This is a genomic window from Mycobacterium parmense (assembly GCF_010730575.1).
Taxonomy (GTDB): Bacteria; Actinomycetota; Actinomycetes; order Mycobacteriales; family Mycobacteriaceae; genus Mycobacterium; species Mycobacterium parmense.
On sequence record NZ_AP022614.1, the window covers coordinates 1,548,830 to 1,604,907 of the forward strand.

55 protein-coding genes (2 of these 55 running past the window's edge) are annotated in these 56,078 nt (G+C 68.4%); 25 read left to right on the forward strand and 30 right to left on the reverse strand.

Annotation, left to right across the window (positions count from 1 at the left end; translation table 11 throughout):
* The 12 genes from G6N48_RS07085 to G6N48_RS07140 all read right to left on the reverse strand — a co-directional run.
* On the reverse strand, nt 1-1,698 hold the 5' portion of the coding sequence (locus G6N48_RS07085) for a type VII secretion-associated serine protease mycosin (protein WP_163670804.1). 159 nt of this gene lie to the left of the window's left edge; the window shows 1,698 of its 1,857 coding nt (coding positions 1-1,698); its start codon is at nt 1,696-1,698; the stop codon falls past the left edge of the window.
* Entirely contained in the window at nt 1,676-3,187 is a 1,512-nt protein-coding gene (gene eccD / locus G6N48_RS07090; RefSeq protein ID WP_085271653.1) for a type VII secretion integral membrane protein EccD, read from the reverse strand. The genes G6N48_RS07085 and eccD overlap by 23 nt, the downstream gene beginning before the upstream one ends.
* 255 nt (nt 3,188-3,442) lie before the next feature.
* Nucleotides 3,443-4,345 carry an ESX secretion-associated protein EspG gene (locus G6N48_RS07095; protein ID WP_085271654.1) on the reverse strand — a complete coding sequence of 301 codons (903 nt, stop codon included), beginning with the start codon at nt 4,343-4,345 and terminating at the stop codon, nt 3,443-3,445.
* A 97-nt stretch (nt 4,346-4,442) separates the two neighbouring features.
* On the reverse strand, nt 4,443-4,727 hold the full coding sequence (locus tag G6N48_RS07100; protein ID WP_163670778.1) for a WXG100 family type VII secretion target: 285 nt from the start codon (nt 4,725-4,727) through the stop codon (nt 4,443-4,445).
* Between the two features lie 35 nt (nt 4,728-4,762).
* The gene (locus G6N48_RS07105; protein WP_163670775.1) at nt 4,763-5,059 is read right to left on the reverse strand and encodes a WXG100 family type VII secretion target; all 297 of its coding nucleotides are present in this window, start codon (nt 5,057-5,059) and stop codon (nt 4,763-4,765) included.
* A 326-nt stretch (nt 5,060-5,385) separates the two neighbouring features.
* The gene (locus G6N48_RS07110) at nt 5,386-5,685 is read right to left on the reverse strand and encodes a PE family protein (protein ID WP_085271000.1); all 300 of its coding nucleotides are present in this window, start codon (nt 5,683-5,685) and stop codon (nt 5,386-5,388) included.
* 359 nt (nt 5,686-6,044) lie between these two features.
* The gene (locus G6N48_RS07115) at nt 6,045-7,271 is read right to left on the reverse strand and encodes a PPE family protein (RefSeq protein WP_085271046.1); all 1,227 of its coding nucleotides are present in this window, start codon (nt 7,269-7,271) and stop codon (nt 6,045-6,047) included.
* A gap of 464 nt (nt 7,272-7,735) precedes the next feature.
* Nucleotides 7,736-8,959 (reverse strand): PPE family protein, encoded by a 1,224-nt coding sequence (locus tag G6N48_RS07120; RefSeq protein WP_085271001.1) that lies wholly within the window; start codon nt 8,957-8,959, stop codon nt 7,736-7,738.
* 586 nt (nt 8,960-9,545) lie between these two features.
* Nucleotides 9,546-10,757, reverse strand: a complete 1,212-nt coding sequence (locus tag G6N48_RS07125; protein WP_085271002.1) for a PPE family protein — start codon at nt 10,755-10,757, stop codon at nt 9,546-9,548.
* A gap of 10 nt (nt 10,758-10,767) precedes the next feature.
* The gene (locus G6N48_RS07130; protein ID WP_085271003.1) at nt 10,768-11,067 is read right to left on the reverse strand and encodes a PE family protein; all 300 of its coding nucleotides are present in this window, start codon (nt 11,065-11,067) and stop codon (nt 10,768-10,770) included.
* Nucleotides 11,068-11,248: 181 nt separating this feature from the next.
* Nucleotides 11,249-12,520, reverse strand: a complete 1,272-nt coding sequence (locus G6N48_RS07135) for a PPE family protein (protein ID WP_085271004.1) — start codon at nt 12,518-12,520, stop codon at nt 11,249-11,251.
* A gap of 487 nt (nt 12,521-13,007) precedes the next feature.
* Complete coding sequence (locus tag G6N48_RS07140) at nt 13,008-13,202, reverse strand: ferredoxin (protein WP_085271047.1); 195 nt, start codon at nt 13,200-13,202, stop codon at nt 13,008-13,010.
* A 225-nt stretch (nt 13,203-13,427) separates the two neighbouring features.
* Between G6N48_RS07140 and G6N48_RS07145 the strand changes: the two genes are divergently transcribed.
* Nucleotides 13,428-14,606 carry a cytochrome P450 gene (locus G6N48_RS07145; protein ID WP_232066563.1) on the forward strand — a complete coding sequence of 393 codons (1,179 nt, stop codon included), beginning with the start codon at nt 13,428-13,430 and terminating at the stop codon, nt 14,604-14,606.
* Between the two features lie 62 nt (nt 14,607-14,668).
* On the opposite strand, the gene eccCa is transcribed toward G6N48_RS07145, so the two are convergent.
* Nucleotides 14,669-18,838 (reverse strand): type VII secretion protein EccCa, encoded by a 4,170-nt coding sequence (eccCa, locus tag G6N48_RS07150; protein WP_085271005.1) that lies wholly within the window; start codon nt 18,836-18,838, stop codon nt 14,669-14,671.
* Nucleotides 18,835-20,352, reverse strand: a complete 1,518-nt coding sequence (eccB, locus tag G6N48_RS07155; RefSeq protein ID WP_085271006.1) for a type VII secretion protein EccB — start codon at nt 20,350-20,352, stop codon at nt 18,835-18,837. The genes eccCa and eccB overlap by 4 nt, the downstream gene beginning before the upstream one ends.
* 380 nt (nt 20,353-20,732) lie before the next feature.
* Here eccB and malQ point away from each other — a divergent pair, with 380 nt between their 5' ends.
* From malQ to G6N48_RS07170, 3 genes are all read left to right on the forward strand, one after another.
* Nucleotides 20,733-22,913 (forward strand): 4-alpha-glucanotransferase, encoded by a 2,181-nt coding sequence (gene malQ / locus G6N48_RS07160; RefSeq protein ID WP_085271007.1) that lies wholly within the window; start codon nt 20,733-20,735, stop codon nt 22,911-22,913.
* A 64-nt stretch (nt 22,914-22,977) separates the two neighbouring features.
* Complete coding sequence (locus G6N48_RS07165; protein WP_085271008.1) at nt 22,978-23,460, forward strand: nuclear transport factor 2 family protein; 483 nt, start codon at nt 22,978-22,980, stop codon at nt 23,458-23,460.
* A 91-nt stretch (nt 23,461-23,551) separates the two neighbouring features.
* The gene (locus G6N48_RS07170; protein ID WP_085271009.1) at nt 23,552-23,797 is read left to right on the forward strand and encodes a hypothetical protein; all 246 of its coding nucleotides are present in this window, start codon (nt 23,552-23,554) and stop codon (nt 23,795-23,797) included.
* Here the strand turns inward: G6N48_RS07170 and G6N48_RS07175 are convergent, their stop codons facing one another.
* The gene (locus G6N48_RS07175; protein ID WP_179969855.1) at nt 23,798-24,226 is read right to left on the reverse strand and encodes a type II toxin-antitoxin system Rv0910 family toxin; all 429 of its coding nucleotides are present in this window, start codon (nt 24,224-24,226) and stop codon (nt 23,798-23,800) included.
* 90 nt (nt 24,227-24,316) lie between these two features.
* Entirely contained in the window at nt 24,317-24,874 is a 558-nt protein-coding gene (locus G6N48_RS07180; RefSeq protein ID WP_085271011.1) for a hypothetical protein, read from the reverse strand.
* 219 nt (nt 24,875-25,093) lie between these two features.
* Between G6N48_RS07180 and G6N48_RS07185 the strand changes: the two genes are divergently transcribed.
* From G6N48_RS07185 to G6N48_RS07195, 3 genes are all read left to right on the forward strand, one after another.
* Complete coding sequence (locus G6N48_RS07185) at nt 25,094-26,881, forward strand: DUF4407 domain-containing protein (protein ID WP_085271012.1); 1,788 nt, start codon at nt 25,094-25,096, stop codon at nt 26,879-26,881.
* A 118-nt stretch (nt 26,882-26,999) separates the two neighbouring features.
* Nucleotides 27,000-27,344: a DUF732 domain-containing protein gene (locus G6N48_RS07190; protein ID WP_085271013.1), complete on the forward strand. Its 345-nt coding sequence runs from the start codon at nt 27,000-27,002 to the stop codon at nt 27,342-27,344.
* 259 nt (nt 27,345-27,603) lie between these two features.
* Nucleotides 27,604-28,077 carry a DUF6941 family protein gene (locus G6N48_RS07195; protein ID WP_085271014.1) on the forward strand — a complete coding sequence of 158 codons (474 nt, stop codon included), beginning with the start codon at nt 27,604-27,606 and terminating at the stop codon, nt 28,075-28,077.
* Here G6N48_RS07195 and G6N48_RS07200 read toward each other — a convergent pair.
* The 8 genes from G6N48_RS07200 to G6N48_RS07235 form a co-directional block, all read right to left on the reverse strand.
* Entirely contained in the window at nt 28,074-28,874 is an 801-nt protein-coding gene (locus tag G6N48_RS07200) for a DAPG hydrolase family protein (RefSeq protein ID WP_085271015.1), read from the reverse strand. The two genes, G6N48_RS07195 and G6N48_RS07200, sit on opposite strands and share 4 nt — an antisense overlap.
* The gene (locus G6N48_RS07205) at nt 28,874-30,214 is read right to left on the reverse strand and encodes an FAD-binding oxidoreductase (protein ID WP_085271016.1); all 1,341 of its coding nucleotides are present in this window, start codon (nt 30,212-30,214) and stop codon (nt 28,874-28,876) included. Before G6N48_RS07205 ends, G6N48_RS07200 begins: the two co-directional genes overlap by 1 nt.
* A 165-nt stretch (nt 30,215-30,379) precedes the next feature.
* Complete coding sequence (locus tag G6N48_RS07210; RefSeq protein ID WP_085271017.1) at nt 30,380-30,670, reverse strand: ANTAR domain-containing protein; 291 nt, start codon at nt 30,668-30,670, stop codon at nt 30,380-30,382.
* Nucleotides 30,671-30,857: 187 nt separating this feature from the next.
* Nucleotides 30,858-32,222, reverse strand: coding sequence for a wax ester/triacylglycerol synthase domain-containing protein (locus tag G6N48_RS07215; protein WP_085271018.1), 1,365 nt, complete (start codon nt 32,220-32,222; stop codon nt 30,858-30,860).
* A 135-nt stretch (nt 32,223-32,357) separates the two neighbouring features.
* Complete coding sequence (locus G6N48_RS07220) at nt 32,358-32,717, reverse strand: carboxymuconolactone decarboxylase family protein (RefSeq protein WP_085271019.1); 360 nt, start codon at nt 32,715-32,717, stop codon at nt 32,358-32,360.
* Nucleotides 32,718-32,766: 49 nt separating this feature from the next.
* Entirely contained in the window at nt 32,767-33,189 is a 423-nt protein-coding gene (locus G6N48_RS07225; protein WP_085271020.1) for a DUF302 domain-containing protein, read from the reverse strand.
* Between the two features lie 38 nt (nt 33,190-33,227).
* Nucleotides 33,228-33,497, reverse strand: a complete 270-nt coding sequence (locus G6N48_RS07230; protein WP_085271049.1) for a metal-sensitive transcriptional regulator — start codon at nt 33,495-33,497, stop codon at nt 33,228-33,230.
* A gap of 152 nt (nt 33,498-33,649) precedes the next feature.
* Nucleotides 33,650-34,873 (reverse strand): CaiB/BaiF CoA transferase family protein, encoded by a 1,224-nt coding sequence (locus G6N48_RS07235; protein ID WP_085271021.1) that lies wholly within the window; start codon nt 34,871-34,873, stop codon nt 33,650-33,652.
* Nucleotides 34,874-35,104: 231 nt separating this feature from the next.
* On the opposite strand from G6N48_RS07235, the gene G6N48_RS07240 reads away from it, so the two are divergent.
* The 8 genes from G6N48_RS07240 to G6N48_RS07275 all read left to right on the forward strand — a co-directional run bounded on the left by G6N48_RS07240 (nt 35,105) and on the right by G6N48_RS07275 (nt 43,874).
* Nucleotides 35,105-35,968, forward strand: a complete 864-nt coding sequence (locus G6N48_RS07240) for a mycofactocin-coupled SDR family oxidoreductase (protein ID WP_085271022.1) — start codon at nt 35,105-35,107, stop codon at nt 35,966-35,968.
* Between the two features lie 148 nt (nt 35,969-36,116).
* Nucleotides 36,117-37,055, forward strand: a complete 939-nt coding sequence (locus tag G6N48_RS07245) for a thiamine pyrophosphate-dependent dehydrogenase E1 component subunit alpha (protein ID WP_085271050.1) — start codon at nt 36,117-36,119, stop codon at nt 37,053-37,055.
* Between the two features lie 12 nt (nt 37,056-37,067).
* Nucleotides 37,068-38,075 carry an alpha-ketoacid dehydrogenase subunit beta gene (locus G6N48_RS07250; protein WP_085271023.1) on the forward strand — a complete coding sequence of 336 codons (1,008 nt, stop codon included), beginning with the start codon at nt 37,068-37,070 and terminating at the stop codon, nt 38,073-38,075.
* Nucleotides 38,068-38,304, forward strand: coding sequence for a lipoyl domain-containing protein (locus tag G6N48_RS07255; RefSeq protein WP_085271024.1), 237 nt, complete (start codon nt 38,068-38,070; stop codon nt 38,302-38,304). Before G6N48_RS07250 ends, G6N48_RS07255 begins: the two co-directional genes overlap by 8 nt.
* A 20-nt stretch (nt 38,305-38,324) precedes the next feature.
* Nucleotides 38,325-39,200, forward strand: a complete 876-nt coding sequence (locus G6N48_RS07260) for an enoyl-CoA hydratase-related protein (protein ID WP_085271025.1) — start codon at nt 38,325-38,327, stop codon at nt 39,198-39,200.
* Nucleotides 39,201-39,209: 9 nt separating this feature from the next.
* Nucleotides 39,210-40,751, forward strand: coding sequence for an AMP-binding protein (locus G6N48_RS07265; RefSeq protein ID WP_163670805.1), 1,542 nt, complete (start codon nt 39,210-39,212; stop codon nt 40,749-40,751).
* Between the two features lie 25 nt (nt 40,752-40,776).
* Nucleotides 40,777-42,183 carry an aromatic ring-hydroxylating oxygenase subunit alpha gene (locus tag G6N48_RS07270; RefSeq protein ID WP_085271051.1) on the forward strand — a complete coding sequence of 469 codons (1,407 nt, stop codon included), beginning with the start codon at nt 40,777-40,779 and terminating at the stop codon, nt 42,181-42,183.
* Nucleotides 42,180-43,874 (forward strand): FAD-binding protein, encoded by a 1,695-nt coding sequence (locus G6N48_RS07275; protein WP_085271027.1) that lies wholly within the window; start codon nt 42,180-42,182, stop codon nt 43,872-43,874. Before G6N48_RS07270 ends, G6N48_RS07275 begins: the two co-directional genes overlap by 4 nt.
* Nucleotides 43,875-43,932: 58 nt before the next feature.
* Here G6N48_RS07275 and G6N48_RS07280 read toward each other — a convergent pair whose 3' ends face one another.
* Nucleotides 43,933-44,781, reverse strand: coding sequence for an enoyl-CoA hydratase/isomerase family protein (locus G6N48_RS07280; RefSeq protein WP_085271028.1), 849 nt, complete (start codon nt 44,779-44,781; stop codon nt 43,933-43,935).
* 60 nt (nt 44,782-44,841) lie between these two features.
* Nucleotides 44,842-45,387, reverse strand: a complete 546-nt coding sequence (locus tag G6N48_RS07285) for a class I SAM-dependent methyltransferase (RefSeq protein ID WP_085271029.1) — start codon at nt 45,385-45,387, stop codon at nt 44,842-44,844.
* A gap of 119 nt (nt 45,388-45,506) precedes the next feature.
* On the opposite strand from G6N48_RS07285, the gene G6N48_RS07290 reads away from it, so the two are divergent.
* From G6N48_RS07290 to G6N48_RS07300, 3 genes are all read left to right on the forward strand, one after another.
* A complete protein-coding gene (locus tag G6N48_RS07290) occupies nt 45,507-46,112 on the forward strand; it encodes a TetR/AcrR family transcriptional regulator (RefSeq protein ID WP_085271030.1) in 606 nt (201 codons plus the stop codon).
* A 130-nt stretch (nt 46,113-46,242) separates the two neighbouring features.
* The gene (locus G6N48_RS07295; RefSeq protein ID WP_085271031.1) at nt 46,243-46,914 is read left to right on the forward strand and encodes a TetR/AcrR family transcriptional regulator; all 672 of its coding nucleotides are present in this window, start codon (nt 46,243-46,245) and stop codon (nt 46,912-46,914) included.
* A gap of 143 nt (nt 46,915-47,057) precedes the next feature.
* Nucleotides 47,058-47,492, forward strand: a complete 435-nt coding sequence (locus G6N48_RS07300; protein ID WP_179969931.1) for a hypothetical protein — start codon at nt 47,058-47,060, stop codon at nt 47,490-47,492.
* A gap of 34 nt (nt 47,493-47,526) precedes the next feature.
* Here the strand turns inward: G6N48_RS07300 and G6N48_RS07305 are convergent, their stop codons facing one another.
* The 3 genes from G6N48_RS07305 to G6N48_RS07315 all read right to left on the reverse strand — a co-directional run bounded on the left by G6N48_RS07305 (nt 47,527) and on the right by G6N48_RS07315 (nt 49,653).
* Nucleotides 47,527-47,904, reverse strand: coding sequence for a DUF5073 family protein (locus G6N48_RS07305; RefSeq protein WP_085271033.1), 378 nt, complete (start codon nt 47,902-47,904; stop codon nt 47,527-47,529).
* Nucleotides 47,904-48,692, reverse strand: coding sequence for a heavy metal-binding domain-containing protein (locus tag G6N48_RS07310; RefSeq protein ID WP_085271034.1), 789 nt, complete (start codon nt 48,690-48,692; stop codon nt 47,904-47,906). The genes G6N48_RS07305 and G6N48_RS07310 overlap by 1 nt, the downstream gene beginning before the upstream one ends.
* 73 nt (nt 48,693-48,765) lie before the next feature.
* Nucleotides 48,766-49,653: an SDR family NAD(P)-dependent oxidoreductase gene (locus G6N48_RS07315; RefSeq protein WP_085271035.1), complete on the reverse strand. Its 888-nt coding sequence runs from the start codon at nt 49,651-49,653 to the stop codon at nt 48,766-48,768.
* 765 nt (nt 49,654-50,418) lie between these two features.
* Between G6N48_RS07315 and G6N48_RS07320 the strand changes: the two genes are divergently transcribed.
* The 4 genes from G6N48_RS07320 to G6N48_RS07335 all read left to right on the forward strand — a co-directional run bounded on the left by G6N48_RS07320 (nt 50,419) and on the right by G6N48_RS07335 (nt 53,474).
* Nucleotides 50,419-51,234, forward strand: coding sequence for a SigB/SigF/SigG family RNA polymerase sigma factor (locus tag G6N48_RS07320; protein ID WP_372511152.1), 816 nt, complete (start codon nt 50,419-50,421; stop codon nt 51,232-51,234).
* 98 nt (nt 51,235-51,332) lie between these two features.
* Nucleotides 51,333-51,956, forward strand: coding sequence for a hypothetical protein (locus G6N48_RS07325; protein WP_085271037.1), 624 nt, complete (start codon nt 51,333-51,335; stop codon nt 51,954-51,956).
* 117 nt (nt 51,957-52,073) lie between these two features.
* Entirely contained in the window at nt 52,074-52,559 is a 486-nt protein-coding gene (locus G6N48_RS07330; protein ID WP_085271038.1) for a DUF2231 domain-containing protein, read from the forward strand.
* Between the two features lie 54 nt (nt 52,560-52,613).
* Nucleotides 52,614-53,474: a DUF4344 domain-containing metallopeptidase gene (locus G6N48_RS07335; protein WP_085271039.1), complete on the forward strand. Its 861-nt coding sequence runs from the start codon at nt 52,614-52,616 to the stop codon at nt 53,472-53,474.
* Between the two features lie 21 nt (nt 53,475-53,495).
* Here G6N48_RS07335 and G6N48_RS07340 read toward each other — a convergent pair whose 3' ends face one another.
* Entirely contained in the window at nt 53,496-53,972 is a 477-nt protein-coding gene (locus G6N48_RS07340; protein ID WP_085271040.1) for a nitroreductase family deazaflavin-dependent oxidoreductase, read from the reverse strand.
* Nucleotides 53,973-54,084: 112 nt separating this feature from the next.
* Here G6N48_RS07340 and G6N48_RS07345 point away from each other — a divergent pair, with 112 nt between their 5' ends.
* The 3 genes in view from G6N48_RS07345 to G6N48_RS07355 are tightly spaced (at most 43 nt apart) and all read left to right on the forward strand, a layout consistent with a single transcriptional unit that may run on beyond the window.
* The gene (locus G6N48_RS07345) at nt 54,085-54,759 is read left to right on the forward strand and encodes a TetR family transcriptional regulator (RefSeq protein WP_085271041.1); all 675 of its coding nucleotides are present in this window, start codon (nt 54,085-54,087) and stop codon (nt 54,757-54,759) included.
* Between the two features lie 43 nt (nt 54,760-54,802).
* On the forward strand, nt 54,803-56,026 hold the full coding sequence (locus tag G6N48_RS07350; RefSeq protein ID WP_085271042.1) for a cytochrome P450: 1,224 nt from the start codon (nt 54,803-54,805) through the stop codon (nt 56,024-56,026).
* Between the two features lie 13 nt (nt 56,027-56,039).
* On the forward strand, nt 56,040-56,078 hold the beginning of the coding sequence (locus tag G6N48_RS07355; RefSeq protein WP_085271043.1) for an SDR family oxidoreductase. Its footprint extends 903 nt past the window's final position; 39 of the gene's 942 nt are visible here — the first part of the coding sequence; it begins with the start codon at nt 56,040-56,042; its stop codon lies off the right edge, out of view.

The following is a 56,078-nucleotide window of genomic DNA, read 5'->3' on the forward strand; positions in this document are numbered from 1 at the left end:
CGGCGGTTTGGGCGGACCGGCTGGTACATCCCAGGTCAGCGCCGCCACGGGGTCGATGACACCGTATCCGACTTGATTATCCACGCCGCGGGCCGGTGCGCGCGCCGTGCGGATCAATCGATTGATGATCTGGTTCGCCGTGAGTTGGGGGAACTTGGCGCGGACCAGCGCGGCCACCCCGGACACGATCGCGGTGGAGAAGCTGGTGCCGGACGGGACCAGCAGCGTGTTGTCGGGCCCGTCGATCGCGTTGATCAGGCCGTCGTCGCGCGGCGAGAGCCCCACCACGTCGGTTCCGGGGGCGGCGATCCCCACCCACGGCCCGGCGATGCTGGTCGGGGCCTGCCCCTGACCACCCTGGGTGAGGGGGCGTCCCTCGGTGTCGACGGCGCCGACGGTCAGGACGTAATCGCTGAACCAGGACGGCGTCACCACGGTGTTGACCGCGTTCCAGTCGCGCGGATCGTTCGGCTGCAGCGGGTCGAAGGGCGGGTTCTGCTTGCAGTCCTTCTTGCTGCTGTCGCCCGCCGCGGCGACGATCACCACGTTCTTGTCGACGGCCGCGTAACGGACGGCGGCGCCCAGCGTGCGCTGGTCGATGATGTTGCGTGCGCTCATGCAGGTCACGTCGGAGATGTTGATCACCGTCGCGCCCAGGTCGGCGGCGTGCACGATCGCGCGCGCCATCGTCTGGACACTGTCGATCTTCGCCTGCGTCTGCGGGTCCTCGTCGCCGGTGTAGGCGTCCTTGAGGCCGAACGCCTGGCTCGACTGCCGGATCGACAGGATGTCGACGTCGGGTGCGATGCCGCTGTAGGCGTCGGGTCCCGACGACGGCGCCGGCGGGGCGGGAGGCGGTGGGGGCGGCGGCGGCGGCTGCAAGGGCATGGGACCGCGCGGGTAGCCGACGGCGCCGACATGGGCGCCGCCCGAGTAGCTCGGGATCGTCACCGTGCCGCCGCCATGGCTCGCCGCCCCGGGAGCCCCGGGGGCGGGTGGTCCTGCCGGTGGGGCTCCAGGAGCCGGCGCGGCGGGCGGCCCGGCCGGCGGGGGCGGCGGGGGCGCGCCGGGCGCACCCGGCGGGGCGTTCTGGTCCTGCGGCGCGGGCGGGACCATCGTGATGGTCTGCGGCAGCGGCGACAGCGTCACCGTCTGCGGTGGCGGCGCCTTCGGGGGCGGCTCCGTGGTGGGGATGGTCACCGGCCGGCGCGGTGGCGCGGGAAGCGGGACGGCTCCGCTGGCGGGGGCAGCGCCGATCATCGACGCGACGATGGTGCCGTGGGCGTCGCAGTCGGACAACCCGTCGCCGCCCATGATGTAGTCACCGCCCGGCAGCAGATGCGGCAGCCTCGGGTGCGGAGTGACACCGGTGTCGATGACGGCCACCTTCTGGCCGGCGCCGCGGCCGAACTGCCAGGCCTCCGGCAGGTTGAGCATGTCCATGTACTTGGGCTGCAGCCGGAAGTCGGTGCCCGGCAAGGTGCCGACCTCCGTGCAGTAAGCGGTCTGCTTCATCGGAGCCGGCGGGCCGGGCGGGCCGTCAGGCGGGACCGCGGCCGGGTCGATCGTCGGAGGGGAGATGGCGGATGCGGGGGGCAGCCCCGCTAGCGAACCTGAAGTGAGCAAGACAGCGGCAATGGCCGCGCGAGATGCGCGGCCACGCCACTTCTTGCCACTACCGATAGCGGATTGCTGCATAAACGTTCATCAACCAAAACGCCAGCGGGAAGATCGGCATCAGGCAGAGGTACTCGATCCATTCCACGAACTTGCGGAACAGCGGGCTGTAGACGGTGTTGGGCACGACCGCCGCGGCCGTGAGCCCGGCCGCCGGCAGCAGCACCAGGATCGCCACGCTGATCGACACCGACAGCGGCGACTGCAGCACCAGCGCGTAGCGGATGACCACCGTCGCGACAATCAGCACGGCCGTCCCGGCCAGGGTGATCGCCTGCCAGCGGTCGACGTACGAGCGCCCGCGCAGCATGAGGAACCCGGCGCTGAAGCCGGCCAGCAGCAGCGGCAGCCAGCGCTGTCCGGTGTGCGGATCCGCCAGCGCGGTCAGCGTGACCACCATCAGCACGCCCAGCCCGGTCAGCAGACCGCCGAGGAACGAGCGGGCGCGCTCGGCCTGCAGCACCACGTCGCGCACCGACGCCGGACCCTCCAGGACCGGCCGGCCGCCCTCGGAGCGGACGACGGTCGTGGGCAGGTCGGGGCGAGCCTCGAACACCCAGCGGCTCGTGGCCGAAGGGAACACGGGAAGGCGGATGCCGGCCAGCCGCCGCGCGATGGCGGGCGCGCTCTGGTAGCCGAGCACGCAGAGCAGCACGACGCAGGTCAGCAGCGTCACAGCGCTGGTCATCGCGACCATGCGGGCGAGCGCGGCGACCGCGGCCACCGCCGCGACGGTGATGATCGCGGTGTACAGGCCCAGTCGACGCCCGGTGAAGCGAAGCCCCATGATCGCGGCGATGGTGAGGACACCGAAGCCCAGCACCGCCTGCGGCGAACCGACCCCGCCCGGAGGCGCGGCCGCCGCGGCGACGGCCAACGGCGCGAGGCCGCTGAGCAGGAGCATGTCGCCGACGCCGCGCTCGTGATCGCTGCGGGCACGCGACAGCAGCAACCCGGAGACGCCCAGCACCGCGGCGGCGATCACCGCGGCGAAGACCGTCGGCAGCCAGGAGTTGTGGTGGAAGCGGAACCAGCCCAGCAACGCGGACCCGGCGATCACACCCGACGCGACCATGGTCGCGCCGACCTGAAGCGCGACCGTCGGGTCGATAGCGGCGAATCGTTTGCTGAGGTTCGCGGCCACCGCGGTGGAGATGTGCTCGATGACCTGAGAACGGTGCTCGGTGTCCGGGATGTACCGGATCCACAGCCGGTCGCCGTCGTACACGTCCTGCTCGGTGAGGGACTGGGTGGCGCGCAGCGGGCTGCCGTCGACCAGGCACAGTGCCCACCTGCCGCGGCCACTGGCCTCGAGGGTGGGCTCACCCAGCTCGCGCAGGCGGCTGTTCACCACCTTCAGCAGCGGGTCGGTCATCACCGACACCGGGGCGTTGGCGTCCAGCAGGACGCCGATCTGTACGCCCTCACCGGCCATGATGCCGACGACCACCGCCCTAGGCTGTGAGATGCCCTCAACATCAGGCTGTAATGCTTCGACGACAGCAGTCATCGCACTGCACCCCCTGCCATAGTGGATGTGGTAGCCCGCGCAGCCAGTTGCGCGGAAGCCTGCGTCGGTCCGCTCGCCGGAGCATCGCCCCGGGAGAGATCCACGACCAAGTTGTCTGTCATCTGCCTCGCCTTGCGATCAAGAGTTGTGGTGAAACCCAGATTTGCTGATGATTCTAGAGAAGTATGCCGTTTTCGCATCTCGACCGCGTCTTATGCGCAAAAGCATTGATTAACATTGTGTTTCGCGACAAGGTCAGACTCTGCTGTGAGATTTCCACTCGCCGTAGGGCAGCGTGTCCAGCACAGTCTTGATGCCCACCTGAACCAACTGAGGGGTGGCCGGGCAGATGGCCAGCCACGCCTCCCCCGAGCCGGCCGTCCGGGCCTGCTGGTACATCGCGATCCGGCCGCCCGATCCGTCCTTGAGGGACAGGACCGACGTGCTCGGGCCCTTGGCGTCGTCCTGATATTGACGCGCATACACCGCAACCTCGGCGGCCGGGTCGGACAACGCCTGCCCCAGGGCGGCGACGGTCGCGGCGCTGATGCCCATCCGCCGCAGGTCGCCTCCGGAGAAGACGTTGAAGCCGGACTCCTGCCACGACTTGGTCGCTTCCAGCATTTCCTCCAGCGGCACGTTGACCGCGTTGATCGCCGCGGGTTCCGCGTGGTGAATCGACTCGAGGCCGTCCATCACCAGCGAGGCGATCGAAGCACTGTCGGCAATCGCGACGTCGTCGACGGTGATGTCGTTGCCGACACGGACCGCCGACACCCAGTGCTGGCCACGCCGGGCCAGCACCACGCGGAACTCGTTGTCGGGGATGTCGCGCGAACCCGGCGTCTGGTTCTCTTCCTCGACCACGCCGTAGAGCAGTTTGCCGCGTGAGAGCAGCGCTACGACCTCGAGGTCCGGCGCGGCCAGCACCCGCATGCGGGTGGCGACCTGCTCTTGCACCTCGTCACCGACGACGATCCCCTGCTCCCGCATCACGGCCATCCCCGGATGCTCGTTGAGCCAGTCGCTCGAGTCGGTAGACACATAAGGCCGGCAGCGCAACTCGGGCGCTACGTGCCGGATGTCGAGCAGCGCCTGAAGCATCCAGAAGCCGTCGACGTTGACGGTGATGTCGGTGCGGGTGCTCTGTTGATCCATCAATCCCTCAAAAGGTCGTCAAAGTTGAAGTGCACGGTAACCGCAGGACGCGGCAGCACACCTTTGGCTGGTGTGCTGCCGCGCCTGAAGTTGGGATCTAGGCCCAGCTGGAGCCGACGGCAGAGTCAGTGCTCGACATGTTGCTGCCGGCGGTCTGAACCTTCTGGCCGTGGGAGTTGGCCTGCTCATAGATCACCTGGAAGTTGCGGCCCAGCTGAGTGATGAACTCCTGGCAGGCCACCGAACCGGCGCCACCCCAGAAGTCACCGGCGGCCAGCACATCGCGAACGATGGACTGGTGCTCGGCCTCCAGCGAAGCCGCCTGCGCGCGAATCGTGGCGCCGTGGGCGTCCACATCGCCGAACGAGTAATTGATGGTCATGACATATCTCCTTAAAAGTTTCGAGGGACCGGCGACTAGCTGCCGAGGATCTGCTGAGAAGCCTGCTCTTGCTGCTCGTAGTTGCTGGCGTCGCGGATCAACCCGTCACGCACGCCGTGCAGCATGTTCACGATGTTGCGGAAGGCCTGGTTGACCTGGCCCATGGTGTCATACGACGTCGCCTGAGCCTGGCCGCTCCAGCCGGCACCGGCGATGTTCATCGACGACGCCCACATCTTGCGGGCCTCGTCCTCGACGGTCTGCGCGTGGGTCTCGAAACGCCCCGCCATCGCCCGCATCTCGTGCGGGTCAGTCATAAAACGAGTTGCCATTTCGGCTATCTCCTTCGCTGCTCTGTTGTTACTTGTTGGTTGTTGGATGGGTGACGACCTGACGGCTGCGCACTGATGCAACCGCCTGGCCCATACAGAAAGCTGTGTGCCTGTCCGTCAACCCGGCGGTCGCCGGGTTGACGGACGGCGCAGTGTTGTTCGGCCCGTACCCGAACCGCGTCGTTCGGGCCGGCGGAGTGTGCGTTGCCCCCCAAGGTGCCGCTTCGGCGCAGCAACCGCTGCCGGCCCTCATCGAGTGCCGGACGGCTGCGGTGGAACCTGCGCCGGAAACGGCTCTGTCCCAAATCTCTGGACCGGTGAATCGATCAGCCGGCGGCGGCCGCGTTGGCGGCCTCGGTGGCCGCGTACGACCCGGAGCTCATGGTCAGGGTGTTCACGAACATCTCGTGGATCGCCTGGGCCTGGGCGCTCACTGCCTGGTACATCTGCGCGTGGGCGGCGAACTGCGCCGCGGTCAGCGCCGACACCTCGTCTGCCGCGGCCGGTACGACACCGGTGGTCGGGGCTGCTGCGGCGGCGTTCTGAGCGCTCAGCGTCGAGCCGATGCCCTGCAGGCTCCCGGCCGCCGCGGCCAGAGCCTCCGGCTGTGTGGTCACGAACGACATAATTTCCTCCCAAATTTACTTCGGCACCGCTCTCTGGAAGAGAGTAGATGACTGGATTCTTCCGAGGGTCTGTTCGACCTCGCCTGTTCGCAAGTGTTCACCGAACAGCACGACGAATTCACTTTTAGTAACGACAGAGTAACAGCGTTCGGCGGCGTTCGGGAGACCTCACAGGACGGTCACAGCAAACCGCAAGCGCGCGATCCGAGTGGGGGCCCAAAAACCGACTCTGAGCTGCAAGGACATCCGGCCGCCGTGCCTCCGCGGACCATCGGTCGAGCAAATGTGCAACGCATTTGCGCGCAATGATTGCTCGGCCGTCGACTTTCATCTCCGTCAATCCATTCGAAAGGTACGGTTCATCCGGCCGCGGGCGGCCGGGCCATGACGGTGGGCTTGAACCCGTATCGCGGCCCGGCACCGCCGGGAGCGGATCCCGTCCCCGCCAGCGGCATGCCGCCCAGCAGATTTCCGGCCCCGGCGTCGGGCGCCTCCCTGACATTGCTGACCGGGATCGCCGAGGCGGCGTGATGTTCGGCTGCCAACGTGCCCGTCCATGTCGACGGAACCGACAGCCGCCCGACCGTACCGCCACCGCCCAGCGACCCGGTCACATGCGCGGCACCGCCGCCGAGCAGGCCTCCCAGGCTGGGCAAGCCCTTGGGAACGGCGGCCGCGGCCGCCGGAGCCGCCCCGCCGAGGGCTCCCGTAGTCTTCGCGACCTGGGTCAGGAAGTTGCCCATACCGATGCTGAAGTAGGGCAGACCCTCGGTGTTGTAGAAGACACCGGCGTAGGGCGTGTATGCCGTCATGAACGCCGACAGGCTGTTGCCCGGAAACGACGACTGCCCGAAGAGGATCTGCCACAGCCACGACAGCGGACCCGACGACGACGCGAGGTAGTTCCACTCGCCTTGGATGGGCGAGTAGATCGGCGCCGCCAGCCTCTGCAGTTGTGAGGTGATCTGGCTGATCAGGCTGTTGATCTGGTTCTGGATCGAGCTGACGGAGGTGCCGGCGGCGGTGGTCACCGCCGCGGCCTGGGTGGTGGAGGCCGCCGGGCTGGCGACCTCCGGCGCCGCGGCGAAGGGGGTGACGCTGGAGGCCGTCGCCGAGTTGCCGGCATAGCTGTACATCGTCGCGGCATCCTGAGCCCAGAATTCGCCGTATTGCGCTTCCAACTGGGCGATCGCGGCGGTGTTCAGGCCCAGCACGTTGGTCGACACCAGCTGCGCGAGCTGTTGGCGGTTGGCGGCGATGAGCGGCGGCGGCACGATCGCTGCGAAGGCGGACTCGTAGGCCGCCGCCGCCGAACTGGCCTGCGTCGCCGTCTGCTCCGCCTGGGCGGCCGTCGCCGTCATCCACTCGACGTACGGCGTGACCGCGCCCGCCATCGACGCCGACGCCGGCCCGAGCCATTCCTCGCTCGACAGCTGGGTCACCACGTTCTCGTATTGAAGGGCGGCCGCGTTGAGCTCGGCCGCCAGCGAGTTCCACGCCGACGCCGCCGTGACCAGTGACGTCGAACCGCTGCCGGAATACAGCCGGGCGGAATTGATCTCCGGCGGTAGAGCACCGAAATCGATTGCCATGTCGTGACTCCTAACCCCTTCTGGCCGTACTGGCCGTTTCGGTTGCTCCATACGGCTCCGGGCGCAAACCCTTAGTGCTGAACAACAATTGGTGACAAACGCTCTCGGCGGCCGGGCGCACCGCCGCAGTCGGCAGCCGGCCGCCTCCCGGGCGGGAAGTCCTTCGTCCACGGCGCGCCGCACGGCCCCACAGGCATGGTGGCTGTGAACTGCGGACCTCTGCGCCGACGCCGCGCGCGGGGGTAATCGATACCGGCCAAAGGTACGGAGTCCGCTGCGGGTGTGGAGTCACCGGCGCGCCCACCCGGTACGAATTCGGATCACGGGAAAGGTCCAGCCAGGCAACGGCCCAATTCTTTCCGGGAATTTGCCGTGGCGTATTTCCCAGCGCCGCCTTCTGCACCGAGAAATTGGTCGCGTGGGCGATGAATCCGCCATTGTCTGTAACCATGATCGCGTTATCCGGCCGACGGCGGGCGCACCAGCACCCGGTGTTTGAATCCGTATTCGCGCGGTGGCCACGCGCCGGCGCCGCGCCGGCCCCCGGCGCTCATGGGGACCCCCCGCAGCAGGCCGCTGGTGTCGCCGTGCGGGCCGCCGACGTAGTCGACCGCCATCGCCTTGGCCACGGGCTCCTCCATCGAGCCCGGCGGCGATGCCCAGTTCGACGGCACCGACAGGCCACCGATCCTGGAGGAGGAGGCGAGGTTGGCCGAGACCGCCGATGCGGGGTGTGTGCCCGCCAGGTTGCTCAGGCCGAGCCCCGCGAACTGCGGGGTCGGATACCAAGCGCCGCCCGCGCCTGCCGTCGCCCCACCGGGGCCGAAGGTGCTCTGCTGAGTGATCGAGCCCCAGAAGGACATGATTCCTGCCGAGAAATACCCGAGCCCCACGGTGGTGCGGGCCAATGCCTGTCTGCTGGTGGCGTTGAGATTGGCGAACTGCTGAACAATCCACCAGTCCATCGGATTCAGTCCCGAGGCGTAGGACGCGGACGAAAGCTGTTGCAGGACTTCGTTGATCGAAGTGAACAGCGAAGTGATCGAAATGCCATCCGGCGCCACGGCAAGCCCGGGGGTGGCCTGGGCGACGCCGGCACCAGTCGGCGTCGCGATGGCCTGGGTTACTGCGGACGCTTGCGCGGCCGGACCGCCCTGGTTCGTGTTCTGCGCCGGTTCGGTGAACGGAGCCAGTTCCGTCGCGATCGCCGAAGCGCCCGCGTAGCCGTACATCGCGGTGGCATCCTGAGCCCACATCTCGGCGTACTGGGCCTCCGTAGCCGCGATCGCCGCGGAATTCTGGCCGAAGAAATTCGTTGCGATCAGCGTCGTCAGCAGGACCCGGTTGGCCGCGATCACCGGCGGGGGCACCGTCATCGCGAACGCGGTCTCGTAAGCGGCCGCCGCCGAGCGGGCCTGACTCGCGGTATCCCCGGCCAGGGCGGCCGCGGAGCCGAGCCAGGCGATGTACGGCGCGGCCGCGGCGAGCATCGATCGGGACGCCGGGCCCAGCCACGCCGAGCCGGTCAACTCGGTGAGCACCGCCTGGTAGCCGGCGGCCGTGGAGCCCAACTCAGCCGCGAGCCCGTCCCAGCCCGCCGCCGCAGCCATCAACGAATCCGAACCCGGACCGGCATACATCCGGCCCGAGTTGATCTCCGGTGGCAGGGCCCCGTAGTCCATGATCAGGAACCGCCGAGCTGGATCGACATGTGTTTCCCCACAAGCTGTTAACGCGACGTTGGTCTTTGCTTGCCTGAGAGGCTAGATCGCCGTCGTCGTCCCTCGCGTCGCCTCGACGAGGCCGGCGGGGCCTGGCCACGGCGCTCGATCGGGCGCCTCCCGGGGAGGTCGGCCGCTGCTCGCCGGTCGATCGTGCCGCCGCCGCAGCGGCGCTCACCTGCAGCAATGCGCCCACAGGGCGCCGGCGAACGGTTGTCGCCGACGCCGCGGCGGGCTCGATCGGCAGGCGCGTGGGCGTGGGCGTCGAAGACGGTCCGGGTAAAAATCCGGCCGCAGATAAAGTCGCGACGGCTTCGCTGGGCGGCCCCTGGGAAAGCGTCGGCGCGGCTTCCTGCGCGATTGCCTGCGGCGGCCCTTTGCCGGGGCGCGGGGCGGCCCGTCGTTCCCTTCTGCAGTGACCCATCCGGCGGGCGAAACCACCGGAGACGGCAAAACGCACCGCGCTGGGTGTCGAGCTACCCAGCGCGGTGCGTGATGTTCAGATGGTGGGCCGACCGGGGTCGGTCAGCCCGCCACGGGGCTGCGGTTAGCCGCCCAGCGGGGGCCGCGCCATGACGGTCGGGCGGAACCCGTATCGGGGGCCGGCGCCGCCGGCGCCCCCGGAGCCCACCCCTGCCAGCGGCATGCCGCCGAGCAGGTTCCCCGGGCCGCCCGCGGCCTCGGGGGCCGCGCTGACGGTGCTCACCAACTGCGGGGCGTGTCCGATCGCCGGGGCGGTGGTGCCTGCCCACGACACCGGCACCGAGAGCTTGCCGATCGAGCTGGCGCCGCCCACCGAGGCCGCCACGTGGGCCGCACCGCCACCGAGCAGGCCGCCGAGACCGGGCAGACCCTTGGGCACTGCGGCGGCGGCAGGCGCGGCCGCCCCGCCGATCCAACCCAGCGTCTTGGAGATCTGCACACCGAAGTTACCCATACCAACGCTGAAGTAGGGCAGACCCTCGGTGTTGTAGAAGAAGCTGGCGTAGTTGGAGTAGCCGCTGAGGAACGTGCCCAGGTTGGTGGGCAGCACGGTCTGGCCGCTGATCAAGAACCACAACTCGGTCAGCGCCGAGGTGGGCGTGGCGCTGGCGCCGGTGATCGGGTTCGCGACGCTGGTCAGCGAGTTGGTGATTTCGGTTTGCAGGTTGCTGATCCAGCTCTGGATCGAGGCCGCCGGGGTGGCGGCCGCGGCGTTGGTCGCGGCGGTCTGGGTGGCCGTGGCCGTCGGGCTGGCGATGTTGGGCGCGCTCTGCAGGGTGGACACCTGCGAGGCCGCGGAGGACTGCCCCGCGTAGCTGTACATCGCACCGGCGCTCTGCGCCCAGAACTCGGAGTACTGGGCTTCCAGTTGCGCGATGATCCCGTTGTTCTGGCCCAACACGTTGGTCGAGACCGCTTGCGCCAGCGTGGCGCGGTTGGCCGCGATCAGCGGGGGCGGCGTCACCGAGGCCAGCGCGGTCTCATACGCCGCCGCGGCCGCCTGAGCCTGAGTGGCCGCCTCTTCGGCCTGGGCGGCCGTGGTGCTCATCCACGTCACGTACGGCTGCACCGCGGCGGCCATTGCCGCCGACGCCGGCCCCATCCACTCCTCGCTGGACAACGTGGTCACCACTTTGTCGTAGGCCACCGCGGCCGAATTCAGCTCGGCGGCAATCCCGTTCCACGCCGATGCCGCCGTCATCAACGACGCCGAACCCGGGCCGGCATACAACCGCCCGGAGTTGATCTCCGGCGGTAACGCACCAAAATCAATCACTGTTGACTCCTTAGCCAGCCGCGGCCGCGTTGGCCGCCTCGGTCGCCGCGTACGACCCCGAACTCATGCTCAGGGTGTTGACAAACTGCTCGTGAATCGCCGCCGCCTGCGCGCTGACGGCCTGGTACATCTGGGCGTGCGCGGCGAACTGCGCCGCGGTCAGCGCCGACACCTCGTCGGCAGCCGCCGGCACCACCCCGGTGGTCGGGGCCGCCGCCGCCGCGTTCTGGGCGCTCAGCGTCGAGCCGATACCCTGCAACGCACCCGCCGCAGCCGCCAACGCCTCGGGCTGCGTAGTTACGAACGACATCTAAGTTCCTCCCTCAACTCTCGGGCCGATGGCTTTCAGAAGATCTTTGCTGTGTGAAGATCGCTTCAGACATGACTTGCTGGTGAGACTAATTTGTTACGGCCGGGGCGCGCCTCCTTGAACGCCGACTGTTCACTACTGGACAACTGTTGTTCATCTCCCGCGAAGGTGGGCGACCGGTTCAGCCGGCCGACGGTGGGCGCGTCAGCACGCTGTAGCGGAACCCGTATTTGTTGGTGTAGCCGTAGCCGGCGGTGCGCCGGCCCGCCGCGCCGGGCGGCATGCCCCGAAGCAGTGCGTTGCCGGGCTGGGCAACGGTCCCCGAGGTGCCGCTCGTGGCGCCGGACACCGGGGCGCCCTCCTCCATCGTGGCGCTCGCGAGAGTCGCCTGCGTGGTCGGCGACGACCAGCTCTCCGGTACCGACAGCATCCCGACCTTGCCGGCGCCGCCCGCGCTGACTTCCACCGACCCGGCGGTGTGGGCGCCCACACCGCCCAGGCTGCCCAGGTGCAGACCGGCGAACTGCGGTGTGGGGAACCAGGCACCACCCACACCGGCAGTCGTACCACCGGGACCGGTTGTCAACTGCTGCCCGATGCCGTACCCGAAGTTTCCGATACCCACCCCGAAGTACGCCTGCAGGGTCTGCTTGATCACCGCGGTGTACATGGTGGTGTTGATGCCCAGGTAGTTGTTGGTCGGGGTCGGCAACCCGTACATCAGGAAGTCGTTGAACTGCTGCTGGATCACATTCCACGGCCATGTCGACTCGATGCCGGCGATCAGCTGTTGCGGCGAGGTGGGCAGCGTGTAAGCGGCCGGTACCAGCTGCGAGGCGGTACTGGCCACGTTCTGCGCGATGTTGCCGGTCGGCTGGGCCGTCGCCTGAGACATCGAGGCGAACTGCGCGGACTGTCCGTCCGGGGTGGTGGTGTTGGGCGGCGCGGTGATCCGCGGCACCTGTGCGGCGGCCGCCGACGAGGCGGCGTACCCGTACATCGCCACCGCATCCTGAGCCCACATCTCGGCGTACTGGGCCTCCGTGGCCGCGATCGCCGGGAAGTTCTGCCCGAAGAAATTGGTCGCGATCAGCGTCATCAGCAACACCCGATTGGCCGCGATCACCGGCGGCGGAACCGTCATCGCGAACGCCGCCTCGAACGCCGCCGCCGCCGCCCGGGCCTGGCCCGCCGTCTGCTCGGCCTGGCCCGCCAGATTACTCATCCAGCTCAAGTACGGGACCACTGCGGACACCATCGCCGCCGACGTGGGCCCCACCCAGGGCCCGTTGGTCAACTCGTCGATCACCGAGGTATAGCCGGAAGTCGCCGTGCCCAATTCCGCCGCCAACTCATCCCAAGCGGACGCGGCAACCATCATGGGCTCCGAACCCGGCCCGGTGTACATGCGACCGGAATTGATTTCGGGCGGTAACGCGCCGAAGTCGAACACCGTGTCCTCCTCAGTCGGCCGTGATCGCGCCGGCGATCACGGCTTCATCAATTCCTGGCGGCTGCGGTCAACAACCCGTCGTCAACGACCACTGCCTCTGGGCTCCGTTGCCCCACCGAATGTCCCTACCGATTCAGACCTACCGATCAGCAAACTACGCCGCGCTGGCTGCCCGTGGCCCGGGACGGGGAGGCGAACGCTAGCTGAATACTTGCTATGCCAACAGGATTCCACGGATCTCAGGTCACGCGCGACATCCATGATCTGCCCCGTTCAGCCCACTGTCAGCAACCGAGCGACAGCCCAATTGTGCCTGCGCTGCCGCTCGCCAACGAGATTAACTGTTCATCAGGGGCACACCGAAGCGTGATTCCAACTGTTCACTGTCCGCCAACCAATGTTCACTCCCGGCCAATCTCCGTTCACCAGAGACAACCCGCTGTTCATCTCAGGTTTGTACAGCCGATGAACGAAATCGCGCCCGCGTTCAGTCCTCGTCGAGTATCAGCGCCATCTCGGGGCAGGACGCCACGCCGTCCCGGGTGAGCTGCTCGTCCTCGGGCCGCACCTCGTGGTCTTCGACAATCGAATAGCCGGAATCGTCGATGGGGAACAGCTCCGGGTCGACGGCGTAACACTGCGCATGGCCAACACATTTGGACTTTTCGAGACGGACCCTCATGAGTTTCCCTTCCACGACGCTCCGCGAATTGCAGTGAGCTCGAACTCAGGCGATCGATAGGTAGATTAGTTCCTCGCGGCGGCCGGGAAAGCGCTCGCCCGCCCCGCCCGTTCACGCTAACCCCACGGCGTTCGCGCGTGATCAGATTGGTACGCCTCAAGCGCCCGTGCGATATTGGTGTGCCGCCACCACCCGTGAACGACCGACAAGCGGAGATCAGAGCGCATGAGCACCCTGGGCGAGAGCCAGCCAGGCACATTCCACCTACCGCGGCTGGAGTACTCCAAGCTGCCGATGGCCGACGATCGAGGTGTCGGATGGAAGACACTACGCGACGCCGGGCCGGTGGTGTTCATGAACGGCCACTACTACCTGACCCGCCGCGAGGACGTCCTCATGGCGCTGCGCAATACCAAGCTCTTCTCCGCGCGCTTGGCGCTCCAGCCCCCGGGCAGCCCGCTGCCCGTGATACCGCTGGCGTTCGACCCTCCGGAGCACACCCATTATCGGCGGATTTTGCAGCCGTACTTCAGCCCGCACGCGCTGGCCAAGTCGCGGCCCGTGCTCGAGCGTCACGCCGCCGAGATGATCGCGGGCTTCGCCGGTCGTGGCGAATGCGACGCGGTGTCGGAATTCGCGCGCATCTACCCGTTTCAGGTGTTCATGGACCTCTACGGCCTGCCGATGGAGGATCTGGATCAGGTGATCGCCTGGAAGGACGCCGTGGTCGCGGACAAGCCTTTCGGCACCATGGAGGACGCCGAGCAGGGATTCAAGCTGTTGGAGTACCTCGACGCAGCCATCAAGCAGCGCCGCCGGCGTCCGGGCACCGACATGCTGTCGCAGGTGATGTACGGCGAGGGTGATTTCAGCGATCTCGAGTTGCTGGGCATGAGCCACCTGCTGATCCTGGCCGGTCTGGACACCGTGACGGCGGCGATCGGTTTCTCCCTGTTCGAACTCGCACGCCGACCCGAGCTGCGCAGCGAGCTTCGCGACAAGCCCAGGCAGATCAGGGTTTTCATCGAAGAGATCGTCCGACTGGAGCCTTCGGCGCCGGTCGCGCCCCGGGTCACCACCGACTTCGTCAACGTCGGCGGCATGACGCTGCCCCCCGGGACGCCGGTGCGGCTGTGCATGGCCGCGGTGAATCGCGACGGTACCGACGAGATGTCCACCGATGAGCTGTTCCTCGACGGAAAGGTGCACCGGCACTGGGGATTCGGCGGCGGACCGCACCGCTGCCTCGGTTCGCACCTCGCGCGCATCGAGCTCACCGTGATAGTCGCCGAATGGCTGAAGCAGATTCCGGAATTCGAGCTGCCCGAGGACTACTCCCCCGAAATCAAGTTCCCGTCAAAGACTTTCGCACTCAAGTCGTTGCCGCTGACCTGGGAACGCTGAGCCGGGGCCGACCGGGTCTGTACCCGGCCGGCCCCGGCTCGACGCCGGATCGGTGCCGACGGCTACTTGCGGACGTCGGTAGCGGCCACCTGGACGAACACGCCGGTGTCCTCGGCCATGAGCAGGCCTCGACCGCGGGGCAGCGGACCGCCCTTCATCTTGCCGCGGATGAAGCCCTCGTCGGGGTCGGCGTCCATGACCAGCAGTGGCGCGTTTGCCTGGTGCAGAGCGCGCAGCATCGGGTCGCTGCCCGCCGACGACCAACCACCGAACGTTCGCGTCACGATCACGTGCAGGCCCACGTCCGCGGCCCTGGTCACCCACGGGGCGGCCTTGTGCAGCGGCGAATCGAAACCGGTTGGCAGCTGCTGGATGTCGTCGACGATCAGGAAGATCTCCGGGCCGCTCCACCACGAGTGCGACAGCAACTCCTCGGCGGACAGTCCCGGCGGCGGTTCGCGCCCGGCCAGGGCCGCCGCGAGCTCGCCCATCATCGCGTTGACGCCGTCGAGGTTGTAGGCGAACTTCTCGACGTACTCCGAGCCCAGCGTGGTCAGCAGTTGACGACGCGGGTCCACCAGCCAGATCTGGGCCGAGGGCTGCGACGTCTGCGGCGCGCTGGAACCGCCCGGCGCGTACAGCCGGCCGATCTCGGACATGATCGTGGCCAGCGTCGTGGTGCGCCCACATTCGCGACGGCCCGTCACCATCAGGTGAGCGTTCTCCGCGAAGTTGAGGTACACCGGCTGCAGGTCCAGCTCGGAGATGGCCCACGCGATGCCACCCGCACCGACACCCTGGCGGGTGTCGCGGGCGGCCAGCTCGCGCAGCTGCTCCACGCCGAACCGCGCGGGCAGCCGGCGCACCGGCGGCGCCTGGCCGCTCGTCAGCCTGCTGACCGCTTCGACGATGCTGTCGGACTCGAAGACGTTGTCGGCGGTGGTCGCCAGCGCCGGCCGGGCGACCAACGTGTGCAGACCCGACTGCGGGTCGGCGTCGAGGCGGACGTAGTTGACCGCGACCATGCCCCGGCCCGGCTTGACCGGAACCTCCTTGGCGAACCGGGAGCGCACCAGCTTGGCGTCCTCGACGGCGGCCAGCCGCAGCTCGACTCGGGAGCCGAACCCGCTGCGCACCGGTGGCCGCAGCTCGGACTCGCGGTCGGCGGTGACGATCACGTGCACACCGAACGAGGGCCCCTGGTTGATGATCTGGTTGACCTGCTCGATGAGGACCTCGTTCTCCTCGGCCAGCGCCCGGTAGTTGTCGATCACCAGGTACACGTCGCCGAACACGTCGGGCACCGGACCCGGCTCGCCGCCGAACTTGCGGCGCCGGAACACCTCCATCGAGGCGATCCCGTACTCGAGGAACGTGCGCTTGCGGTCGCGCACCAGCGCCAGCAGTTCGGCCACCGTACGGCGGACGCCGTAGGGGTCCGTCGGGCCGACGACCTCACCGACGTGCGGCAGGCGCGCGACCGTGGTCAGCGCCGTGCTGCTGTAGGCCAGGCAGTAGAACTGCACCTGCTCGGGCGTGTGGGTCATTGCCGCCGAGCAGATCAGCGTCTGCAGGGCCGTCGTCTTGCCCGAACCGCCGGCGCCCAGGATCAGGACGTTGGCGCCGGGACCGGACGTGTCGACCGTCCACGGCGGCTGGTCGTGCTTGAACGGCCGGTCGATGATCCCGAGCGGGAACACCAGATCCTTGGCCGTCCCGTAGTCCTGCTGCCAGGGGTGCCCGAGGAACCGGTTGACCAGCTCGTCGATCGCGACGGGCTGGCTCAGCGGCGGCTGCCACAAGCGGTACGGCTCGAAGTCGATCTTGCGGAGCTGATCGATGATCACCGTGCCGACCTTCGGGACCCGGATCCCCTCGTTGTCGTCCTCATCGGCTGCCGGTCCGTCGAGGCCGAGCGCCTCCCCGTTGCCGTTGGCGTGCAGCGCCGGAGTCTGAACGTCCGGACCGCCCACGCTGACCTCCAGCGGGGTGAAGAAGTTGGTGAACAACTGCGGGCGCACGTAGTCGATGCTGTGGATCAGCGCCGGCAGCTCCTCGCCGTCGGCGGTGATGCCGCGCGGAATGTAGTCGCGCCACAGGAACTCGGCCTGGAACCGGATGATGTCCTCCAGGCTCTTCCGGAAATAGCCCAGACCGGCCTGTGCGGGCAGGTTCACCGCGTTCGGTACGCCGGCCGCCTGGGCCGCACCGGCGGTGCGGGCCTTCAGCACCAACCGGTAACCCATGTTCTCCATGAGCTTTTCGGCGCGGCTCTCGATGGTCTGCGACGCCATCATCAGGTGGATCCAGTAGGCACGGCCCTGACGGCCGATCGAGTCGAGCACGTCGACCGCCGTGGGCATGATGCGGAACCACTCGTAGAACTCGTCGATGACCACCACGAGCATCGGCAGCGGGGCCATGTCCTGGCCGCGCGCCCGCATCCTGGACCGGACCGAGTTGTACTCCTTGGCGTCGTCGACACCGGCGCTGTCGCAGATCGCCTTGCGGCGGGCGATCTCGCCCCACAGCGCGTCCAGGAAGCGCTCCATCAGCGCCTGGTCCTCTTCCAGGTCGGTGATGATGCGGGACACGTGCGGCACCCCGGCGAACGGCTTGACGGCCGAACCACCCTTGAGGTCGGCGAGGACGAACTGCAGCTCCTCCGGCGGGTGACCGAGCATCAGCGACTCGATCACGGTCCGCACCAGGGTCGACTTACCCGAACCGGTGGTTCCCGACATGACGCCGTGCGGGCCGTCGCCGCCCTCGTCGAGGGACTTCATGTCCAAAAACAGCAGTTCCCCGTTGTCGGAGCGGTTGCCGAAGGGCGCCCGCAGCCGCGAGCGACCCATCGTGTCGGTGCGGTTGCCCCACAGCGTCTTGAAGTCGATGTCCGCGGGGTCGTCGATCCCGTAGTAGGCCATGATGTCGCGGGCCCCGATGTGGGCGACCCGCTGGCCGATCTCCTCGTAGGCCTCGGCGAGCCGCCAGCGCGCCAGCTTCTGCGCGAACTCCTCGGACTCCGCGACGCTGAGCTCGTCGGTGAGGGCGAAGAACCACGGGTTCTCGTCGATCACCATCCAGGTGTCGCGGTCGCGCGGCAGCGCCTCGATCACGCCCCGTTCGTCGAAGTGCAGCGTCCGCTCGGGGACCGACGACCACATCGACGAGCCGGTCAGGTCGAAGAACGTCACTCCGTCGATGCCCTCGGCGCTGATCACGTACTCCCACTGCGGGTCGACGACGTCGGCGATGATCAGCGTGTGCGGTGTCGGGGTCTGCGCCGACGAGCTGGCATGCCGCGGGGTGAAAGACCCACGGCCGGCGAACAATTCGGCCTGCTCCGCGGCGAATTCACGGACCGAGCTGTAAACCATCCGGGCGTTGCCCGCCGCGTCCTGGCGCCGCGGGTCGCCGAAGTGGGGCAGCCATTTGACCCAGTCCCACTCCTCCAGATTGGAACTGACCACGATCATCTGCACGTGGTCGGGCCCGTGGGAGAACGCCAGCTGGCAGACGATGGCCCGCATCAGGCCCAGCACCTGCTCGCGGTCGCCCAGCAGCGAGTACCAGGGCTCCACCAGCAGGGAGATCATCTTGGGCAGGTTGTACACGACGCTCTGGTAGCGCCCGAACTCCTGAAGCGCCTTACCGGTCACCGGCTCCAGCTCGATGTCGGTCGGCATGTTCTGGGGCTCACCCCAGGTCACCTCGGGCCGCGTCATCCCCACGCCGACCCTGACCACACCGAAGTTGAGGTCCTTGCCGTCGGGCTTGCGCTCCCACATCCGCGGGGACCCGACGGCGGCCGCCAGCGTGGTGGGCGCCGGGTGGAACCACCGGTAGTTGGCGTCCATGCTGTCGGCCGACTCGTGGGCGGTCTCGCGCAGCATGTCGAGCATCAGCATGAACTGGGCGCGCATCGCGTCCAGCTTGGGCCGGCTCATCTGCTGCTGGCCGCCGAACCGGCCGCCGAACATCATCATCGCGACGCCACCGATCATGAAGATCGGGAAGATCGCACCGGCGCCACCGAACACGTGCGAGCCGCTGGCGAAGGTCATCGACACCATGCCGATCAGCAGGCCGACGACCAGGACGCCGACGACCACCAGCCACCACGGCTTGCCCTCGGGCGGCGGGATGCTCAGGGGTGTCGGGAGGACGATGTTCTCCGGCTTGATTACCGGCGGCTTTTCCGGCGTCGGCCGGGCGAATCCACGTTTCACTTGGGTACCACCAACTCTGCAGGGGACATGTCCATCGGTAGGGTGTCGTGCTCGACCAGCGCGTCCGCTCGCGACAGGGTCGGGCCTTGTGGGAGGAGCCGCAGCGCCACCCACGGCGCGAGGCTCGGGGTGTTCTTCAATCCCAGCGCCTCGCGCACGTCGCGGGTGTCGTCCACCCCGAAGCGGGCGCCCGCATCGGTGAGCCACCACAGCGATTCCGTCGTCTTGGCGCCGGGGTCGTTGCCCGTGACGGCGACGAAGTTCGCGTAGTCGGGCCCGAAGTACACCTGGTCGGCCTCCCTGCCGGTGGTGTCGGCCTTCACCAGCGAGACCACCCGGCCCGTGTCCTTCTGCGCGATGGGCAGGGTCGGCCCGGAGATGACCTGAACGCGGGCGCGGTTCTCACCCGACGTCTTCTCCCACCACCAGCACGTCGCCGGGTTCTCGCGGATGTCCTCGACGTTCAACGGGTTGTCCGGATAGGAGGACAGATCCAGTTTGTTCACCACCGGCATCTTCGCCAACGCGGACGGCTCGACGGTCACCGGCTTGGTGTTGCCGGGGCCGGCGTTCTGCAGGATCTGGGCGACCAGCGGCGGGAGCGTCTGCACGCCGTCGGCCAGCACCAGCGAATACTGTTGCGGCCCACTGATCTGCGGTGTGACGATCACGGTGCCGATCGGGCCCGGGGCCCCGGGGAAGGTGGCCGCGGCGCCGGCGTTCTGGATATCGGGCACGGTCAGCTCGGGTCCGACCGGCAGCGCGTCGAACAGGGCACGGCTCATCGGCTTGGCCATGCTGACCTGCTCCGGTGTCAGCCCCAGCGGCAGCAGCACCGACCGGTTCGTGGCGTCGATGCGCGAGCGGCGGCCCTGCCTGATCACCCAGGCGTCGCCGCCGTAGCTCAGGACCACGGCGTCGGACCCGTTGAGCACCCGGCGGTGGCTGCTGAGGTCCGGGGTGCCGTCGATGACGGTCACCGTCACACCGGACGGCGACCCGGTCCCGGTCGAGCCGGCGACCGTGTCGCAGACCAGCCAAGACGAGGAGGTCGGGCTCTTGGTGGCGAAGTTCGACGGAGCCCCGGGGATACCCACCAGCGGACCGCGAGCCATGCTCGCGATCTGGCTCGAGCGGACCAGGTGCGGGTTGTCCGGCCGCCCGGTGATCAGCCGCGCCGACGCGAGGTTGAGGGCGGGATAAAGCTTGTCACCGACACGGACGTACAGCGCGCCGGAGTCGCGGTCGGCGATGATCGGCGACTCGTTGATCTGGCCGGACGGGCTGATGAAAGACCACAGCAGGGCGCCCAGGCAGATCACCAGCGCCGCGGAGACCGACGCGATGACTGCCAGGTTCTGGCGCCGTCCCGGCTCGACCTCCATGCGGACACGCCAGCGCGTCAGCGCCATCGCGGTTCGCCGGGCGAGGAACGAATACCCGGTCACCTGGGTCCGCGTAGTGAGCCCGAGGCCGTACCCCGACCCCCGCTGCCCGCGACTCTCTTCCGCCACGTTGATTCACCATCCGGTCTGTTAGAACGCCTGGACCTCGCCCAGCGCGCGAATTACATCGACAACCGTAAGGCAACCGCATGGACCTCGCCACGCGGCGCCGAGCCGCTGACTTCACATTTCGCTATGTGCCCGAATCCCGCCGTCGGCGGGCCACCCGGATCGTGTCGGCCAGCGGCGGCCTGCACACCGCTGAGCTGCACTTTTCGAACGCCTCACTGACCCCCCACCGGATTCTTCGCGTCCCATGGTAGCCGCGGACGGGCCCGTCGTCCTGTTAACCGCCGACTTGCCGACAAAGCACCACTGAGCCGGGCAATCGGCGCAAGGGCCGGCGGCCGACTCGCCCCGCGGGCGCTCTCGCAAGGAAGATGACCGGTATGACTGAGCTTGCGCCGTCGCTGGTCGAACTCGCCCGGAGATACGGGATCGCCACCGAGTATGCGGACTGGACCGGGCGACACGTGCCGGTTCCGGAGAGCACGCTGATGGCGGTGCTCGGCGCCCTCGGCGTGGAGGCGGCCGACGAGCAGCAACGCAACGCGGCACTGTCCGCCCACCGGCGTGCGCACTGGGCGCGCCGGCTGCCGCCGACCATCGTCGGGCGCACCGGAGCGCAGACCAAGTTCTGGGTGCACGTGACCCACGGAGACCCAGCCGAGGTGTGGCTGCAGCTCGAGGACGGCACGGTCCTCGGCGGGGTGCAGCAGGTCGACAACTTCACACCGCCTTTCGGCCTGGACGGGCGGCTGGTCGGCGAGGCCAGCTTCGTCCTGCCCCCCGGCGTGCCACTGGGATATCACCGGGTGCACCTGCGTTCCGGCGGCACCGAGACCAGCACCGCGCTGATCATGACTCCGGACTGGCTGGGGCTGCCGGAGCGGCTCGGCGCCCGCCGCGCGTGGGGCATGGCCGCACAGCTCTACAGCGTGCGCTCCCGGCAGTCCTGGGGCGTCGGGGACTTGACGGACCTGACGGATCTCGCCGTGTGGTCGGCCTGCCGGCACGGCGCCGACTATGTGTTGGTCAACCCGCTGCATGCCGCCGCGCCGTCGGGCCCGGGCACTCCGATGGAGCCGTCGCCATACCTGCCGACCTCCCGGCGCTTCTTCAATCCTCTTTATCTGCGCGTCGAGGCGATCCCCGAATTCGCCGATCTGTTCAAGCGGAGCCGGGTCCGGCGGCTGCGCTCTGACGTGCAGCGCCGCGCCAGGCGCGTGGATGCCGTCGACCGGGACGGCGCCTGGGCGGCGAAGCGGGAAGCGCTCAAGCTGTTGCACGAGGTGCCGCGGTCGGCGGGGCGGCAGCTGGCGTACGCCGCCTTCTGCGACCGGGAGGGTCGGGCACTCGACGACTTCGCCACCTGGTGCGCGCTGGCCGAGAAGTACGGCGGCGACTGGCGGCGCTGGCCCGAGCCGGTTCAGCACCCCGACGGCGAAGGCGTCGCAAAGTTCGTCCGCAAGAACGCCGGCGCCGTCGACTTCCATCGCTGGCTGCAGTGGCAGCTCGACGAGCAGCTCGCGGCCGCCCAGTCCCAGGCGGTGCGCGCGGGGATGGCGCTGGGCGTCATGCACGACCTGGCGGTCGGCGTTCATCCCTACGGGGCCGACGCCTGGGCCATGCGGGAGACCTTGGCGCGCGGCGTGACCGCCGGCGCACCACCCGACGAGTTCAACCAGCTCGGGCAGGACTGGTCGCAGCCGCCGTGGCGGCCGGACCGCCTCGACGAAGAGGAATACCTGCCGTTCCGGGCGGTGATCCGGGCGGTGCTGCGGCATGCGGGGGGCGTGCGGATCGACCACATCATCGGCCTGTTCCGGCTCTGGTGGATCCCGGAAGGCGCGCCGCCCACCCGGGGCACCTACGTGCGCTACGACCACGAGGCGATGATCGGCATCGTCGCGCTGGAAGCCCACCGGGCCGGCGCGGTGGTCGTCGGCGAGGACCTCGGCACGGTGGAACCGTGGGTGCGTGACTACCTCTTATTAAGGGGCCTGCTGGGCACCTCGATCCTGTGGTTCGAGCTCGACCGCGACGGGAACGGCGGGCCCCTGCCGGCCGAGCGCTGGCGCGAGTACTGCCTGTCGTCCGTCACCACCCACGACCTGCCCCCGACCGCCGGTTATCTGGCCGGAGACCACGTGCGCCTCCGCGAGTCCCTGGGACTGCTGACGCGACCCGCGGAGGAGGAGCGCGCCGCCGACCGCGCGGAGCTGGCCGCCTGGATGGCCGAGCTGCGCCGAGTCGGGCTGCTCGGCGAGGTGTCGCAAGACGGCTCCGCCGGCCGCCCCGATGACCATGACCCGGAATCGGTCGTGCTCGCCCTGTACCGCTACGTCTGCCGGACGCCGTCGCGGCTGGTGGGTGTTGCCCTGACCGACGCGGTCGGTGACCGCCGGACGCAGAACCAGCCCGGCACCACCGACGAGTACCCCAATTGGCGGGTACCGCTGACCGGGCCGGACGGCGACCCAATCATGCTCGAAGACGTGTTCACCGACGCCAGGGCGGCCGCCCTGGCGGAGGCGGTGCGTTCCGCGCTCACGCCTCCCAGCTCCTGAAAGGGCGACCTGTTAGCTTCGGGTGTGCCTCGGAGTGTCCGGTGTTCGCCCCGGTGAGCAGTTCATGACCCTCTCGCCCGCGGACCGGTCCGCCCTCAGCGACCTGGTCCACCGCTACGCGGCGTACGTCGACGACCGTCGATTCGACTGTGCGGCAGAGCTTTTCACAGAGGAAGCGGAGCTGCGGGTACCGGATCCGCCCGCCGCGCTGGAGCCGGCCGTCAGCCATCGCGGCCGGCAGGCGATCGCCGCCGCGGTCGGCGCCGTCGCACAGCTGATCCGCACCGAACATGCGATGGTCGGCGAAATCTTCGACGGTGGTTCGCACCCCGGCAGCGCCCGGGGCCGCGTCGCGTGCATCGCGCATCACTGGAACCGGCGCTCTGGTGAGGGTGGTGAGATCGTGGACGTCGTCTGGCACCTGCGTTACGACGACGACTACGAGAGCATGGACGCAGGCTGGCGAATCAGCCGACGCGCCTTGACCATCAACGCCATCGAGACCCGGCCGGTGCGCCGGTTATTGCCGCGCGAACCCGCCGGTTGACCGAACCGCGATTCGAATTCGTTTCTCCGGGCGGCATTCCGGGTAGGCCAGACGGGACGGCCGAACGGAACCGATAGCAAGGGAGACGCCGATGAGGCACCGCCCCATGCATGTGACGGAGCGCCACCGCGGGTTGTTGATCGTCGGCGCCGCCGCGATGGCGTTCGTAGTTTGCGTGACGAACTTCGCCCTCGGCCACGCCGGTGCGGGGGTCAGCGCCGCCATCGTCGCGCTGCTGGCTTTCGGAGCCGGCCTGGGATGGCTTGGGATGGAGGGCAGGCGCGTTCGCCAGGCCGAGCGCGAGTGGGCGGTGCGCCGCCCCGCCCCGCGCCCGTGATCACTCCAGGTTGGCGAGGTTCTCCACCGATTTGCGCACGTCGGACCGCAGCACCCTGGCGACGATCCCACCGATCGGTCCGCTCAGCACGCCCCCGTTGAGGTCGGCGGTCAGGTGGAAGTTGGTCCCCGGATCGTTGTCGGCGACGGACATCGCCACCCCCAGCCGGATGCCGCCGCGCGCGCGGCCCTGCAACTCGATGGAGTTCGGTTCGTCGTAGTGGGTCACTTCCCAATGCACGACGTTGCGGAATCCCTTGACCTTCACGCACGAGGAGACGCGCGTGCCCTCTTCGATGGTCGAGGGGACAGGACTGCGCCATCCCCCGAAGATCGTCATCCATTCGTCGAATCGGCTCAGGTCGGAGGCCAGCTTCCACGCCGCCTCCGGCTGCACATCGGACGTCATCGAAACATCGACTCGCGCCAACTTGGTGCTCCTCCCCGGGTCGGCCACCCGTGCAAGTTCGGATTCACGGGGATACCCCGCTGACGGCGTGCCTATGCCTGCGCGGGCGGGCTACGGCCAGGCTTCCTGCAGCTGCTGGGCCACGTCGATGATCTGCGCGGACTGGGACTGCGGAGCGTCGATCTCCTCGGCGACGTACTGCGCGATGAATCGCCGTATCTCCCCGTCCACGCCCGCCAGGATGCGCAGCACCTCGCCACGCAGGGATTTCGACGAAACGTTGACGGTGATGTCCGAAGGCCGGGGCTTCGCGACGTCGACGATCAGCAGCAGCGGTTCGGCGGCGCGCGCGGTGGCGCGCAGGGCGATGTCCCCGGAGACCACGAAGCGTTGCTTGTCGAGGCGCAGGTCGAGCAGCAGGTCGATCGACAGCGGGATGTGGATGACGAAGGTGATGTCGTCACCCAGGCGGCGCGTCACGCGGGGCTCCTGGATCTTCACGTTGGCGCTGACCTTGGCGATCCCACCCGGGCCCTGGGCGATGGGCTCCATCGCGAACTCGTTGCCGGCGATGTCGGCGAACGCGGCCGCGACACGCTCGGGCGTGACGGCCACCTCGAAGAATCGGCGGCCGAACTCCTCGTAGGTGACATAGTCGTGATTCTGCATAGGCTTATACCGTCTCACGTCGCCTGGCGGAACGGCCGCTGATCCGCTCGCGTCGCTGGAAGTTGGCGCCATGCGTGCGGTCTTCGGGCCGTCGGCCGTTCCACGGTGTTTCACCGTCAGTCGCCCCGGATTGTGAGCCGTGGCACATCGCGGTGCTTCGGCTCGGTGTGGCGGCGGCCGGCCTGAGAGGCTTGATGAGCTGGAGGTGTTTGGAGTCCGATGAGCGCCCACGAATCTGCCGAGCCCCGCTCGGCCGCATCCCGGCCCGCAAGGCTGCTCACCTGGTTGGGCGGCGGCCACTGGCACGAGCTCGGCGAGCGCCACGAGCGGGCCACCCACTCCGTCGCCGGTGCCGTCGTCGTCATCGGGGCCGTACTGGCGTGGCTGGTGGCCGGCGGCGCCGTGGCCGAGTCGACACGGTGGCCGGTTCTGGCCGTCGCGCCGGTCACCTTGGTTTTTGCCCTGCTGGTCGGCACGGTGATCCGTGGCACCGCCGGCGGCCCTCACCGAGGCCGCGCCGGCGTGGCCGGACGCGCGGCGGTCGCGGCGTCGGTGGGCTTGGTCGTGGGCGAGCTCGCCGCGCTCGTCCTGCTTTCTGCCCCCATCGGCCGCCGCCTCGACGAACGGGCCCTGCGAAGCGCGGAGTCGACACCGGCCGTCGCATTGGCCGCGACCTCGCTGCGGGAGAGCACCGACGCCCGCGCCGCCCTCGACCATGCCGTCGAGCAGGCGCGGGCACAGCAGGACACCGCCCTGGTCGTCGCGCGCTGCGAATACAATCCGACGCCCGCCTGCCCGCCGACCCGGATCACCGGCGTCCCGGGCGCCGGTCCCGAAACACGAACGGCGAACGACCTTCTCGCCGATGCCCAGCGCGAGCTGGACAACGCGCTGGCGGCGCGCGACCAGCAGGCACCCCTGCTGGACGCCACGATCGCGCGCAAGCAACGGGCGCTGACCGAGGCGCGGCAGGACGTCGTCGCCGACGCCGGGCGCGGCCTCGGTGCGCGCTGGGTCGCCATGAACGACGTCACGGCCGCCGGGGCCGGGGCGCTGGCGCTGCGGGTGTCGACCGATGGATTCTTCGTTCTGATCTGCCTGCTGCCGCTGGTCCTCGGCATGTGGCGCGGCGAGACGACCCACGACCGCCGCGCCGAAGCCCGTACGCGGCGCGAACGCGCCGAGCTCGACGCCGACACCGCCATCGCGATCAAACGGGCCGAGGTGCGCCGCGAGGCCGAAATACTCTGGGCGGAGCATCAACTCACGCAGGCCCGGCTGGCCGTCGAGGCGCAGGCCGAGATCGATCGCGAGCAGCAACGGCGCCGGGTCGCGGCGGCGTTCGAAGATTCGAAGCGCGTGCCGTCGGAGATCTCCCTGAAACCGGCCCATGCCTTTCAGCCGGCGGAAGACGACGTTTACCTCCCCATCGCCGCGCAAGCCGAGGCGGCCAGCCTGGCGATCGCCACGTCGGCCGCCGAAGCGGAGGATTCACGCGCGGAGACCGCGGAGAACCTCCCGGCTCCGGTCGAACGGCCGGTCGAGCTTGCACGCCGCACGCCCGGATCCATTCCGTCGATCCCCGACGCCACAAGGGCCGCGGCCCGCTGGGTGCGCCCGTTGGTGCCGCCGTTGGTGGCGCGGGTGATCGACAACACCACGGCGCCGCTGCGCACAGCGCGCCAGGTGTTCGAAGAGGTCGAGGAGATCACCTTCGCGTTCAGGCGGACTCGCAAGGTGACGCTGGACTCCGAGCACAGCGCGCCGCCGGCGCCCGGCCCGGCCCCCGAGGCCCCGCTGCCCGACGAACGGTCGGCGCGCGGGGCGGGCCGCCACGGCGAAGTGGCTGAACACGAACGCTTCTCGTCGCTGCCGCGCCGGGAGTTCGACGCAATGGGCGGGCGCAGGCCGGCGGAGCGCGACGGCCGCATCGAACTGATGGAGCGCGGCGGGACGCGGGAACTGGATGCCCCGGACGGTCCGCGGCAACTGCCGCCGGCACGGTAGCCCGCATAGCGGGTCGTCGAATTGTCATCCGGCGGGAACCCGTGGGCCGGCGTCCGTTAACCCTGCGTTGGCCGCAACGGATGCGGGCCCACCGGCACTTTGCGACAATCACCGGGTTATGAGACTCGTACTGATGCTGGCAGGTGTCACGGTGGCGATCGGCACCGCCGCGTCGGCGCAAGCCGACGTCGACGGTAAGGATCAGGCGTTCCTCACCACGCTGCGCCAGGCGGGCGTGACGTACATGAACCCCGAGCGGGCCGTCGCGGCAGGTAAGTCGGTGTGCGACCTGGTCGACGGCGGAATGACCGGCGCGGAGATCGTCAAGAACCTGCAGGAGAAGAATCCGGGGTTCGAGGGCGACGGCGCCGCGAAGTTCGCGGCGATCGCGGCGCAGGCGTACTGCCCGCAGGCGCTGACCGCCCAGGACGCCGGCGCGGCCTCGAAGTCCGACAACTCCTGACGCGGGCGGACGGGCCCCTGACCTGACCGCGGACCGGTGCGTCTGCGCGCCGTACGCACCGGAGGGCCGTCGCACGGCTACCGGCTGCACGGCACGCGGCCGCGTCCGCCCAGACCCGCCGAGTGCATCTGCTCGCCGCAGGTAATATCCAGCCGACAACGGCACGGCTCGAATCTCGTCGACCTCGTGAGGCGGAAGTGATGGCAGGGCAGGATCTCGCAGTGACAGTCGGAAGGCCGGACGTGACTCCCGAGGGCGCATGAAGATCAGCCTGCTCCTCGCTGACGCGGCACAGGCCGACGCCGCGTCCGGCAAGGTCCACGCCCTCGGCCTGGGCTGGCGGCAGTGCCAAACGCCCACGCCGCCTATCGCTTTGGTGCTCTTCCTGGACATCGACTGGGACGAGACGAACAAAAAGCACAAGCTGAGCTGCCAGCTGCTGACGACCGACGGCGAACCGGTGGTGGTGATGGGGTCGCAGGGCCCACAGCGGATCTCCTTCGAGGCTTCGGCGGAGGCCGGCCGTCCCCCGGGCGCCATTCACGGCGCCTCGCTTCGCCTGCCGCTCACCCTCAACATCCCGGCCGGAATACCGTTGGACCCGGGAATCTACGAGTGGCGAGTGGAGATCGAGGGCTTCGAGCAGGCCACCGCCGTCGAGGCGTTCGTCGTGGTGCCTTCCGCGCAGCAGCCCCAGCAACCGCAGCACCCGCCGCCCAAGCCGTCCCTCTAGTCGCGGCGGCCGAACATCTCGTAGAGCTGCGGCAGGAACCCCGCAAGGTGATTCATCTCCTGCGCGCAGTGCACCAGCAGATTGCGCGCGGTGGACTCGGAGGTCGCCAGCACCCGCGCGGCGAACGGGCGCACCACCCGGGACGCGATGCCGGGGGCGTTCCGCACGGCGATATGCGGCCCGCCCAACCAGAACCGAGAGCGCATCTCGGCGCCGGATGGAGTGGAGCGGATGTGGTGGATGAACCATCCCACGTCCACGGGCACGTCACCGGAGCCCAGCCGGGCGCAGATCGACACCGCGTCCTTGCCGTCGGGCGGGCAGCCCATCTCCGCCGGCGCGACGAAGCGGATCGCGGCGCTGAGCATGCTGGACCCGATGTACTCGCTGATGGTCGACGTCCGGCCGACGTAGCGCTGTTCGTCTTCGCCGCCGTCGCCCCAGGCCGCATACAGATGCGCTCGGGGATGCCACAGCTTGTAGCGCCGGGTGTCGCAACCGTGCCAGCCGAACCACCACGCCCACATCGCCGGCGTCACCCCGGGCATGTCGGTCCGGACACAGACCTGGAGGCTGCCGTCCTCGAGAATCCCATAGCCGTTCTCGGTCCGCTGGTATCCGTCGGCGGCGACGCACGCGGCGTCGGCGAAGGCGGGCAACGCCATCGCGCCCTGCGGGCCGTGGTGCAGGGCGTCGACGACATGACCTGGCAGGGCGGACATCTCGGACGTGAAGAAGCTGCCGAAGGGCGTGTCGGCGTCGTCGCCGCGGTAACCGAGGTACACCCCGCGGGCCATCACAGCCTGCCCATCCAGCTGTTGAACAGCCCGTCGGGATCGTAGGCGGCGCGCACCTCGTCGAGGCGGGCCATGGCCGCGTCCGTCGCGAACCGCGCGGGACGCCGGCCGAGGTTTTCGTCGGCAAGCTGGATTCCGGTGGCCAGGTGCGACATCGCGGCCATGTTCGACCGCGCCCAGTCGCCGTAGCGGTCGTCGTCGGCAGGGTCCTTCCAGGATCCGTATAGCGCGAGGTAGATCTCGTCTTCCACGCTGTATGCCATGTCCTGGCGTGGGGGCGACGGTCCCCAGTTCAGCCAGAGGAAGTGCGACGGATGGGGTGGCATCGTCGCGAGGATCCCGTGGATGCCCGGCAGCAACTCCGCGGCGGATGCCGAGGTCCACATGTTGTCGGCCGTGTAGCGGTGGTCGGCCAGGTAGTGGGTCATCACGACGTCGTACCAGGTGACCAAATCGGTTGGCGTATAAGGTACGTTGATAATCGCGCGGCCGGCGGCCGGGCACGTGCCGAACACCGCGAGCGCCTCTTCGGCCGCTTCGTCGGAATCGGCGAACGCGGGCGACGCGCACACGATCGCCGGCATGTCCAGACCCATCTCGGGAACGCTTCTGGTCGCGAGCATCTGCATCTCGACACGCCGGTCCACCTGTGCGCTGACGCCGCGAGCCCACGTGTAGACCTCGTCCGCGAGCTCGAAGGGATAGACGTAGATGCTTGTACCGCAGACGGCCGGACGTGGGTACAGTCTCAGGTGAAACGACGTCACCACCCCGAAGAATCCCGGCCCGGCGCCGCGCGCCGCCCAGTAGAGATCGGCGTGATTATCGGCGTCGCAATGGATTTGGTCACCGTCGGCGGTGATGACGTCCAGACCGAGCACACTCTCGCAGGCCGGGCCCAACACCCGGCTGTTCCAGCCGTACCCGCCCTGAAGGAGATAGCCGCCGACGCACACACCCTTGCAGTGCCCGCCGGGGAAGAACAGTCCCTGCGACTCGAGGTCGGCCATCAGCTTGCTGCCGCCCTTGCCCGGGCCGACGACGGCCACTCGGTTCTCGGCGTCGATCCGGACGTGATCGAGGCGGCTGACATCGAGCAGAACCGCGTCGTCGCGCAGGTGGCTTGCCGCAAAGCTGTGCCCACCTGAGACGACGCTGACCCGCCGGCCATGGGCCCTGGCGTGGCGCAGACCCGCGACGATGTCGTCGGTGTCGACCGCCTGCACGATCAGCTCGGGGTAGCGCTCGGGCACGCCCTGGTGCCAGACGGTCGCGCGGCGCGCGGCTTCGTAGCCGTCATCGCCCCGGAAGAAGTGCCGCCCGGTCGGTAGCGCGCTCATCAGGAACCCCTTTGTTCCGCACTCGGCTCTCTACGGTTGCGCAGGAACTGCTTTCGGTCCGCTGCTACAGGGCATCATGGCGACAATCGGGCGGCGGAGCGGGCGGGTTGGCGACGGCCGCGGTACCCCCCACAGCACCCCGGCCGCGCCAGGTCCCGCCCCCGCTCAGCAGGTCAGCGCGGCCGACCTGGCGAACAGCGAGCCCCATTCGCGGCGAGCCGCGGACTGCGCGTCGACGAAGCTGGGCGTCTTCGCGCCGTCGCCGGCCAGATGGACCAGCGCCCAGGCCATCGCGAACACGGGCACCTTGTGACGCACTGCCGCAGTGTGCAATTCGTCGAATGCCGCGTCCGACGGGCAGCGACGCAATCCGATGAGGATGCCCCGCGCGGTGTCGAGAATGCGACCGGAGTGCGGCCCGAACGAGTTCTGGGCCGGAACCCAATTCGCCGTCATAGTGTGAACCTCCTGTTGCGCCATGACAGAACCCGCCGTACAGCCGGCGGAAGAGGTTGCGCGCCGCGCGTCGTCGCGGCCACGAACCTCAAAAGGCGCCTAGTGCAATGATTTAGGGATTGGCCCTATTTTGCCAGTCCGACGACGATATCGATATCCGGTCGTGACAGTTTCGGGATCGTTCGAATCAGCTTGCCAGCGCCAGCACTTCGTCGAAACCGCCGACGAGTGCGTCGTGGAAGACGTCGTAGTCGGGTATCGCGGCGGTGTCGACGTTGATGCCCAGGCAGCAGGTGTCCACATAGGTCAGCAGCGTGACGTTGACCGACGAACCGATCGTCGGGCCGAACGCGTACTGTGCGCGCACCGCCGCGCCGCCCAAAAAGACCGGAACCGCAACGCCGGGGACGTCACTGGCCAGGAAGTCGACGTGTCGGAGTACCGAGCCGATGTACCACCGCGGCATCAGATTCAGGGCCCCGGCTATCAGCTGCGTGTAAGGCAGCGATCGTTCGTCGCGAACGGCGCCGGTGCGCCGGTGGATCGCACGGATGCGCGCGGCCGGGTCGGCCTCCCCCACCGGCACGTCGAAGCGCATCAGCGTGATCCGGTTGCCGCCGATGTCGTCGGCGGCGGTGCGCAGGCTCACCGGCATCGTGAGGTGCAGGTCGTTGACCGCCACCCCGTGCTTGTCGTGGTACAGCCGCAGCCCCCCGGCCACCCCGGCGACGAACGCGTCGTTCAGGGCCCCTCCGCACCGGTGCGCCGCCTCCCGCAGCAGCGGCATCGGCACCTGATGCACTCCCAGGCGCCGGATCAGGCCGCGTTCGGTCACCAGCGGCGACCCGGTCCGGCCGATCGGCCGGACGGTCCGGTAGATCGACGCCGCGGTGGCCGCCGCCGCGCGCAGGGTGCCGACCGGCCGCCGGACGCCGTCGTAGACCAGGCGTGGTGCCCACTTGACGGCACCCGTCAGCGCGCCGGACAGCATGCCGGCGTCGTAGCGCCAGCTGTCGCGGTAGCCGCTCAGCGGCGCAGCTGTGACAACCCGGGGCTCGGGCGGCAGTGGTTCGTGCTCGCGGAGCTCTTCGGTGAGGTTGAACAGGTTCATCGCGATCTGGACGCCGCCGATCCCGTCGGTGAGGGCGTGGTGGAACTTGCAGATCATGGCCGCGCCGCCGCCCCGCAACCCGTCGATCAGGACCGTCTCCCAGAGCGCCCGCGCCCGGTCGAAGTCCTGCATTGCGGCCAACTGCGCCATCTGGAGCACGTCGTCGAGGGTGCCGGGCTCGCGCAGGGCGGTTCGCCGCAGGTGGTAGCCCAGGTCGAAGTCGCGGTAATACTCCCACCTGGGCGGGGCCGGGGGGTGCGACGGCGCCACCCGCTGCCGGAACATCGGCAGTTTCCTGCTGATCAGGTCGAACCGTTCGCGCACCTCGTCCCAATCCGGGGATCGGTCCAGCAGCACCACGCTGACCACCGTCGATCGCAGTCGTGGATCACTTTCCATCGCCCAGGTGAAGGCGTCGCTGGCGCGCATGAATGCAGTCATGGTGTGTGCTCCTCGCACAAAACCTACGACCGTCACGGCGCGGGGTCAGCGGTTGGTCGGCACGCAATGACCTTGGTCCTCGCAGATAGTGCCATTGGTCGCCTGCAACCCACCGGGTCGGCGCCGTGCGGTCGGCTACGACTGCCCGGCGTCGGCGAACTCGCAGAAAGCGGTGTAGGCGCGAGCGCCGTAGATGGTGGCCGGTCCGCCGTGCATGAGGAATGTGACGCCGATGGCCTCGGCGGCTTCCTCCGGGGTGGCACCGGCGCGTGCCGCGGCCTGAGCGTGCGAGGCGATGCACCCGTCGCACCCTTCGACGACGCCGATCGCCAGGGCGATCAGCTCCTTGAACTTGCGGCTCAGGGTCCCTTCTGCGAATGCGGCGCCGCTCAGCGCGGCGAAGCCCTTGTAGACCTCGGGGATCTGCTTACGAAGGTCGCGATGCTGCGGCAGGAGGTTGTCGAGAACCTCGTGGTGATGATGCTCGTCTGACATGGCTTCGATGATATACCCCCGAGGGTATGACCACCATCGCGGTCGGCGGCTACTCGCCGGCGGCCACCGGCGCGCTGCTCGCGAGCGAGTCGATGGCCGCGCGCAGCTTGGCGGTGACCTCCTCGGCGACCGGCCGCAGCTCCGGCTCGCCGGTGACCTCCACCAGCAGGCCCGGATTCATGGCCTCGACGAGCACGGCGCCGGCATGATCGGGGTCGGTACGCACCACGACGTTGCACGGTAACAGCAGTCCGATCTGGCGATTCGCCTCCAAAGCGCGCTGGGCCAGCGGCGGGTTACAGGCGCCGAGGATCAGGTAATCCTCCATCTCGTGGCCGAGTTTGGCCTTCAGGGTGGCCTGGACGTCGATCTCGGTGAGAACGCCGAACCCTTGCCGGGCAAGCGATTCCCGAGTCCGCGCGACCGCGTCGTCGAACGACGTCTGCAGTGAGGTCGAGATCCCGAGCTCCATGACAACATTCCCTTCGTCAGGCCCCCGACGGCGTCGCATCAGGCGAGCGCCAGGAACAACTTCTCCAATTCGGCTTCGCTCAGCGGCGTTCCCCCGTTGGCGGCGCTGCCACTGACGCACTCTTTCAGCCCGGTGGCCACGATCTTGAATCCGGCGCGGTCGAGGGCTCGCGAGACAGCGGCCAGCTGGGTGACGACCTCCTTGCAGTCGCGGCCCTGTTCGATCATCGAAATCACGCCGGCGAGTTGCCCCTGCGCGCGGCGTAACCGGTTGAGCACCGCCGCGATGCTGTCTTCATCACCGATCATGGGACCCTCCATTCGCTGTGTTACCGCCATAGTACCCAGGGGGGTATCGAATGACACTTAAGAATATGCCCCTTGGGGTATCGATTGTCACCGGTAAGGCGACGGGTATCGATGTGCCACGCCCGCGTGAGTCGCAAACCGGTCGGCCAGGCCTACAGAATCGCCCTCAGTTCCTTTGCCCGGCCGATGTCGTCCCAGCCGACGCCGAGTTCCAACAGAACCTCTTCGGTGTGCTGCCCGTGTTCGGGAGCGCGCGCCGGGTCCGGCGGCGTCTCGTCGAACTGCACGGGCGCGGCGACCATCCGGTACTTCTCTCCGTGGTCGTCGACGTTGGTCACTACGTAGCCGTTCGGTTCCACCTGGGGGTCGTTGAGGGTTTCGCGGGGCGTCGCCAGGGCGCCCCACACGCCCGGCTCGTCCTCCAGCACCTTCTGCCAGTGGGCGAGGTCGTGGCCGGCGAACGCCGTCGCGAAGATCTCGGTGGCCGCCGCGGCGTTGGCGATCAGATTGCTCGACGGCACGAATCGCTCGTCGGTGACCAGTTCAGCCAGGCCCATTCGCGCGCAGAACCCGGCCCAGAACTTGTCCGGCTGCAGGAAGACCAGCTGGATCCATCTGCCGTCCCTGGTTTTGTACCGGTTGACGAGCGGGTTGATGGCCAGCCCCGGCGGGGCGCCGGGAATGCCGTCGATGTCGAAGAAGTCGGCCGCGCAGATCGACGGCGCGATGGACCACATCGCCTGGGCCAGTAGCGAAGAGTCGACGATTGTCGGCTCGCCCGTGCGCTCTCGGTGAAACAGCGCGGCGCACACACCGCCCGCCAGCGTCGCCCCGCCCTGCAGGTCGCCGAATCCCGGACCCTGAACGGCCGGCGTCTCGCTGCCGAACGGCGTCAGCGTGTAGGCCACCCCGCCCCGGGCCAGGTACGTCGCCGCATCGAATCCACCGCGGTCGCGGTGTGGGCCGCGCACCCCCAATCCGGTGCCGCGGGCAATGATGATCGCCGGGTTGAACCCGCGGACGTCCGCGACGGTCAGCCGGGCACGTTGCAGAGCGCCGGGCAGCCAATTCGTGAGAAAGACGTCCGCGCTCGCCAGCAGCCGGCCGAAAAACTCGCGGCCCAGTTCGGTTTTGAGGTCGAGCGCGACGCTGCGCTTGCCGCGGTTGCCGAGCTCGAGGATGAAGTCGGCGTCGGGGCGGGCGGCTTCGCGGGTGAACCCGCCGACGACCAGCGCGCGGCCGGGATCTCCCGAGGCGACGCCTTCGACCTTGACGACGTCGGCGCCCCAGTCCGACAGCGCGGCACCTGCCGACGGCACGTACGTCCACGACGCCAACTCGACAACCCGCACGCCTTGAAGGACACCAGCCGTCATCGTCGACCCCTTCGATCCTTCATTCCTTGCTATTTTAGATATTCTAGCTACTCTAGGCCATATCGATAGCCCGGCTATAGCCCGCGCAGTTTTCGTGGAAGAGATGCGATGGAGCCGACCGTTGGTCCGAAGTCGGGCCCCGTCGCGCTCGGTGCCCCGGCCGTTCCGATGACGAATGTCGTTGGGCCGCAACGTGGAGCAGCGGTGTAGCCGGAGGACGAAGGACGAGCGATGGGCAGAGTATCGGGCAAGGTGGCCGTGGTCAGCGGCGCCGCACGCGGCCAGGGGCGTTCGCACGCGCGGCTGCTGGCCGCCGAAGGCGCCGACATCATCGCCGTCGATCTTTGCGAGGACATCGCGACCAACGAGTATCCGCTGGCCCGCCCCGAGGATCTCGACGAGACGGCGCGGCTGGTCGAGAAGGAGGGGCAGCGCGCTTTCACCACGATCGCCGACGTCCGCGACAAGGTGGCGCTGTCCGCGGCGATCGACGGGGGGGTCGCCGAATTCGGGCATCTCGACGTCGTGGTCGCCAATGCCGGCATCTGCCCGCTGACCGCCGGCCTGCCACCACAGGCCTTCGCCGACGCCGTGGACGTGGACCTGGTCGGCGTGCTCAACCTGGTGCACGCCAGCCTCAAACATCTGCAGTCCGGCGCGTCCATCGTCGTGATCGGTTCCAACGCCGCTTTCATGTCGTCGATGAACACCACGGGGATCGACGGGGGACCCGGCGGCGCGGGGTACGCCTTCGCGAAACTCGCCGCCGCGCACTACGTCAACGACTTCGCGTTGGCCCTGGCGCCGTTCTCGATCCGGATGAATGCGGTACACCCCACCAACGTCAACACCGACATGCTGCACAGCCCGCCGATGTACCGCGCCTTCCGGCCGGACCTGAAGGAACCGAAACGCGAGGATGCGGAACCCGTCTTCCCCCTGGTGCAGGCGATGCCCATCCCCTACGTCGAGCCCGAGGACATCAGCGAGGCCGTGTTGTTCCTCGCGTCCGACGCGGCGCGCTATATCACCGGACAGCAGCTCCGCGTGGACGGGGGCGGTTTTCTCAAGGTCAAGCCGTGGTCGGGGGCGTGACCGGGAAGGCACTGCAACCGAAGACAATGAAGACAGTGAAGACAGTGAAGACTGTGAATACATCGAAACCGCTGTGCCGCAAGCAAACTGGAGACAAACGGTGAACCAGGACTTCTCGCCGCAGATCGAGCGTCGGCTCTACGAGCTGATGGTCCTGATGAAGGCCGCCGACGACCGCCTGTCCAGGGGCATCAGCACCGGTGAGTTCATGTGTGTCTACTGGCCGTCGCGCGGGCAGGAGGCCATCGCCGCAGCGATGGGCGTCTCCTTGCGCCCCGACGACCAGTTGGTGACCACCTACCGCGGGCTGCACGATCTCATCGGCAAGCAAGTGCCGCTCGAGGAGATCTACGGCGAGATGATGGGGCGCACGGTCGGCGCGGCGCGCGGCAAGGGCGGCAGCATGCACATCGCCGATCCCGACCACGGCGTCATGCTGTCGACTGGCATCGTCGGGGCCGGGCCACCGGTGGCGGTGGGTCTGGCACTGGCCGCGAAGCGCAAGCACATCGACCGCGTCACGGTCGTCAGCCTCGGCGACGGCGCGACCAACACCGGCTCGTTCCACGAGGCGGCCAACATGGCCGCGCTGTGGGACCTGCCCGTCGTGTTCGTCTGCCAGAACAACCAATACGCCGAGATGACACCGACCACCCACACCATGAAGCTCGCACACGTCGCCGACCGGGCCGCCGGGTACGGCATGCCGGGCATCCGGGTGGACGGCAACGACCCGCTGGCCGTGACGGCCGCGCTGGATAACGCCCTGCGGCGCGCCCGCAGCGGCGCCGGCCCCACCTTCCTCGAGTGCGTGACGTTCCGCTTCCGTGGCCACTACTTCGGCGACCCGATGCCCTACATACCCCCGGACCAGCTCGCCGCCGCGATGGCGGCCGACCCGGTGCCGTGGTTCCGCGACCACCTCGCCCATGCGGGCATCTGCACCGCCGGCGAGCTCGACCGCATCGACGCGGACGCCGAGGCGGCCGTCGAGGCCGCGCTGCAGACCGTCATGGGCGCCGATCCCCCGCCGGCCGACGAACTCGACCGCGACGTGTACGCGACTCCCCTGAAATTCCCGGTGTAGCCGAGGCCGCGCATGCAAGAACGGGAGATGACCATGCGCGAGGCGCTCAACCTCGCGCTCGACCAGGCGCTGCACGCCGACGACAGGGTGTTCCTGCTCGGCGAGGACATCGCCGATCCCGGCGCGTCGGGCCCCACCGCGGGACTGTCGGCCAAGTACGGCCACGACCGGGTCCTGGACACTCCGATCTCAGAAGCCGCGATCGTGGGCGCCGCGATCGGCGCGGCCATCGACGGGATGCGGCCGGTGGCCGAGATCATGATCATGGATTTCATCGGCATCGCGGCCGACCAGTTGATCAACAACGCCGCCAAGCTGCGATTCATGACCGCGGGGCGAACGACCGCGCCGATCACCGTCCGCACCCAGGTCTACGCCGGGCTGGCCACCGGCGCCACGCATTCGCAGAGCCTGGAGGCGTGGTTCATGCACATCCCGGGCATGAAGGTGATCGTGCCCTCCACCCCCCGCGACGGCAAGGGCCTGCTGACCGCGGCGATCTTCGACGACGACCCCTGCCTTTTCATCGAGACGATCCGGCTGCAGAGCAAGAAGGGGCCCGTACCGGTCGATCCCGGCTTTTCTATCCCGCTGGGGCAGGCCGACGTCAAGCGGCCCGGCACCGACGTGAGCCTCATCAGCTACGGGCGCCCGGTGCACGACGCGCTCGCGGCCGCTGCCACGCTGGCCGAGAACGGCGTCAGCGCGGAGGTCGTCGACCTTCGCACCCTGGTGCCGCTCGACGTCGACACCATCGTCGGATCGGTCGCTCGTACCCGGCGGGCCGTGATCGCCCACGACGCAGTGCAATTCGGCGGTCCGGGGGCCGAGATCGCCGCGATCCTGCAATCCGAGCTGTTCGGCGAGCTGGCCGCACCCGTCGAGCGGGTGGCGACCCGGTTCGCGCCCAACCCGGCCGCCGCGGCGCTCGAGGCGCAGATGTATCCCTCGCCGGCGCGGATCGCTGCCGCCGCCCGGCGAACTCTGGAGTCCACGACGAGGACGACCATGCATGGCTGACTTCATCATTCGCATCCCGCGGGTATCGGTCGCCGTCGCCGAAGCCGAGCTCACCGGGCTGCTGGTGCCGGCCGGCGAACACGTCGACGCCGGCACACCGATCTACGTGATCGCCACCGAGAAGGCCGAGCAGGAGATCGAGGCCGGGGCGTCGGGCACCGTGCAATGGACGGGCCAGGTCGGCACCACCTACGACATCGGCGCCCAAATCGGCGTCATCACCACGTAACGGAAGGAACAGCCGGACACATGGATCTCAACGAGACCCGCGAACGAATCATCTACCAGAAAGAGGGGCCCGTCGCGAAGGTCACGCTGAACTGGCCCGAGAAGGCCAACGCGCAGGACCAGAAGCTGGCCGAGGAGGTCGACGCCGCGCTGCTGGACGCCGACCGTGACTACGACATCAAGGTCCTGATCCTCAAGGCCAACGGCAAGGGTTTCTGTTCGGGGCACGCCATCGGCAACAACGCGGTCGACTATCCGGCGTTCGTGGAGGGCGCCAAAGTCATGGGCACGCCGTGGAAACCGCAGACCGACCTGTTCGTCAAACCGACGCTGAACCTGTGGGAGTTCTCCAAACCGACCATCGCCCAGGTGCACGGCTACTGCGTCGGTGGCGGCACGCACTACGGTTTGACCACCGACATCGTGATCGCCTCCGAGGACGCCTACTTCTCCTACCCGCCGCTGCAGGGTTTCGGCATGCCCTCGGGTGAATGTTCCATCGAACCCTGGGTTTTCATGAACTGGCGGCGCGCGGCCTATTACCTGTACCTCGCCGAGGTGATCGACGCCAAGCGTGCGCTCGAGGTCGGTCTGGTCAACGAGGTGGTGCCGCTCGACCAACTCGACGCCCGCGTCGACGCCATCGCGCGCCACATCGCCCAGGCGCCGTTGACGACGCTGCTCGCGACCAAGGCCAACCTCAAGCGTGCCTGGGAGCTGATGGGCATGCGGGTGCACTGGCAGAGCTCAAACGACCTGGTCGCGCTGGCGTCGATCAGCAAGGACGTGCAACAGCTGATCCAGACGGTGTTCAAGGACAAGGTGCTGCCGTCCGAGCAGGCCCGCCGGCAGGCCGCGGCCGCCGCATCGAGCGATGGCGCAACGGCCACAACCTAGGGCTCTGCAGTGAACATCGCCGACCACGCGAGCACGGCCCCGCAGTCGCCGGCCCTGATCGTCGGAGGCGACACGATCTCGTTCGGCGAGCTGCACGACAGGAGCCGGCGGGTCGCCGCGGTGCTGCACGAGGCCGGGTTGCGCCGCGGCGACGGCGTGGCACTGGTGTTGCCGAACCGGCCGGAGTTCCTCGAAATCACCTGGGGTTGCCAGCTTTCCGGCCTGTACTACACCGCGGTCAACATCCACTTCACGCCCGACGAGGTCGCCTATGTCATCGACGACTCCGACGCGAAGGCGGTGTTTGTGGACGCCACCGCCGCCTCGACGCCCGGACTCGCCGCCCGCATCCACGCCGCCAACGCGGCGGTGATTACGCACATCTGCGTCGGCGGCGACTTGCCGGGCTGGCGGCGCTACGAGGAGGCCCTGGCGGGGGCGGGCGCCGCTCCACCGGTGTCGGACGGATCGGAGATGCTCTATTCGTCGGGAACCACGGGGCGCCCGAAGGCCGTGCGCCGGCCGCTTCGGACCGACGGCAACGGTTCATGGGCGCAGTCGGTGCTGCAGATGGCGCTCGTCCACAAATACGGGATGGATCGGTCGAGCGTCTACCTGTCCCCCGCTCCCCTCTACCACGCGGCCGGGGTGAACTACACCATGGCGGTCAACCGGGTGGGCGCCGCGTCGATCCTCATGAAAAAGTTCGACGCCGAAACCGTGTTGCGCCTGATCGAGGACCACGGCGTCACGCACGCACAGTTCGTCCCGACGATGTTCGTGCGCATCCTCAAGCTGCCCGAATCGGTCCGGGAGAAATACGACGTCTCGAGCCTGCGGTGCGTCATTCACGCGGCCGCGCCGTGCCCGGTCGACGTCAAGCACCGCATGATGAAGTGGCTCGGTCCAATCATCCACGAGTATTACGGTGGCACAGAAGGATTCGCGGGAACCACGATCGGACCCGAGGAGTGGCTCGCCCATCCGGGCTCGGTGGGCATACCGATGTCACCGGTGCACGTTATCGGCGACGACGGCAACGAGGTGGGGACCGGCGAATCCGGGGAGCTGTTCTTCGAGGGTGGACCGGACTTCGAGTATTTCAAGGATCCCGCCAAGACGGCGTCGATCTGCAACGACCGGGGGTGGCGCTCCCTGGGCGACGTGGGCTACGTCGACGAGGACGGATACCTGTACCTGACCGACCGCTCGACCTTCACGATCGTGTCCGGCGGGGTGAACATTTACCCGCAGGAGGCGGAGAACCTGCTGATCATGCACCCGAAGCTGGTCGACGCGGCGGTATTCGGCGTCCCCAACGACGAATTCGGCGAGGAGGTCAAGGCCGTCGTCCAGCCGGCCGCCGGAGTGGTCGCCGGACCCGACCTGGAGACCGAACTCATCGAGTACTGCCGCGCCCGCCTGGCCGGCTACAAGTGTCCGCGCACCGTCGAATTCGACCCCGCGCTGCCGCGGGATCCCAACGGAAAGCTTTACAAGAGGCGCATTCGTGAACGTTACTGGCGGGGGCGGGCATCACGGATCGTCTGACGCCGGCATGGAGAAGGGACGCGAGATGACTACCACGGGCAAGACCGACGTGAACTGGGCTCCGCTTCCGGTGCCATGGGGGGTCCAGTGTGCCGACCGGATTCCCAAGCAGCGCTACTACGATCCCGAATTCTACTCACTCGAAGCCGAGCTGCTGTGGCCGCGGGTGTGGCAGATGGCGTGCCGCCTCGAGGAGATCCCCAAGCCCGGCGACTACGTCGAGTACGAGATTCTCGACGACTCGGTCATCGTCGTGCGGGTCGACACGCAGAACGTGCGCGCCTACCACAACGCCTGCCGGCACCGCGGGGTGAAGCTGGTGGAGGGCAACGGAAATGGGCGCACCTTCGTGTGTCCGTTCCACGGATGGTGCTGGGGCATCGACGGTCGTAACACCAACGTCGCGCGGCCCGAGGAGTTCGACGAGCACAATCTGGCGCCGGAGGATCTGCGACTGGTTGCGGTCCGGTGTGAGGTCTGGGGCGGCTGCGCGTGGATCAACCTCGACGACGACGCACCCGGATTGCGCGACTGCTTCGAGCCTTTCGCGTCGATCTACGACGCCTGGAAGGTGGAGTCGCTGCGCGTCGAGTGGTGGCAGGCCTGCCGGCTGCCGGTGAACTGGAAGCTGGCGACGGCGGCCTTCATGGAGGGTTACCACGTTCCGCAGACGCATCCGCAGCTGCTGCCGTCGTCGCAGCCCGGCGCGGTGTCACGGCCGGGGGGCCGGCCGCCCGGCCTGGCGCAGACCAACCTGTACTTCATGCGCACGCTCGGCGAGGGAATGGCGGGCATGACGCACGAGAACGACGTCCGCATCGCCGAGGGTCTGCAGAACATGGAGCTACCCGCCGACCCGGCGGCGGCGATGGCCCTCTGGCGCAGCACCCTCAACGACGCCATCGTGAAGTGGCATCGAGCACGGGGTTGCGACATGCCCGATCTCAACGAATTGGCGCGGCGCGGCATCACCGAGGCGATCAATTTCGCCTTCCCCCATTACTTTCTGCTGCCCCAGTACAGCAGCGCCTCGTCGTATCGGATCCGTCCCCTGGGCCCGGAGGAGACGCTGTTCGAGATCTGGTCGCTCACGCGCATCCCGCCCGATGTGGTCACGGCAAAGCCCACACCGCCGGAGCCCATGGCGCCGGACGACCCGCGCTGGCCGCCGATTCCCGCCCAGGACTTCTCCAACCTGCCCAGGCAGCAGAAGGGCCTGCACTCCAGAGGCTTCGAATACATGCGGTTGTCCAGCCGGATCGAGGGGCTGATCTCGAACTTCGAGCGCGTCATCGACGGTTTCCTGGCCGGCCTGCCCTATAAGACGCTGCTGCCGGCGATCCAGAAGACCAACACCACCATCGACGTGCCCGTGGTCGATCTCGGGTTCACCGCCCCGGCCACGGCCTGGGCGCAGGGGGCGGCGCGGTGAGCACCCGCTGGGACCGCTGTGTCGACCTGCTGATCGCGGGCAGCGGCGGGGGCGGGATGGTCGCCGCGCTGGCCGCGCTGGACTGCGGGCTGGAGCCGCTGATCGTCGAAAAGCAATCGCTCGTCGGTGGTTCCACCGGCCTGTCCGGCGGGATCGTCTGGCTACCGAACAACCCGTTGATGCGCGCCGAGGGTGTCGCCGATTCGCACGAAGACGGGATGGCGTACCTCGCCGACGTGGTCGGCGACATCGGTGCGCCCTCCTCCCTCGAACGCCGGGAGATGTTCCTTTCCGCGGGCTACGAGATGATCACCTTCCTGCAGCGCAAGGGCGTCCGGCTGATCCGCTGCGCGGGCTGGAGCGACTACTACCCGAACCACAAAGGCGGCAACGCCTCGGGGCGCGCGGTCGAGGGAGTTCCCTTCGATGCCGCGCAGCTGGGAAGCTGGAGCGACAAGGTCCAGCCGCCGCTGGCCAGGAACTACGGGTACGTGGTGCTCACCAACGAGTTGCGCTTCATCCAATACTTCAACCGGGCGCCGCGCGCGTTCGCGGTGGCGGCGAAGGTGTTTCTGCGCACGGCGGCGGCGCGCGTCCGCCGGCGCCGGCTGCTGACCAACGGGGCCTCGCTGATCGCCCAGATGCTCAAGGCGCTGATCGAACTCGGCGACGGGCAGGCTCCGCTGTGGACCGACACCGCGCTGGAGGACCTCGTCGTCGAGGAGGGCCGCGTCGTCGGTGCACGCGTGATCCGTGGCGGTGTGCCCGTGAACATCCGGGCGCGCCGCGGAATTCTGTTGGCCGCGGGTGGCTTCGGACACAACCAGGAGATGCGCCGCCGCTACAGCGGCGACCAGCCGAATGAGGGGCAGTGGTCGATCGCCAACGCCGGGGACACCGGCGAGGTGCTGCAGACGGCGATGCGGCTGGGCGCCAAAACCGACCTGCTCGACGAGGCGTGGTGGCTGCCATCGGTTTTCATCGCCAACGGCGGCGCGGCGGCGGCGTCGCTGGGGTCGGGACGCCAGCGTCCCGGCGCCATCTACGTCGACTCGACGGGTCGGCGGTTCTGTAACGAGTCCAACTCCTACGTGGAGGTGGGCAAGGCGATGTATGCCAACAAAGCCGTCCCGTGCTGGATGATCTTCGACGAAGGATACGTGCGTCGATACGTGGTCACTACCAACCCGTTCAACCGGAACCGGCACCTGCCGCCCGCCCTGCTCGACAGCGGGGCGGTCAAACGCGAGGACACCGTCGCGGACCTGGCCCGCCAGATCGGCGTTCCGGCAGAAGAATTGACGCGCACCGTGCAGCGGTTCAACCGGTTCGCCGCCAAGGGGCTCGACCCCGACTTCGGGCGGGGCCAGTCGGCGTACAACGATTGTCTGGGCGACCCCGGCTATCGGCCGAACGCCGCGCTGGGACCGCTGGAGCGCGCGCCGTATTACGCGACCAGGGTGTTACCGGCCGACGTCGGGACCTGCGGCGGCGTGGTCACCAACGAGCATGCCCAGGTCCTGGATCAACACGACCGGGTGATAGACGGCCTCTACGCCACCGGCAACACCACCGCGACGGTGATGGGCCGAACGTATCCTGGCGCCGGCGCGAGCATCGCCGGGTCGATGGTCTTCGGTTACGTCGCCGCGCGTCACGCCGCCGGGCGCAAAGTCGCCGGCGATCATTAGGACCGACCCGCCGCACACGAAACCGGGTGCGACGACGGCGACGAGTGTGCGACCGGTCTCATGTTGGCGCAGAGCCCGATTCGTCGCGGTCGACGAATTCGCGCGGTTTCATGCCGGATTGCATCAGCTCGGCACGCCGTGCCTGCACGTCGGAGGCCGCACCCACCATGTTGGTCAGAATGTGACTGACCTGCAGATGAACTCGCATGCCCATCAGCTCCCACGCCCGCTTCACGTTGTTCTTCACCGCCATCAACGTGGTCAACGGGATCTGGGCGATCTTGCGTGCCATCTCCTCGACGACGTCCTCGAGGTCCTCGCGCGGCACCACCCTGTTGAGCAGTCCCCAGTCCAGGGCCTGCTGAGCCGACAGGGTCGGCGCCAGCAGCAGCCAGTCCATCGTGCGGTGCCAGTTCATCAGCAACCACGGCTCGATCATGGTGTGCCCGCCGGGTTCCCCGAGGCTCTGGGCAAGCGGCATCTGGAAATACGCGTCCTCGGACGCGACGCAGAAGTCGGTCAGCAGCCCGAGATAGATGCCGCCGCCCATGCAGTAGCCGTGGATCGCGGAAATAGTGGGTTTGGGAAATTCCCACAGATACAGCGTCGGCCACAGGAAGAGATCGGCGGTGCCCTTGTAGAGATCCTCGAACGTGTCTCCGAAGTCGGGATAGGGGTTTTCGTCCGGCGCCCAACGGGCCACGTGGCCGCCGCAGAAGCCCTTGCCGTTGGCCTTGAGGATGACGACCTTGATCTCCTTGTCGCGATCGGCCTCGTGCAGGCAGTCGTCGACTTCGGTCACCAGCACGGCATCCTTGGTGTTGGCCTTGTCGACCCGGTTCAGGATGATCCGCGCGATCGGTGGCTCGCGTTCGTAGATGACCGCCTCGAGCTCACGCCGCTCCATTTCCGGGACACTACCGGACGCCGCCTACCGGAAGACCGAAATGTACACGCGAATCGGCGTTTAGGCGCGCGAGGCGAGCAGCCAGGCGAGGCCCTCTCCTTCGCCGGCGGCGACCAGGTCGAGCTCTGCGAACGCGGCCGGCAGTTCACCGGCCGCCACCCGGAACGGCCCGGGGGCAGCGCCCATTTCGCTCAGGGCGGTTATCGCCAGCAGGCCGCCAGGTGCCAGCCGATCGATGATCGCCCGGTCGAGCCGGCGGTCGCGGAACCTGTGGCAGACGATCACGTCCGCGGGCGGACCGTTCGGCAGGCCGTCGTCGAAGTCGGCGACGTCGAAACGGCAGCGGTCGGCGACGCCATGGCGCCGCGCCAGATCCCGCGCCTGCCCGATCGCGACCGGCGAGACGTCGAGCCCCAGCACCTCCATGCCCCGCGCCGCCAGCCACACAGCCCCCTGCCCCTGACCACAGGCCAGGTCCAGACCCCTTCCGCCCGTCGGGAATACGTCCGCGTAACGCGACAGCACACCGGGCGGCTCGATCGCGTCCGCCGGCGTGCCTTTCGTCAGGTACCGCTCGTCCCACCGGCGCCGGTCCGCCTCGGCCATGACGCCACCATAGAGCCCTGCCCCGCTCGCCGCGCCGACCCGCCGGTTCTGGACAGATGTCCGCAATCTGCGGTCCACGAGGACGGGACCGCGCTCCCTGAGCCACATACACTGGACCGGTGTCCAAAGATACGGCCGCCCGGCCCGTCGTTCCCGACGGCGCCGCCGCCGGGACGGCGCGCCGGACCGACCGCCGGCCGGGTGAGACGATCCGCAAAGTCCTCGACGCCGGTCTGGCGGAGTTGCGGGAATCGTCCTACGCCAACCTGACGATGCGCGCCGTGGCCACCCGCGCCGGGGTGTCACCGGCCAGCGCCTACACCTACTTCCCGTCCAAGAGCGCTCTGGTAGCGGCGGTCTACCTGCGCTTCCTGCGCGACCTGCCGCGCCACGTCGACGTCAACGACACCACCAAGACCAGGGTCAGCGCGACGCTGCGCGACATGGCCGTCGTCGTCGCCGACGAACCCGAACTGACCGCCGCCTGCGGGGCGGCCCTGATGGCCGACGACCCCGCGGTCAAGCCGCTGCGGGAACAGATCGGCGAGGAGGTGTCCCGGCGGATCGGGGCCGCGCTGGGCCCCGGTTGGCCTCGCGCGGTGAAGTCCACCCTGCAGATGACGTTCGCCGGTGCCCTGATGACCGCGCGCTTCGTCACCTTCAACGAGATCGCGGGGCAACTCGACGAGGCGGTCAACCTCATCCTCGGCGCGTCTGTGGCCTGAACCGACTGCGCCCGCGGGAGCGGGTTCGGCCCGTCCGGCGTGGCGGGTGTGAGCAGCGACGTCGGCGGCGCGTGAGACGTTATGATCCTGCTGTGCGGATCAGCGACTACGTGTTTGCCGCGCGCTAGGCATGCGCAGTCACGGTTGGGCGGGTAACACGCCCTCCTCCGACGAGGAGGCGATCGAACGCATCCTCAACGCCGCCGAGAAGATCATCGACGAGCGCGGGTCAGCGATGCGGATCGCCGACGTGGCGCGCGCTCTCGGCGTGACGCGGCAGACGGTCTACCGATACTTCCCCGGGACCGAGGCCCTGCTGGTCGCGACGGCGATGCGCTCGGCCGACGGCTTTCTCGATCATCTGGCCACCCGGATCCGGGGCGTGACCGACCCGGTCGTCGCGCTCACCGAGGGGATGGCGTTCGCCATCGAGGAACTGGCCTCCGACAACCAGGTCGACTTCGTGCTCAACCAGCGCCACCGCGGCGGTCAGAAAGTCTCGATAGTCTCCGACACCGCGCTGGCGTTCGGTCGGTCCATGCTGCATCGCTACGACATCGATTGGACGGCTTACGGTTTCGACCAGGCAGACCTCGACGAGCTAAACGAATTCTGCCTGCGGTTGCTGCACTCGTTCCTCGCCGACCCGGGCCGACCGCCCCGCACCGGCGCCGATCTGCGCCGCTATCTCACCCGCTGGATCGGGCCGGCGATCGCCTACCCGCGGCTGGCGCGCGCCATGGATGCGCTACAGGGCGCCGAGCTGCCGCGATCGCGCCGTCGTGCTCCGCAAGCCTCCTGACCGGCGGGCGGCCGGCGGTTGACCCGCTTCCCGGGTTCGCTTGATCCGCAACGAACCGGTGTTGACCGTGGACCGACGAAGGAGCTGAAGTGGTGGGTCTGGCGCAAATCGCGCTCAACAGTGCACCCGTTTTCGGCGGCGCAATGCTGGGCATCGCTGCCGGCCAGTTCAAAGGCCCCGACTATCGGGGTCTGATCAAGCAGGACATGGATCTGCTCGACAGGCTTCCCCCGGACGCCACAGCCAGGCGCACGGAACTGCAACGCACCATCGACGCCAGGATCGACGACATCATCGACTCGGCAGACCGCAGCCGCGCGTTGCGCAAGGCAGCACTGTCCTACCGCGGCAACTGGCGCGACGTGGTGCTGTTGCTCTGCGTCCTGCTGTTCACGATCATCTGGTGGGATGTCAACCACAGCAGGAGTAATTGGCTGGTGATGTTCGTCCTGTTGATCTGCCTGACGATCGTGACCGCCGCCTACGCCTTTCGCGGCGTGTTGCGGGCCGCCGGTTCGCTGGGGCACACACGCCGGGGCGACGGCGGTGTCGCGGCGCGGGATCCGCACCAGCGGTGACGACCGGCCGCATAAACGCTGGTCCGCTGGTCGTTCAGAAGCCGGCTTCTGTTTCCAAAACGTCAAGAGCCGCATCGATATTGGGAACAATCGTGGCGCCGTAGCTGGTCACCAGCTGCCCGAGCGCCCTGGTGATGTGCGGACCCACCATGGCGGCGGCAACCACCTCCTCGGCGAGAACGATGCCGTTCACCACGTGGGCGGCACTCAGGCGCCCGTCGGCGGTGACCTCGTAGCGCCAGTCGCCGATCTGGATCCGCTCCGGCTGCGCCCGGAAGACGCCGCGGCGCGCCGGCACGAGGGTTACACCGGGGACCCCGCAGAAGACCTTGACCACCAATGCGACTCCCCCGGGCCCGGCCAGCGCGCCGCCGACCACACGGACGACCCGGTCGTGATCGAATCCGGTCATCAATCGCTCATCGGCAGAACGAACGACGGCGTCAGCGTCTGGGCGTCGCCGGTGCGCCGCACGGCCGTGCCCGCCGCGTAGAACTCGACCGTGTGGGGCCCCCACGCGTAATTCGAGATGGCGAAATGCACACCCACGACGCCGTTTCCACCGTCGCGCTCCGCCTCACTTTGCATACGCGACATCGCCAGCTCCCGGGCCTGGTAACTGCCCTGGGTCCATTGCGGCATCTCCGCGTTGCGCCCGACCTGGCTCAGCGTCCGGAGAAATCCCTGCACGGCGATGTGGAACACGCAGTTGCCCATGACGAATGCGACCGGTGTGTAGCCGGAGCGCAGTAGGGTGGTCATCTCCTGACCGGACAGATGGCTGGTGAACGCCTGCCCGTTGGGCCGCCGGTAGGCCCCCGGTTTCTCGGTGTAGCGAACCGCCGTGCCCACGGCGATGAACTCGAGATGCTCGCCGCCCTCGCCCTGGTGCCGCCACTCGAGGCGGACGCCGACCACCCCGTCGGCGCCCAGCGAGTCGGCCTCGGCCTGCATCCGTGACATCGCGTTCCAGCGCGCGCGATAGGTCGCGTCGGTCAGCACGGGCAACTCCGACTGCTGTTTGATGCCGGTGAACTGATAGCCCACGTGATAGACCGAAACGCCCATCACCAGCTCGATCGGTTCGAATCCGGCAGCGTGAAGCAGGGCGAACTCGTTGATGGACAGATCCGAGGTGAAGACTTTGCCGGCGTGTGACAGCCGTTCGCTGGCAACTGGGTCGAGCGGGTTCGGTTGCATCGTCTGACGCCCTCCTGCGGTTCGCCAGATAGCGTAGGCCGAAGCGTCCGCCGTGGACAGAGACGCTCGCTGCTCAGCCGGTAGCCGTGTCTGCGATCATCGTGTGCAGGTCCTGCACCGACCACGGTCCGGCGTCATGGTGGTCGCGGTAGCCCAGCACGCGGGGCGTCGGCCGAACGAATTCGCCGACGAATCCGCCTGCCGCGACGAAGATCTGGCCGGTGACGTCGCGGGACAGGTCGCTGACCAGGTAGGCGTAGATCGGCGCCACGAATTCGGGCGGGGGGCTGTCCAGCGATGCGCGCATGGTCATCTCGTCGAGCATGCCGCGCTCGCGCAGGCGGCGAATGTGCTTCTCGTATTCGGGGCCCGTGGACAGCCGCGTCCTCGCGCCGGGACACACCACGTTGGCCCGCACCCCGCGGCCCTTCAGTTCGGCGGCGATGGCGACGGTCAGCCCGTTGACCGCGCCTTTGCCCGCGGGGTAGCCGGTTCCCCCGTAGGAGCCCAGAAATGCCACCGAGCCGGTGTTGACGATGGCCCCGTGTCCCTGATCGGCCATGACGCGGGCCGCCGCCCGGCACGTGTGGAACGTCGTGCCCAGGTGGGCGCCGATGAGATGGTCGAATTCTTGTGGCGAGATCGTCAGGATCGAGGAGCCTTGCGGCTCCGCGGCGCCCGCGCAGTTGATGAGTGCATCCAGCCGTCCGAAGGCGCTGACGCATTCGTCGACGAGCGCGGCGGCCACAGATTCGTCGTCGGCGGGTCCGACCACCGCGGTGGCGCTACCCCCCGACGCCGTGACCGCGGCGACGGTCTCTTCGACCGCATCGGTGTCACGCCCGTTGACGACCACGCCGGCCCCCAGATCGCAGAGCAGTTCGACGACGGCGCGTCCGATCCCCCGGCTCCCGCCGGAAACCACCGCGGCGCGTCCCGCCAGAATGTTCTTCTCGCTCATCGCGCTCGTCCTTGTAACCCGTTGCGCCAGAGAGTAATTCGCGGCATCTTCGAGACTGGCTCGAGCAGGCCGGGTGCGAACATCAGCCGAACACCATGCAACAGGCTGGGCAACGTGAGCCGTACAAAACGTCTCCGGCCGACGGCATGCGCGAGCATGAGCAACCCTAACCAACCCCGCAACCGCCGATCCGGCGCCCGGCCTGTCGGCGCTGAACAGCGCCGTCTGCCCGCGCGGCCGCCGAGGACGCGAACATGTCAGCAACCACCAGGTCCCCACGACCGGCTGGTCGGCTCGCGCCCACGATCCCGAAGCCGCCCAGGGTTTGCCTGATTAAGATTTGCCAGCGGCGAAGGGCTATCGACAGTTAGCTGACGGACGCGCACCCTGTGGCCGAACGGTGTGCTCACGACCTTGGTTGGAACTTCGGGCCACGCATCGCGCCGTCAAGCCATGAGGCGTATAGTCACCACTGAAGTCCGTTGTGGACAAGTCGCCGTTTAGCTCAAAGCGGCCAGTCAGCCGTACGGCTGCTGGGGCCAGGTCTCAGGCGATGAATTCCCGAGTCCCTTCCCGTGATCAGTGTCCGTGCATCTTGGATGACCGTCACATCGGATACGCGTGCAATGAGGCAATTTGCGCACGGTCGCAACACCTCGCCGCACACGATCAGAGGAAGTGCTTTACAATGCAAACCTGTTCTCGCGCAGGCGTTTCCACTTTGTGTCAGGTACACCCGAGACGCTGTGGCCGATGACCGACGTGATCACTGCCCCGGTTACTGCACCTACCACCGTCCGGCAACCGGTCGCCGGCAGAAGATCGGACGACTCTTACGACGACGTGGTCGAAATGTTCGTGGCGCTGCGTCACATGCCGGCCGAGTCCCATGAGTACGGCCGCCAACGCGAACTGATCGTGCAACGGTGCCTGCCCCTGGCTGACCACGTCGCCAGCCACTTCGCCCGGCGCGGCGAAGGCATCGACGACCTGACCCAGGTCGCGCGCCTGGGGTTGATGAACGCCATCAACCGCTTCGACCCCGACAAGGGACCCAGCTTCATCGGTTTCGCTGTGCCCACAATGATGGGCGAGGTCCGGCGCTACTTTCGCGACTACAGCTGGGGGATGCGCGTGCCGCGCCGGTTGCGCGAGCTGCACGTCCAGATCAGCAGGATCACCGGGGAGCTGGCACAGAAACTGGGGCGTGCGCCCACCGCCGGTGAGCTCTCGCAGGCGCTGGAGGTTCCGCACGAGGAGATCGTCGAATGTCTGGTAGCCGGCGACGCCTACCGGCTCGATTCCCTCGACGCGCCGCTGGGCGCCGACGGTTCGGGCACCCCTCGACTGGTCGCCGACGCGGTCGGCAGCATCGACCCCGAGCTCGAGCACATCACCAACCGCGAGGCGCTGCGCGTGGTGGTTGCCGGGCTGCCGCGGCGCGAGCAGGACGTTCTGCGGATGCGGTTCTTCGAATCGATGACACAGAGCCAGATCGCCGAGCGGATCGGGGTGTCGCAGATGCAGGTCTCGCGGATCCTTGCCAACACGCTGCGCGCCCTGCGCGACCAGCTGGAATAACCCCCCCGCGGCCCTCGGCGCCTTGCCCCCGCCGCGCAGGTCTGTACTGTGCGATGCGGGGCGTGCGGCTTCGCCGGCGCGGAAGGGAGCACGGTGCGATGAGGGTTGAGCAGTTGGTGGTTGCGGGCGCGGCGACGGCCCTGGCGGTCGCCCTGGCCGGCTGTGGCGGCAAAACGGCGACTCCGTCTTCGTCCTCGGCGTCCGTGTCGTCGTCCGCCTCCTCCACCACTGCGGCCGGCGCCGCCCCGAATTCGCCGGCCGCGGGTCAACCCGGCGACTACGCCAATCTGCTGATTCAGGCGTCGGACATCGAGGCTCCGGAGACATTCACGGCCAGCCCGCCGACCAGCAACCCGAACGGGCAGCCGGGTGTGGCGACGACCTTCAGCACGCAGGACGGTGGCCACGTCATCAAGGACACCATCGCGGTGTACGCCGACCCGGGCGCCGCGGCCAGCGCACTCCAGGCGGCGAAGGGAGCCCAGGGCGGCGCCGTCAAAGATCCCACCACGCAGCCCCTGAACGTCGGCACGGGCGGGACGACATTGCTGGGAAACTCACCCGACAACAGCAAGGGCGTGACGATCCTGCTGTTCACCGAGGGCAAAGCTCTGGTGACCCTCGAGTTCGACGGCCCGCGCGACTCCCTGGCACCGCCGGATTTCGTCACCGATGTAGGCCAGAAGCAGGACGCGGCCGTGAAGAAGGGGCTCGGGGGCTGAGCGAGGCTCGCCGGGTCCCGTGATGAGCGGACAGCCCGGGCAATCGATCGTGTCGACGAACGATCGCGGGCCGCGGCGGCGTTATGGTTGCGAACGTCCCACCGGCTGAGGAGTTCCATGGACGTCATCAACGGGCTGCCGGCTCATGCCCTGCTGCTGCACGCCGTCGTGGTGCTGGTGCCGCTGACCGCGCTGCTGGAGATCCTCTGCGGTCTGTGGCCCGCCGCCCGGCGGGGTCAACTGCTTTGGCTCACGCTCGTACTGGCTGCCGTCACAATGGTTTTGACTCCCATCACCATCAATGCCGGGCAATGGCTCTATGACCTGAGGGCCAAACCGAGCCCCATCCTCAACGAACATGCAGCGCGCGGCAGCCTGATGGTCTACTTCGCCGCGGCGCTGCTAGTGGTCGCGGTGGCGCTCGCCGGGCTGCGCCTGGTCGAACGACGGTCGGACAAGCCCCGCCGGGCCACCCAGATGATCGTCGCAATAGTTGTTCTGGCCGTGGGCATCTCGTCCACGATCCAGACTTACCGTGTCGGCGACGCCGGCGCCCAGTCGGTCTGGGGCAACGAGATAGCGCGCCTGCAGAAGTCTCACTGAGACATCCGGTGAATCCTGGGATGCGCCAGGCGATGTGACGTACCGTTTGACTCCGTGGGAACACTCAGGGCGGGATTGGCGGCGACGCTCGTGGTGGTGGCCGCTGCGGGATGCGGCCGGACCGCCGGCCCGCAGGCCGACACCAAACGCAGCGCGGAGCCGACGGCCGAAACCTCGTCGGCGCCCCCGCCGCCGGCCTCCGGACGGGTGAAGATCCGCTACGAGGATGCGCTGACGCCGGAGGCGCAGCGCGGTCGCCAGATCATGCAGGACGCCAAGGTGCTCGAGGACCTCGAGCAGCACATCGAAGACACGCTGGTGTTGCCGTCGGACCTGGGAGTGGTCGGCAAGCAGTGCAACACCAACAACGACTTCTACGACCCGCCCACCAACGAGATACAGCTGTGCTACGAGGCGAGGGAGCACGCCGAGCAGCTGTCGGCGGCCAGCGGCAATCCCGATCCGGCGACTCCCGCAGTCGACGAGGCGATCTCGGCGGCCTACCACGAGCTCGGCCATGCCACGCTCGCGATCTATGACCTCGCCTTCACAGGACGTGAGGAGGACGTGGCCGACCAGCTGTCGGCCTTCATGCTGCTCACCCCGGGCGCCGACGGGCAGCCCTATCCCAACGGCGTCCGCATCGCGACCGACACCGCCCAGGAGTGGAAGCTCAGCGCCAAGGAGTCCGGCGACGCGAACGACCTGCCCTTCTGGGACGGCCACTCCATGGACCTGACGCGGATGTACAACTGGGAATGCTGGATCTACGGTTCCAACCCGACGGCGAACACCGCCATCGTGACGTCCGGCGACCTGCCGCAGGACCGAGCCGAACTGTGCGAGGACGAGTTCGACAAGATGCAGAAGGGGTGGCAGCAGCTGCTGGGGTCACATCTGCGCAGGCCCAGCTGACCGCGGCCGCCGCGGCCGGGGTCACGACGTGGGTGTCAGCAGGAAGACGCGGAACCGACGGCCACCGGCGCGGTCCTGCGCGATCTGGTAGTTCGGCCACTGCGCGACAACCGTGGCCCATGCCCGGGCGCGCTCGTCCCCGGTGAGCAGACGCGCTTTCGCCTCCAAGCGCTGGCCGCGTCGGCGCACGATAACCCGTTCTGCGGCCTTGACATTCGCCGACCACGACGGGTGGTCTGGCCTGCCCCAGTTGGAGCCGACCACCAGCAGCCCGTCGGCGGCCGCGACGTAGTGGACCGTCGCTGTCCTGGCGAGCCCGGTCTTGCGGCCCTTCGTGGTGATCTGCGCGCTGGGCAGTCCGGCAAGGTCCAGCACCCCTCGTCGCCCGCCGGTGGCGAATCGCAGCACGGACTCCAGACCTTCGGCCAGCGGCCACGCATCGAGAATGAGCCGGCGGTAGGCAGTCGGGTTGCGCGCCACCCGCCGCAGCGGATTCATACCGCGACTGTATTCCGCGGCGCATGTTCTCGGGCGTCACGCCGATGAAATCGGGCTGACGGGAGGATGGTTGCGAACGTTAAATAAATTGCTTGATTTAACGTGGTGGGCGGTGTTCACTGAGGCGGTGACAGCCGAGCGAGCCAGTCGTTCCGAGAGGTCGGTGGGCACCCGCGAGGCGATCCTGGCGGCTGCCGAGCTGTTGTTCGCCGAGCGCGGCATGTATGCCGTGTCCAACCGGCAGATCAGCGAGGCCGCCGGACAGGGAAACAACGCCGCGGCCTGTTATCACTTCGGCAGCCGGACCGACCTGCTGCGGGCGATCGAAAGCAAACACCGCGCGCCCATCGAGGAACTACGGGCGCAGATGCTGGCGGCCATCGGTGATTCGACCGAATTGCGCGACTGGGTGGGAGCGCTGGTGCGGCCGCTGACGGATCATCTTGCCGCCCTGGGCACGCCGAGTTGGTACGCGCGATTCGCCGCGCAGGCCATGGCCGACCCGACCTATCGCCACGTGGTCACCAAAGACGCGCTGGCCTCGCCACTGCTGGTGCAGACGATCGACGGCATCAATCGCTGCCTCCCGGACCTGCCCCGGCGGGTGCGATCGGAGCGAATGGTGATGGTGCGCAATCTGCTCATGCACACCTGCGCCGAGCACGAGAGCGCACTGGCCGACCACGGCCCACGGTCGCGGTCGGCATGGCCGGTGGCGGGCGAGGGGCTGATCGACGCGATCGTCGGGCTGTGGCGCGCGCCCGTCCATGTCAGCGCCGCCGGTTGAACATGATCGGGCACGACCGAACAGGCGATAACCGAGGAGGGCAATGACCGACACGTCGACCACCACCGACATCCCGGCTTTCCCAATGGAGCGGGCGCCGGGCTGCCCGTTCGCGCCGCCTCCCGAGGCGCTGAACCTCAACGCCGACAGGCAGCTGAGCCGGGTCCGGATCTGGGACGGCAGCACCCCCTGGCTGATCCACGGCTACGACGCGATCCGCGCGTTGTTCACCGACTCGCGCACCAGCGTCGACGACCGGCTGCCCGGATATCCGCACTGGAACGAGGGAATGCTGGCGACGGTGCACTCCCGGCCCCGGTCGGTCTTCACCTCCGACGCCGAAGAGCACACCCGATTCCGGCGGATGTTGTCGAAGCCGTTCACATTCAAACGGGTCGAGGCGCTGCGCCCCGCGGTACAGAAAATCACCGACGACCACATCGACGCCCTGCTGGCCGGCCCCAACCCGGGCGACATCGTCAGCACGCTGGCGCTGCCCGTGCCGTCGCTGGTCATCAGCCAGCTGCTCGGCGTGCCGTATGAGGACGCGGAGTTCTTCCAGGCGCAGGCCCAGCGGGGCATGGGCCGCTACGCCACCGCCGAGGACACCGCGCAAGGCGCCGCCTCGCTGGCGAAATACATCGCCAAGCTGGTGCGGACCAAAATGAATGACCTCTCAGAGGATCTGGTGTCCGACCTCGCCGAGCGCGTCAACGCCGAGGAGCTCAGCGTGCGCGAGGCGGCCCAACTGGCCACCGGGGTGCTGATCGCCGGTCACGAGACCACCGCCAACATGCTGAGCCTGAGCGTCGCGGCCCTGCTCGACCGTCCCGACCAGCTGGCGCTGCTGCGCGACGCCGAAGACCCCAAGGCCGTCGCCGTCGCCGTCGAGGAGCTGATGCGCTACCTCAGCATCATCCAGACCGGTCAGCGCCGCATCGCCGTCGAAGACATCGAGATCGGCGGCGAGACGATCCGCGCGGGCGAGGGCATCATCCTCGACGTGGCCCCGGCGAACTGGGACGCGCGCCAGTTCCCCCACCCCGAGCGGCTCGACCTGACCCGCGAAGACGGCGCTCACGTCGGGTTCGGCTACGGGCGCCATCAATGCGTAGGTCAGCAGCTGGCCCGCATGGAACTTCAGATCGTGCTGCCCACCCTGCTGCGCCGCATTCCGACGCTGCGGCTGGCGGTTCCGCTCGAGCGACTCCCCTTCAAGCACGACGCGCTGGCCTACGGCGTTTACGAGCTTCCCGTGACGTGGTGACACCTTGCCTGACGTGAAGCCGGATCTGACGCTGGTCGTGCCGGACCTTTCC

Excerpts from the sequence above, each read along its gene's own strand:
- eccD (WP_085271653.1), bottom strand. The coding sequence starts at position 3,187 with ATGACTGCTGTCGTCGAAGCATTACAGCCTGATGTTGAGGGCATCTCA.
- G6N48_RS07095 (WP_085271654.1), bottom strand. The coding sequence starts at position 4,345 with ATGGATCAACAGAGCACCCGCACCGACATCACCGTCAACGTCGACGGC.
- G6N48_RS07100 (WP_163670778.1), bottom strand. The coding sequence starts at position 4,727 with ATGACCATCAATTACTCGTTCGGCGATGTGGACGCCCACGGCGCCACG.
- G6N48_RS07105 (WP_163670775.1), bottom strand. The coding sequence starts at position 5,059 with ATGGCAACTCGTTTTATGACTGACCCGCACGAGATGCGGGCGATGGCG.
- G6N48_RS07110 (WP_085271000.1), bottom strand. The coding sequence starts at position 5,685 with ATGTCGTTCGTGACCACACAGCCGGAGGCTCTGGCCGCGGCGGCCGGG.
- G6N48_RS07120 (WP_085271001.1), bottom strand. The coding sequence starts at position 8,959 with ATGGACTACGGGGCCCTGCCACCGGAGATCAACTCGGGCCGGATGTAT.
- G6N48_RS07130 (WP_085271003.1), bottom strand. The coding sequence starts at position 11,067 with ATGTCGTTCGTAACTACGCAGCCCGAGGCGTTGGCGGCTGCGGCGGGT.
- G6N48_RS07140 (WP_085271047.1), bottom strand. The coding sequence starts at position 13,202 with ATGAGGGTCCGTCTCGAAAAGTCCAAATGTGTTGGCCATGCGCAGTGT.
- G6N48_RS07145 (WP_232066563.1), top strand. The coding sequence starts at position 13,428 with ATGAGCACCCTGGGCGAGAGCCAGCCAGGCACATTCCACCTACCGCGG.
- malQ (WP_085271007.1), top strand. The coding sequence starts at position 20,733 with ATGACTGAGCTTGCGCCGTCGCTGGTCGAACTCGCCCGGAGATACGGG.
- G6N48_RS07165 (WP_085271008.1), top strand. The coding sequence starts at position 22,978 with ATGACCCTCTCGCCCGCGGACCGGTCCGCCCTCAGCGACCTGGTCCAC.
- G6N48_RS07170 (WP_085271009.1), top strand. The coding sequence starts at position 23,552 with ATGAGGCACCGCCCCATGCATGTGACGGAGCGCCACCGCGGGTTGTTG.
- G6N48_RS07180 (WP_085271011.1), bottom strand. The coding sequence starts at position 24,874 with ATGCAGAATCACGACTATGTCACCTACGAGGAGTTCGGCCGCCGATTC.
- G6N48_RS07185 (WP_085271012.1), top strand. The coding sequence starts at position 25,094 with ATGAGCGCCCACGAATCTGCCGAGCCCCGCTCGGCCGCATCCCGGCCC.
- G6N48_RS07190 (WP_085271013.1), top strand. The coding sequence starts at position 27,000 with ATGAGACTCGTACTGATGCTGGCAGGTGTCACGGTGGCGATCGGCACC.
- G6N48_RS07195 (WP_085271014.1), top strand. The coding sequence starts at position 27,604 with ATGAAGATCAGCCTGCTCCTCGCTGACGCGGCACAGGCCGACGCCGCG.
- G6N48_RS07200 (WP_085271015.1), bottom strand. The coding sequence starts at position 28,874 with ATGGCCCGCGGGGTGTACCTCGGTTACCGCGGCGACGACGCCGACACG.
- G6N48_RS07205 (WP_085271016.1), bottom strand. The coding sequence starts at position 30,214 with ATGAGCGCGCTACCGACCGGGCGGCACTTCTTCCGGGGCGATGACGGC.
- G6N48_RS07210 (WP_085271017.1), bottom strand. The coding sequence starts at position 30,670 with ATGACGGCGAATTGGGTTCCGGCCCAGAACTCGTTCGGGCCGCACTCC.
- G6N48_RS07215 (WP_085271018.1), bottom strand. The coding sequence starts at position 32,222 with ATGACTGCATTCATGCGCGCCAGCGACGCCTTCACCTGGGCGATGGAA.
- G6N48_RS07220 (WP_085271019.1), bottom strand. The coding sequence starts at position 32,717 with ATGTCAGACGAGCATCATCACCACGAGGTTCTCGACAACCTCCTGCCG.
- G6N48_RS07225 (WP_085271020.1), bottom strand. The coding sequence starts at position 33,189 with ATGGAGCTCGGGATCTCGACCTCACTGCAGACGTCGTTCGACGACGCG.
- G6N48_RS07230 (WP_085271049.1), bottom strand. The coding sequence starts at position 33,497 with ATGATCGGTGATGAAGACAGCATCGCGGCGGTGCTCAACCGGTTACGC.
- G6N48_RS07235 (WP_085271021.1), bottom strand. The coding sequence starts at position 34,873 with ATGACGGCTGGTGTCCTTCAAGGCGTGCGGGTTGTCGAGTTGGCGTCG.
- G6N48_RS07240 (WP_085271022.1), top strand. The coding sequence starts at position 35,105 with ATGGGCAGAGTATCGGGCAAGGTGGCCGTGGTCAGCGGCGCCGCACGC.
- G6N48_RS07245 (WP_085271050.1), top strand. The coding sequence starts at position 36,117 with ATGGTCCTGATGAAGGCCGCCGACGACCGCCTGTCCAGGGGCATCAGC.
- G6N48_RS07250 (WP_085271023.1), top strand. The coding sequence starts at position 37,068 with ATGCAAGAACGGGAGATGACCATGCGCGAGGCGCTCAACCTCGCGCTC.
- G6N48_RS07255 (WP_085271024.1), top strand. The coding sequence starts at position 38,068 with ATGGCTGACTTCATCATTCGCATCCCGCGGGTATCGGTCGCCGTCGCC.
- G6N48_RS07260 (WP_085271025.1), top strand. The coding sequence starts at position 38,325 with ATGGATCTCAACGAGACCCGCGAACGAATCATCTACCAGAAAGAGGGG.
- G6N48_RS07270 (WP_085271051.1), top strand. The coding sequence starts at position 40,777 with ATGACTACCACGGGCAAGACCGACGTGAACTGGGCTCCGCTTCCGGTG.
- G6N48_RS07280 (WP_085271028.1), bottom strand. The coding sequence starts at position 44,781 with ATGGAGCGGCGTGAGCTCGAGGCGGTCATCTACGAACGCGAGCCACCG.
- G6N48_RS07285 (WP_085271029.1), bottom strand. The coding sequence starts at position 45,387 with ATGGCCGAGGCGGACCGGCGCCGGTGGGACGAGCGGTACCTGACGAAA.
- G6N48_RS07295 (WP_085271031.1), top strand. The coding sequence starts at position 46,243 with ATGCGCAGTCACGGTTGGGCGGGTAACACGCCCTCCTCCGACGAGGAG.
- G6N48_RS07300 (WP_179969931.1), top strand. The coding sequence starts at position 47,058 with ATGCTGGGCATCGCTGCCGGCCAGTTCAAAGGCCCCGACTATCGGGGT.
- G6N48_RS07305 (WP_085271033.1), bottom strand. The coding sequence starts at position 47,904 with ATGACCGGATTCGATCACGACCGGGTCGTCCGTGTGGTCGGCGGCGCG.
- G6N48_RS07310 (WP_085271034.1), bottom strand. The coding sequence starts at position 48,692 with ATGCAACCGAACCCGCTCGACCCAGTTGCCAGCGAACGGCTGTCACAC.
- G6N48_RS07315 (WP_085271035.1), bottom strand. The coding sequence starts at position 49,653 with ATGAGCGAGAAGAACATTCTGGCGGGACGCGCCGCGGTGGTTTCCGGC.
- G6N48_RS07325 (WP_085271037.1), top strand. The coding sequence starts at position 51,333 with ATGAGGGTTGAGCAGTTGGTGGTTGCGGGCGCGGCGACGGCCCTGGCG.
- G6N48_RS07330 (WP_085271038.1), top strand. The coding sequence starts at position 52,074 with ATGGACGTCATCAACGGGCTGCCGGCTCATGCCCTGCTGCTGCACGCC.
- G6N48_RS07340 (WP_085271040.1), bottom strand. The coding sequence starts at position 53,972 with ATGAATCCGCTGCGGCGGGTGGCGCGCAACCCGACTGCCTACCGCCGG.
- G6N48_RS07350 (WP_085271042.1), top strand. The coding sequence starts at position 54,803 with ATGACCGACACGTCGACCACCACCGACATCCCGGCTTTCCCAATGGAG.